The organism is Pseudomonas sp. So3.2b (assembly GCF_019464415.1).
GTDB lineage: Bacteria > Pseudomonadota > Gammaproteobacteria > Pseudomonadales > Pseudomonadaceae > Aquipseudomonas > Aquipseudomonas shahriarae.
In genome coordinates this window covers 55,987-113,657 of sequence record NZ_CP080494.1, presented here as the reverse complement: position 1 = coordinate 113,657, position 57,671 = coordinate 55,987, and the positions used below count along the sequence as shown (strand labels likewise).

Genomic DNA, 57,671 nt, shown 5'->3' with positions numbered 1-57,671 from the left:
ACCCCGGCGAATCTTGAAGTTCACCTCGCGAATGGCGAAGGGCGCGTCCGCTTTACCCTTGGCCGGGAAACATTTACCGACATTGCGAAATTCAATTTCAGTCGGCTCCAGCTCTTCCCTGAGAGCTTGGTTATTCCATTGGGGCGTCACGGCGTACATCTCTTTCACAGCCATCAGGAAGGTACTCTGGTCTGTTTTATAGGTGATACGCCGTTTAGTGCATGAACAATGCCAGGGGTTTATTTCCTACAGGTTTTTAGTAAATGTCCTTTTATATGAATGACTTGGGGTTAAGTAATTGAAAGTTTGACGTTTCATATATGAAACGTTGGTTCTTATATGGCACGAATTTGCACACTGTTCGGGCATGTAATGGGAAGTTGCGAGAGGTCGGTGCTTTTTCAGGTAACGCGGGGAAGTTAATAAACGGCTTATTTGTTTTATATATAAAACGCAGTTGCGCGCTTCTATATAGGTGTTAGTGGGAGCGAGCCAACTCGCTCAGGGGGCAGGCGTTAAAAAAGCAAAAAAAAAGGGCCTGAAGATCGAAATCTTCAAGCCCTCAAAAGGGTGAGAGGTGTCTAGTCCCTCAACCTGGTGAGCGGTGCTACATGCGTTCAGGCCTTCAAAGGCACCAGACGCGGGGCAATCATGTTTTCCGGGCGCAGGATGTCGTCGAGCATGGCGTCGTCGAGCAAGCCTTCTTCGCGCACCAGTTCCAGCACGCCACGGCCGCTTTCAAGGGCGATACGGGCGATGCGGGTGGCGTTTTCATAGCCGATGTACGGGTTCAGCGCGGTGACCAGGCCGATGGAGTGCTCCACCAGTTCGCGGCAGCGTGCTTCGTTGGCGGTGATGCCGACGATGCAGTGTTCGCGCAGCATGTCCATGGCGCGTTGCAGCAGGCGGATCGAGTCGAAGATCTTGAAAGCGATCAGCGGCTCCATCACGTTCAGTTGCAGTTGGCCGCCTTCGGCCGCCATGGTCAGGGCCAGGTCGTTACCGATGACCTGGAAGGCCACCTGGTTCACGGCTTCCGGGATGACCGGGTTGACCTTGCCGGGCATGATCGAGCTGCCTGGCTGACGCGCTGGCAGATTGATCTCGTTGATCCCGGTACGTGGGCCGCTGGACAGCAGGCGCAGGTCGTTGCAGATCTTCGACAGCTTCACCGCGGTACGCTTGAGCATGCCGGAGAACAGCACGAACGCGCCCATGTCGGAGGTGGCTTCGATCAGGTCGGCCGCCGGTACCAGCGGCTGGCCGCTGATGGTGGCCAGGCGTTGCACGGCCAGGGCCTGGTAGCGCGGGTCGGCGTTGATGCCGGTACCGATGGCGGTGCCGCCCAGGTTGACTTCGGTCAGCAGCTCCGGAGCCAGGGTCTTGAGGCGTGCCAGGTCTTCACCCAGGGTCGTGGCGAAGGCGCGGAACTCCTGGCCGAGGGTCATCGGCACGGCGTCTTGCAGTTGGGTGCGGCCCATTTTCAGAACGTGGCCGAACTCGACACCTTTGGCGGCGAACGCCTGGATCAGGCTGTCGAGGCTGGCCAGCAGCGCGTCATGGCCCAACAGCAGACCCAGGCGGATCGCGGTCGGATAGGCGTCGTTGGTCGACTGCGCCATGTTCACGTCGTTGTTGGGGTGCAGGTATTGGTATTCGCCCTTGTTGTGGCCCATGGCCTCCAACGCGATGTTGGCGATGACTTCGTTGGCATTCATGTTGGTTGAAGTGCCAGCGCCGCCTTGAATCATGTCCACCACGAACTCTTCGTGGAAGTCGCCGCGGATCAGGCGGGCACAGGCTTCGCTGATGGCAGCGTGCTTGGCTTCGCTGAGCTGGCCCAACTCGCGGTTGGCATCAGCGGCGGCTTGCTTGACCATTGCCAGACCGACCACCAATTTCGGGTAATGCGAAATCGGAACGCCGGAGAGACGGAAGTTGTTCACCGCTCGCAGGGTCTGGATGCCGTAGTACGCTTGGGCAGGTACTTCGAGTACGCCAAGCAGGTCTTTTTCTGTACGGAATGATGCAGCAGAGGACATGACGGAAATCATCTCGATATGGACCCGGGCTAGGCCGGAACGCTGTGAATGCTAGGCTTGTGGAAATTTTTGGGCCAATGCTATTAAGCGCTGGCCTATGCACAAACGGCATAATGTTGATGTGACCCGGTTATCATGGCGGGCGTGTGTGCCAAAATGGTGCATGCCCTGGAGAATCAGATGAACCTTGAAAGCAAATGGCTGGAAGACTTTAGCGCCCTGGCGGCCACGCGCAGCTTCTCCCAGGCGGCGGAGCGGCGCTTTGTCACCCAGCCGGCCTTCAGTCGACGCATCCGCAGCCTTGAGGCGGCCCTGGGACTGACCCTGGTCAACCGCTCGCGCACGCCCGTCGAGCTGACGGCGGCGGGGCAGTTGTTTTTGGTCACGGCGCGCACGGTGGTCGAGCAACTGGGTGAAGTGCTGCGGCATTTGCATCACCTTGAAGGCGGCCAGGGCGAAGTCATGCAAGTGGCGGCAGCGCACTCCCTGGCGCTGGGTTTTTTCCCACGCTGGATCGCGCAATTGCGCAACGAAGGGCTGAACATCGCCACGCGCCTGGTGGCCACCAACGTCGGCGATGCGGTGCATGCCCTGCGCGAAGGCGGCTGCGACCTGATGTTGGCGTTCTACGACCCGGACGCAGCCATGCAAATGGATCCGGAGATTTTCCCGTCACTGCACTTGGGCAACACTGAAATGCTCCCGGTGTGCGCCGCCGATGCCGATGGCAAGCCGTTGTTCGACCTGGAAGGCGAGGGCAGTGTGCCGCTGCTGGCCTACAGCGCCGGGGCGTTCCTCGGCCGTTCGGTGAACCTGCTGTTGCGCCAGCGCGCGCTGCGCTTTACCACGGTGTATGAAACCGCCATGGCCGACAGCCTGAAAAGCATGGCCCTGGAAGGGTTGGGGATTGCCTGGGTGCCACAGTTGAGCGTGCGCGCCGAACTGGCCCGGGGCGAGCTGGTGGTGTGTGGCGGGCCGCAGTGGCATGTGCCGCTGGAGATTCGCCTGTATCGCTGTGCGTTGGTGCGCAAGGCGAACGTGCGATTGCTGTGGCGCAAGCTGGAAGGTGGGGCGGCGCAGAATAGCTGAGCCCAACACAAACTCAATAAGCACTAGATAGAGAGTTGTGTAGATACCTATGCTGCGATAGCGGTGTATCAGCCGACATTGCAGGCAAGCCAGCTCCCAGAGTATTTCGGGGTGTTTTCGCTGACTCTAAAGTCAATAAAACCGCAGGTTTGAAGCGTAAGACAGATGGTCGGCACAGGGGCTGTTTATCTGCATTATTACGGTATACTGCGCGGCCTTCGGCCGGTCCAACCGGCCTTAATTCGTACAACAAGCCACGCCGGATTTCCCGCGTGGCTTGTTGTTTTTTGACGCGCCTGCGGGCGCCCAGAGAGAAGAGGCACGACGATGAGTGCATTGGTTGGCGTGATCATGGGCTCCAAGTCCGATTGGTCCACCCTTAGCCACACCGCCGATATGCTGGAAAAACTCGGCATTCCGTTTGAAGTGAAGGTGGTTTCCGCCCACCGCACGCCGGACTTGCTGTTCCAGTATGCCGATGAAGCAGAATCCCGTGGCATCGAGGTGATTATCGCCGGTGCCGGTGGCGCAGCCCACCTGCCGGGCATGTGTGCGGCCAAGACCCACTTGCCGGTGCTCGGCGTGCCGGTGCAGTCGTCGATGCTCTCGGGTGTGGATTCGCTGCTGTCCATCGTGCAGATGCCCGCCGGGATTCCGGTGGCCACCCTGGCGATTGGCAAGGCCGGCGCGATCAACGCGGCATTGCTGTCGGCCAGTATCCTGGGCGCCAAGCATCCACAGTTCCACGCGGCCCTGAAGAAATTCCGCGCCGAACAGACTGACAGCGTCCTGGACAATCCAGACCCACGCATCGCCTGAGGTTGTTGATTGATGAAAATCGGTGTAATCGGTGGCGGCCAACTGGGTCGCATGCTGGCCTTGGCGGGTACGCCGCTGGGGATGAACTTCGCGTTTCTTGATCCGGCGCCGGACGCCTGTGCGGCGGCCCTGGGCGAACACCTGCGGGCGGACTACAGCGACCCGGACCACTTGCGCCAATTGGCCGATGAAGTCGATCTGGTGACCTTCGAATTCGAAAGCGTGCCAGCCGAAACCGTGGCGTTTCTGTCGCAATTCGTCCCGGTGTACCCGAGCGCTGAAGCGCTACGCATCGCCCGTGACCGCTGGTTCGAAAAGAGCATGTTCAAGGACTTGGGCATTCCGACTCCGGCCTTCGCCGACATCCAGTCCCAGGCGGACCTGGATGCGGCGGTCGCCAGCATCGGCCTGCCGGCGGTGCTGAAAACCCGCACCCTGGGTTATGACGGCAAGGGCCAGAAAGTCCTGCGTACCGAAGCCGATGTGGTCGGCACGTTCGCCGAACTGGGCAGCGTCGCCTGCCTGCTGGAAGGCTTCGTGCCGTTCACCGGCGAAGTCTCGCTGGTGGCCGTGCGCGCCCGTGATGGCGAAACGCGCTTCTACCCGTTGGTGCACAACACCCACGACAGCGGCATCCTCAAGCTGTCCGTGGCCAGCACCGACCACCCGTTGCAGGCCCTGGCCGAAGACTATTCCAGCCGAGTGCTCAAGCAACTGGATTATGTCGGCGTGATGGCATTCGAGTTCTTTGAAGTCGACGGTGGCCTCAAGGCCAACGAAATTGCCCCGCGCGTGCATAACTCCGGGCACTGGACCACCGAAGGTGCCGAGTGCAGCCAGTTCGAAAACCACCTGCGGGCGGTAGCGGGCTTGCCACTGGGTTCCACGGCCAAGGTGGGCGAGAGCGCGATGCTCAACTTCATTGGCGTGGTGCCGCCGGTAGAGCAGGTCATTGCGATTGATGACTGCCACCTGCATCACTACGGCAAGGCGTTCAAGGCCGGGCGCAAGGTCGGCCACGCCAATCTGCGTTGCAAGGACCGCGCGACACTCGACGCGCAGATCGCCAAGGTCCAGGCGCTGATCGCCGCGCAATAACCCACGGGCTGGCGGGAACCATTGGTGACCGCCATCCTCTGATTGCAGGACGCCAAAGTCTGACTAGGCTTCAGCTAACTTTCATTCAGAGGGAAATGCCATGGGTATCATTGGGACCATCTTTATCGGTTTGATCGTCGGCCTGCTGGCGCGTTTCCTGAAACCAGGCGACGACAGTATGGGCTGGATCATGACCATCCTGCTGGGTATCGCCGGCTCCCTGGCGGCGACCTATGGCGGTCAGGCCCTGGGTATCTACCAGGCAGGTCAGGGTGCAGGTTTCATTGGCGCGCTGGTGGGTGCCATTGTGTTGCTGGTGATCTACGGTCTGCTGAAAAAGAAGTAATTTAGCGACAAGCCCTCTGCGCTGCGCAGGCGCAGAGGGCTAGAATGCCGGCACTGTTCTTATTTGCCGAGCCCCTTCATGCGCCGCCTTCTGTTGACTGTCCTTTTGCTGGGTTCAAGCCTGGCCCACGCCGCTGAGCTTACGGAAACCGACTGGCTGGAACTGATGCCCGAGTCGGACCAGAAGGCTCTCGAACAAATGCCGGATATCGACCACAACTCCCCAGAAGCCCTGGGCACCTTTACCGAAAAGGGTGGCCTGAAACAGAGCAAGGGCTTGCCGGCGGTGATGTATTCGACCAAGACCGTGGCCGCCATGAACGGCAAGCACATCCGTCTTGGCGGTTATCCGGTGCCATTGGAAACCGATGCCAAGGGCCGCAGCACCCTGTTTTTCCTGGTGCCTTACCCGGGCGCCTGCATTCACGTACCGCCGCCGCCGCCCAATCAACTGGTGCTGGTGCGCTATCCCAAAGGCTTGAAGCTGGACGATATCTACACGCCGTTGTGGGTCACTGGCACGTTGAAGGTGGAGACGGTCAACAACGACCTGGCGGATGCAGCGTATGCGCTGGATGCGGGGGGGGTGCGGGTGGTGCAGGAATCGGACCTGTAACCGGCGCCAAAAATCCCCTTGTGGGAGCAAGCCTGCTCCCACATTCGATTGGGTTTACAGGGGCAGGCTGGCGATGCTCACACCCATGGTGTGACTAGCACCCGGTGCCAATGCCACCACATCGTCCAGCACGTTCGCCGTCTCGATGCACAGCATGCCCTGCCAGCCATCGTCGGCCATATCATCGAAAGCCTTGGCCCGTTCGGTCCAAGGGTTCCAGATCACGGTCGATTTGGACCCTTCGCTGGTGAGCTGGATCCGGCGTTGCCAGTCTTGATCGACGATGTTCAATTGAGCTGGAGTATCGAGGTAGATACGATCGGTCTCTGCAGCGAAGTGCAGTGCGCCGGCCTGTTGCTTGGTCACCCAGCCGTCGGCGGTATCGATATAGTCCAATCCGTCCAGGCCTTCGACCTGCACCTTGCGCACGTCGCTGACTGCGAAGTAGCTGTGCAGCGCCTGGCTGATGGTCACGGTGTCGGTGCCACGGTTGTGGCTGGTCAGGCGGATATGCAGTTGCTCGTCGAGCAGGATGCTCATTTTCAGATCGACCTGATGCGGCCAATCCGGGAAGCCGCCAGCAGGTGCCGGCAATACCAGCTCAACCCGATTGTCTTCGACGCCGGCCAAGGTCCAGATGGCCGTGCGCGCGAAACCATGGGCGCCGGCCGGCTGATCACTCTGGCGCATCGCCTTGACGCTTTGCGGGTTGCGGTCAAACACACCAAACCACGGCCAGCACACCGGCACACCCGTACGGATACCTTTGCCAGCCTTGAATACGGCCTGGTCGTTGGGCCAGATCACCGGCTTGGCGCCCGCGGGCTGGTAGCTGAAGATGTGCGCGCCTTGTTGGGCCACCAGCACTTCGGCGCCGTTGTGGCGGATGCGCCAGCAGTCCAGCTCATCCATTTTCACGGTTTCAAGGTGGGGCGTAGGCATACAAGGCTCTCTTAGTGACAGGCAATGGGGCAATGGACCGCCAAACCGCCGCGAGGTTTAACGCGCCCGCGACGGAACCGAGCGAGTGCGACCGCTGCCATCAATGGCGACGAACACAAACACCGCCTCGGTGACTTTGCGCCATTCGCTGGACAGCGGGTCATCGCTCCACACTTCGACCATCATCTGGATCGAGCTGCGGCCGATTTCCAGGGCCTGGGTGTAGAAGGACAGCTGCGCGCCCACTGCCACCGGAACCAGGAAGGCCATGCGGTCAATGGCGACGGTAGCCACGCGACCACCGGCGACCTTGCTGGCCATTGCCGTGCCAGCCAGGTCCATCTGCGCCACCAGCCAGCCGCCGAAAATATCGCCGAAACCGTTGGTTTCACGGGGGAGTGCGGTGATTTGCAGGGCGAGATCGCCTTGCGGGATAGGATCTTCTTGTTCGAGTTCGATCATGCCGGGGGTGCCTCTGACCCGTGACTCTTGGACTATGTAATCGGTGAATAGCCGTCTTGGAAAAACGATTCAGCCCCGAACATACTACGTTCGTCACGTTTTTCGAAAGGCGCCTGAAGGGAAACTCTGCGAAATCGGCTGGCCGGTGCCAACGACGTTTTCGCGCAACTTCCACGGATATGCCGGTGCAAGGTGGGCAGTATATCGGTCGATAGCCTGCGCGACGACCGTCCGGCCCTGATTTTGTACATCTATCTGCACGGCTTTACAGGCGTCAAGGAAATGGCCAAAACAGTCATGCAACTTGAGGGGTTTGACCATTGTGCCTTTTGAACTCTGCGCTCCAGTATTTGCTGGCGTTTTCGGTCCCCGATAATAATTCGAAGAGGGAATAGGCGGGCCTTGCAAGGTGGTGACTTTGCGAGTCGACGCCAGTCGCTGTGCAGGTGTTTAGACTGTGCTTTTGCGGGCAATTTGTTATCTTGCCGGACCTGCCAGGCCAAACCAGCACTGTTGCGGATTCCTGATCTGACCTAATAAGAGAAGCCTTGCCATGACCACAGTGCCTTCAAGCATTGCGCCGCCCGCACGACCGCTGAACCGCAACGACTACAAAACCCTGTCGCTGTCCGCCCTGGGGGGCGCGCTGGAGTTCTACGACTTCATCATCTTCGTGTTCTTCGCCACTGTGGTCGGGAAACTGTTTTTCCCCGCCGACATGCCCGAATGGCTGCGCCTGATGCAGACCTTCGGCATCTTCGCCGCCGGCTACCTGGCGCGGCCGCTGGGCGGGATCATCATGGCGCACTTCGGTGACCTGCTGGGGCGCAAGAAGATGTTCACCCTGAGCATCTTCATGATGGCGGTGCCGACCCTGATCATGGGTCTGTTGCCGACCTACGCGCAGATCGGCCTGTGGGCCCCGATCCTGTTGTTGCTGATGCGCGTGATCCAGGGCGCGGCGATTGGTGGAGAAGTGCCGGGCGCGTGGGTTTTTGTTTCTGAACATGTACCGCCACGCCATATCGGCTATGCCTGCGGCACCCTGACCAGCGGCCTGACCGCCGGGATCCTCCTGGGTTCGCTGGTGGCCACCGCGATCAACACGATCTACACCCCGGAGCAAGTGTCGGACTACGCCTGGCGGATCCCGTTCCTGTTGGGCGGTGTGTTCGGCCTGTTCTCGGTGTACCTGCGCCGCTGGCTGCACGAAACCCCGATCTTCGCCGAAATGCAGCAGCGCAAGACCCTGGCCGCCGAGCTGCCATTGCGTGCGGTCCTGCGTGACCACCGTGGCGCCATCGTGCTGTCGATGCTGCTGACCTGGCTGCTGTCGGCCGGCATTGTCGTTGTGATCCTGATGACCCCGACCGTGCTGCAGACCATCTACCACTTCAGCCCGACAGTCTCGTTGCAGGCCAACAGCCTGGCGATCGTCACCCTGAGCCTGGGCTGCATCCTCTCCGGCGCACTGGCTGACCGCTTCGGCGCCGGGCGCGTGCTGATCGCCGGTTGCGCGTTGCTGCTCGCGACCTCGTGGACGCTGTATCACAGCCTGCTGGACCACCCAAACTGGTTGTTCCCGCTGTACACCCTTACCGGCCTGTTCGTCGGCGTGGTCGGCGTGGTGCCCTACGTGATGGTCAAGGCCTTCCCACCGGTGGTGCGCTTCAGCGGCCTGTCGTTTTCCTACAACGTTGCCTACGCGGTGTTCGGTGGTCTGACGCCGTTGGTGGTGTCGCTGCTGATGAAAGAAAGCCCGATGGGCCCGGCGTACTACGTCGCCGTGATCTGCACGATGGGGATGCTGGTGGGTGCCTACCTGTGGAAACGCGGGCGGTAAACGCCTCGGGCTTACTGATGCACATGGATGTGCTGATCAAAACTCAGGAAGGTTCGGACGCCAGGTAGACAGTCGGGCTTGGCATTCTGATACGGGCAAGCGAGAGCCTCCCGCTAACATGGTGTCTAGCGCCGTCGCTGCGTCGCCAGAGCTGATGACTTGATGCTCGACCATAAGGTCGAGTAGCCACAGTGCACCATGTACTTGCAGCCCGTCCTGGATAGCCTGGCGACGGAGCTTCCCATCTCCTGTGAGCAGTGGTCTTCCGGTTATCTGTGCCAGCAGGTAGCAGGAGACGTCAGCCAAGGCGCTGTTGTTGTGTGCAATTTTGAGCGCCCAGAGTTTTTGTACACCTCGCTCGTCAAATGACTCGACCACCAGCCCTTGGGCGAGCAGTTCATCATGAGCGAAGTCCTCGAGTTCGTGCATGACGAAATCAGTGCAGCAGAGCGTGAAAGGTAGCCTGAACATATGCTCCAGCAATCCCGCGTTTCTGAAATCAATCCAGATATTGGTATCGCTGATATAGATCAGGCTCATGCACTCTCCAGTGAGCCCAGAAAATTGGGGTCTAGAGCCTTCACTGGGCGACGCAGTAACTCAGCTGCCCGTGACTTGGTGATCAAGCCCTCCGCCAGGCCCCAGAACACCAGCGATTCGAAACGCTGAGGCGGCTTGCACGGCAACTGCTCGGGTTCTGCCTTGCGCCAGCCATTGCTGCTGAACTGAATGGTCAGGGATTTGTAGCCACTTTCTCCCAGCAGATTGAGGTCCTTCAACCGACGGAGCGCCGCATGCATCGAGAGTCCATACTGGCGTTTGGCAATCAAGAGTTCGCGAGGGTGGACGCGTGAGCGTTGATGGCTCCCGAAATCTCCGGTGACACTTTTGGCTGGATAAAGAAAAGCCCCCGCGAAGCGGTGACAGCAGTGTTCTTTATCGCGTTCGGACATCTCATCGGGTAGCTGCATCACCCAGTGTCCCAACTCATGAGCGGCGGTAAAGCGAATGCGCTCGCCTGGTCTTTGGGCGTTCAGAGCTATCAGCACATGTTCGCCATCATGGGTGGCGGCACAGGCTCCCTCGAAATCATCCGGGCCGTTGAGCATCACCACTTTGATACCGTGCTCCTCAAGTTGCTCAGTCAGATGGGCGATTGGGTCTGCGCCGATGCCCCAATATTTGCGCAGCTCCTCGGCCGCCCATTCGGCCTCCTCTATAGAGGTAACGGACAACATCTGTGGCGGCGTTCTGGCGGTCTGGATATCCAGCGGATCGAAGCACTCCTCTAGGGCTATGTATCGCTCCAGGTGTTCACGAACCTGTTCCTCGACCTGTACCTGGCGGTATTGAGGCATCTTCGCCAGCTTGCGGAACTCCAGCGGCGCAAGTGGCAGGGCTTCAGGGCGGAAAAAATACTCCGGGCTCACCTCCAGCGCCCTGGCCAATTGCAGAAGACGCTGGGAGTTCGGAGTACTCAAGCCTTTTTCATACTTGCTCAGGCCTTGCTTGGTGATGTCGCCGAGACTGAGTGCCAGTGCTTCCAGCGACATACCACGCAACAACCTTGCGCGGCGAATTCGGTCATTGATCATGTGAGGTCTCCTTAGGTTGACAAGACTATGCTTTGCTTATTTTTTGTCAACCTAAGGGGGCCTCTGGTTACGTCGTGTCATTGGCAGCGACGTGCGGAGGTTAGTCAGTGCGGTTCCTAGAGGAAACCCTAAAGATCTGTCGGAAAATTCCGGGCGACCTTTCGCTCAATACTGGCCTTTCATCTAATTGTCATATTCCAGACATAGAGTGTTCACACGGCCTACCGATACTTGGCCCCGATCCAACTATCCCTATCTGCTAGGAGTAAGGCATGAAACTGAAGCGTTTGATGGCGGCAATGACTTTTGTCGCTGCTGGCGTTGCGACTGCCCACGCGGTGGCCGCTGGTGTTGACCCGGCAATTCCGGCTTATACCAAAACCACTGGTGTATCGGGCAACTTGTCCAGCGTCGGTTCCGACACCCTGGCCAACCTGATGACCCTGTGGGCCGAGAACTACAAAAAAGAATACCCGAACGTCAACATCCAGATTCAAGCCGCCGGTTCTTCCACCGCGCCGCCTGCACTCACCGAAGGCACCGCTAACCTGGGCCCGATGAGCCGCAAGATGAAGGACAACGAACTGCAGGCTTTCGAGCAGAAGTACGGCTACAAGCCGACTGCTATCCCGGTGGCCGTGGACGCCCTGGCTGTGTTCGTACACAAGGACAACCCGATCAAGCACCTGACCATGGCCCAGGTTGACGCCGTGTTCTCGTCGACTCGTCTGTGCGGTGCCAAGGCTGACGTCAAGACCTGGGGCGACCTGGGTGTGACCGGTGACCTGGCCAACAAGCCGGTGCAACTGTTCGGTCGTAACTCGGTATCCGGCACCTACGGCTACTTCAAGGAAGAAGCCCTGTGCAAAGGTGACTACAAGCCCAATGTCAACGAACAGCCAGGTTCGGCTTCGGTCGTGCAGTCCATCAGCTCCTCGCTGAACGGCATCGGTTACTCGGGCATCGGCTACAAGACCGCCAGCGTGAAAACCGTGGCCCTGGCCAAGAAAGAAGGCGGCGAGTTCGTCGAAGACACCGAAGAGAACACCCTGAACGGCAAGTACCCGCTGTCGCGCTTCCTCTACGTGTACATCAACAAAGCCCCGAACAAGCCTCTGGCCCCGCTGGAAGCCGAGTTCGTGAAACTGGTTCTGTCCAAACAGGGCCAGGAAGTTGTAGTCAAAGACGGCTACATCCCACTGCCAGCCAAAGTTGCCGCCAAGGCATTGGCTGAGCTGGGTCTGCAAGAAGGCAAATAAGCCTGTACTACCTGGTGTAGATGCATGCTCTTGTGTGGGAGCGGGCTTGCCCGCTCCCACAACAAGCCGGCCTACACCCCTAATTTTTCGGTCCGCTGCCAGCCCTGCTACGCGGCGGATTTCTTGCGTCACTGCATTGTCATCTTTCTGTCATACAGGATCGCTAGGGTGTGCGCATGAATGATCTGGCCAATTCCACCATGACGACGACTTCTCCTCCCAAGCGCATTGACTTCAATACGCCTGAGCTGCAACGCAAGCGCCGCATCCGCGCGCTCAAGGACCGCCTGACCCGTTGGTACGTGCTGGTCGGCGGTCTCGCCGTCCTCGGCGCTATCACCCTGATTTTCTTCTTCCTGGCCTACGTGGTCGGGCCGCTGTTCCAGGGTGCCAGCCTGACCAAGGACGAGGCCCTGACGCCTGCCTGGATGCAGGATGCCGGCAAGCCGTTGCTGATCTCGCTGGAAGAACAGAACCAGGTCGCCATGCGGGTTTCCGACAAGGGCCAGGCATTGTTCTTCACTGTCGACACCGGCGCTGAGCTCAAACGGGTCGACCTGGCCCTGCCGGCCGGCGCCAGTGTGGTGTCCATCGGTGAAGACCAGCCGGGCAGCCCGCTGGTGATCCTCGGTCTGTCCAACGGCCAGTCCCTGGTGTTCCGCCACACTTATAAAGTGTCCTACCCGGACGGTAAGAAGACCATTTCGCCGGAAATCGAATACCCCTACGGCGAAGCGCCGATGGTGCTCGATGAGGCCGGTCGTCCGCTGGAGCATGTGGCCCTCAACGCCACCGAGACCTCGCTGGTCATTGCCGGCTCCTCTGGCTCGCACCTGAACGTGCTGTCGGTGAGCCGCGAAGAAAACATGATGACCGGCGAAGTGGTCAGCGAGCAGAAGCGCATCGACTTGCCGCAAATGACTGAGCCTGTGAAAGCGATCTTCGTCGATCCGCGCCAGCAATGGCTGTATGTGATCAACGGTCGCGCCCTGGCCGATGTGTTCAGCCTGCGCGACAACAGCCTCAACGGTCGATACAAGTTGTTGGAAGATGGCAGCGCCGAAATCACCGCCAGCACCCAGCTGGTGGGCGGTATCTCGCTGATCGTCGGCGACTCCAAGGGCGGCCTGGCCCAGTGGTTCATGGCCCGCGACCCGGATGGCGAGCAACACCTCAAGCAGATCCGCACGTTCCAGATGGGCAGCACACCGGTGGTGGAAATCACCGCTGAAGAGCGTCGCAAAGGCTTTACCGCCCTGGATGCCTCCGGCAACTTCGGTGTGTTCCACAGCACCGCGCATCGCACCCTGCTGGTGGACCCGGTGGTAGAAGGCCAAGGCATCTTCGGCATGTCGCCACGGGCCAACCGCGTGCTCGTCGAAGCCGGCGGCAAGCTGCAGCCGTTGTCCCTCGACAACCCGCACCCGGAAGTGTCCTGGAGCGCGTTGTGGAGCAAGGTCTGGTACGAAAACTACGACGAACCTAAATACGTCTGGCAATCGACCGCCGCCAACAGCGACTTCGAACCCAAGATGAGCCTCGCGCCGCTGACCTTCGGTACGCTAAAGGCCGCGTTCTACGCCATGTTGCTGGCTGCACCACTGGCCATTGCCGCGGCGATCTACACCGCCTACTTCATGGCCCCGAGCCTGCGCCGCAAGGTCAAGCCGGTGATCGAGCTGATGGAAGCGATGCCGACGGTGATCCTCGGCTTCTTCGCCGGCCTGTTCCTGGCGCCGTATGTCGAAGGGCACCTGCCGGGGATTTTCAGCCTGCTGATGTTGTTGCCGATTGGCATCCTGGTGGCGGGTTTTGCTTTCAGTCGCCTGCCTGAGTCGATCCGCCTGCGTGTTCCCGATGGCTGGGAAAGTGCGATGTTGATCCCGGTGATCCTGTTTGTGGGCTGGCTCTCGTTGTACATGAGCCCGTACCTGGAAACCTGGTTCTTCGGTGGCGACATGCGCATGTGGATCTCCCACGACCTTGGCATCACCTACGACCAGCGCAACGCCCTGGTTGTCGGCCTGGCCATGGGTTTTGCGGTGATCCCGAACATCTACTCCATCGCCGAAGACGCCGTGTTCAGCGTACCGCGCGGCCTGACCCTGGGTTCCCTGGCCCTGGGCGCCACGCCTTGGCAGACCATGACCCGCGTCGTATTGCTGACCGCCAGCCCGGGGATTTTCTCGGCGCTGATGATCGGCATGGGCCGTGCGGTGGGTGAAACCATGATCGTGCTGATGGCCACGGGTAACACCCCGGTCATGGAGATGAACCTGTTCGAAGGCCTGCGAACGCTCGCAGCCAACGTCGCGGTGGAAATGCCCGAGTCGGAAGTGGGCGGCAGTCACTACCGGGTGCTGTTCCTCTCGGCGCTGGTACTGCTGTTGTTTACCTTCGTCATGAACACCCTCGCCGAGCTGATCCGTCAGCGTCTGCGCAAGAAATACTCGTCGCTTTAAGAAAGGTAGAAGTCTGTGAAACAGAACTCCCTGAATGGATGGTTCAAGAGCGGCGCCCCCGGCGTCTGGATCAGCGGTGGCGCGGTGGCCATCGCGGTCATCATGACCATTGGTTTGCTGGCTGTGATTGCCGTGCGCGGCTTGGGTCACTTCTGGCCGGCTGACCTGATCCAGGCCAACTACGGCGTGCCGGGCCAGGCCAACCACATCGTCATCGGCGAAGTGGTACAGAAAGAACAAGTGCCGCGCGAGCGCCTGAAAAGCGCTGGCCTGCCGGTGCCGGACGAAGGTCCGGAGTTCATGACCCGCGAGCTGATCAAGGTCGGCAACCGTGACTTGAACGGCAATGACTTCACCTGGATCGTCGGCGAGTGGCTGACCAACCAGACCACGCCTGCCGAGTTGATGGCCATCGAGCGTCGTGAGTGGGGTAACTTCTACGGCACCCTGGTCAACGTCAAGCAGGATGGCAAAGTCATCGCCGAAGGCGAGGCTGCGTGGCCAGAGCTGCAGGCGCGGGTTGAGCGGGTGAACAAGCTGGCTGCCGATCTCAAGACCCTTGAGAAGAGTGACATCGGCGCGATCAACGCCGGCCTCGAGCGCATCCGCCTGCAAGGTCGCAAGCTGGAACTGAACGGCAAGCTCGACGCCACCGCCCAGGCCGATATGGATGCCGATCGCGCCGAGCTGAATGCCCGTTACCAGGCTGTTGAAGCGCGCCTGGCCGACCTGCACGCCCAGTTCAACCGCGACAGCCTCACGGCCCGCGATGCCAACGGCAAAGAGCTGGAAATCAATATTGGCCACGTGGTGCACGCCTACCAGCCGAACGCCATGGGCACCCTGACCAAGATGGGTTTCTATGTCAGTAAGGTCTGGGAGTTCCTCAGCGATGACCCACGGGAAGCCAACACCGAAGGCGGGATTTTCCCGGCGATCTTCGGCACCGTGATGATGACCCTGATCATGGCGATGATCGTGACCCCATTCGGCGTGCTGGCGGCGGTCTACCTGCGTGAATACGCCAAGCAGAACGCCTTGACCCGCATTATCCGTATCGCGGTGAACAACCTGGCGGGCGTCCCGGCGATTGTCTACGGCGTGTTCGGCCTGGGCTTCTTCGTCTACGTGCTGGGTGGCTCGGTGGACCGCCTGTTCTTCCCCGAAGCCCTGCCGGCACCGACCTTCGGTACGCCGGGCCTGTTGTGGGCTTCGCTGACCCTGGCGCTGCTGGCGGTACCGGTGGTGATCGTGGCCACTGAGGAAGGCCTGGCGCGAATCCCACGCACCGTGCGTGAGGGTTCCCTGGCACTGGGTGCAACCAAGGCGGAGACCCTGTGGAAAATCGTCCTGCCCATGGCCAGCCCGGCGATGATGACCGGCATGATCCTCGCTGTGGCCCGCGCCGCGGGTGAAGTCGCACCGCTGATGTTGGTGGGTGTGGTCAAGCTGGCGCCGTCGCTGCCGCTGGACGGCAATTACCCGTACCTGCACCTGGACCAGAAGATCATGCACCTGGGCTTCCATATCTACGACGTCGGCTTCCAGAGCCCCAACGTCGAAGCGGCCCGCCCGCTGGTGTACGCCACCGCGTTCCTGCTGGTGCTGGTGATCGCCACGCTGAACCTGTCGGCGGTATGGATTCGTAACCACCTGCGCGAAAAATACAAGGCGCTGGATAGCTGATTGAATTGAACGCGGACCTAATGTGGGAGCGGGCTTGCTCGCGAATGCGGTGTCTCAGTAATAGATTGGTTGACTGACCTGACGCTTTCGCGAGTAAGCCCGCTCCCACAGGGAACCGAGTTGGAAACAGATTTGAGGTAAACCGCAAGGCCCACTATGAAGCCGCGGTTCAACGAAACGAATTGGTAGCACAGGGAGCATCCCATGCAACATGAAACCCATTCCCACGGCATCAACATGTCAGCCCTGGGTCGCGACAAGCAGAGCCTGAGCCTGGCCGAAGAAACCGTGGCCATCGAAGTTCCGGGCCTGAGCCTGTACTACGGTGAGAAGCAAGCGCTGTTCGACGTCAGCATGAACATCCCCAAGCAGCGCGTGACCGCCTTTATCGGCCCGTCGGGCTGCGGCAAGTCCACGCTGTTGCGCACCTTCAACCGCATGAACGACCTGGTGGACGGTTGCCGTGTGGAGGGCGCGATCAACCTCTACGGCAGCAACATCTACCGCAAGGGCGAAGATGTGGCCGAGCTGCGTCGCCGGGTGGGCATGGTGTTCCAGAAGCCCAACCCGTTCCCCAAGACCATCTACGAAAACGTGGTCTATGGCCTGCGCATCCAGGGCATCAACAAAAAGCGCATCCTCGACGAAGCAGTGGAGTGGGCCCTCAAGGGCGCGGCGCTGTGGGATGAGGTCAAGGACCGCCTGCACGAATCGGCCCTCGGCCTGTCCGGCGGCCAGCAGCAGCGTCTGGTGATTGCCCGGACCATCGCCGTGGAGCCGGAAGTACTGCTGCTCGACGAACCGTGCTCGGCACTCGATCCGATCTCGACGCTGAAAGTCGAAGAGCTGATCTACGAGCTCAAGTCCAAGTTCACCATCGTCATCGTGACCCACAACATGCAACAGGCGGCACGGGTTTCCGATTACACCGCGTTCATGTACATGGGCAAACTGGTGGAATTCGGCGATACCGATACCCTGTTCACCAATCCGGCGAAGAAGCAGACCGAAGACTACATCACCGGTCGTTACGGCTAGGAAGCTGTGGTTCTGATTGCACTGACGCTGCGGTTCTCCGCACCTTACCGGACGCTCCAAGGACGCCAACATGATTAGCAAAGAAGGCCTTACCCACCACATCTCCGCGCAGTTCAACGCCGAGCTTGAGGAAGTGCGCAGCCACCTCCTGGCCATGGGCGGGCTGGTGGAGAAGCAAGTCAACGACGCGGTCACCGCGCTGATCGAGGCCGACTCGGGCCTGGCCCAGCAAGTGCGCGAGATCGACGACCAGATCAACCAGATGGAGCGCAACATTGACGAGGAATGCCTGCGCATCCTCGCCCGTCGCCAGCCGGCGGCGTCCGACCTGCGTTTGATCATCAGCATTTCCAAGTCGGTGATCGACCTCGAGCGTATCGGCGACGAAGCCACCAAAATCGCCCGTCGCGCTATCCAGTTGTGCGAAGAAGGTGAAGCGCCACGCGGTTACGTCGAAGTGCGCCACATCGGTGACCAGGTGCGCAACATGGTGCGCGACGCGCTGGATGCCTTTGCGCGCTTTGACGCCGACCTGGCATTGTCCGTGGCCCAGTACGACAAGATTATCGACCGCGAGTACAAGACCGCCCTGCGTGAGCTGGCGACCTACATGATGGAAGACCCGCGCTCTATCTCGCGGGTGTTGAGCATCATCTGGGTGCTGCGTTCCCTGGAGCGGATCGGCGACCACGCGCGCAATATCTCGGAATTGGTGATTTATCTGGTGCGCGGCACCGACGTACGGCACATGGGCCTCAAGCGCATGAAAGCCGAAGTTGAAGGCACAGCCGATCAAATCCCTAATGTTCCGGCCGAATCTGACGATAAGTAAGATTGCCCGAGAAATAAACGCCCGACCTCTGGTCGGGCGTTTGCGTTTGTGGCGTATGAGTTTTGCGCTGCGGGCGGCTGTAAAGTCCCGGCGTGACTGACGAGTTTTTGGCAAAATGCCATCAGTTAAGCGTTTTGCTTGCCGGGGTTTTGAGAGGATGAAGGGTCGATGAGTAAAGTCAGTGTATTGGTGGTGGATGACGCCTCGTTTATTCGCGACCTGGTGAAGAAGTGCCTGCGTAACTACTTCCCCGGTATCAAGATTGAAGATGCGGTGAACGGCAAAAAGGCCCAGGCCATCCTGATGCGCGAAACCTTCGACATGGTGCTGTGCGACTGGGAAATGCCGGAAATGTCTGGCCTGGAACTGTTGACCTGGTGCCGTGAGCAGCCTCAGCTCAAGTCCATGCCGTTTGTCATGGTCACCAGCCGCGGCGACAAGGAAAACGTGGTCCAGGCCATCCAGGCCGGCGTCTCCGGTTATGTCAGCAAGCCGTTCACCAACGAGCAATTGCTGAACAAGGTCAAGCAGGCCCTGAACAAGATCGGCCGCCTCGACGCCTTGCTGGCCAGCGCGCCGACCAAGATGAACTCGGCCTTTGGCAACGACTCCCTCAGCGCCCTGACCGGCGGCAAGCCCGAAGCGGTCAAGCCGGCCCCGGTGGCTGCGCCGAGCAAAGGTTTGCTCAACAGCCCGGCAGTGCAGCCCACCGCCGCCCCCTCGGCCGCCAGCGGTCGCGGCCAGGGCCAACTGCGCCTGTCCAGTGGCACCCAGCAATGTGTGATCAAGGGCCTGAGCATCAAGGAGGCGCTGCTGGTGGTACGCCGGGGCGACGTCCTGCCACAAGTGCTGGAAAGCGCGGTGCTCGACCTTGAACAAGGCGAGAACGCCGAAACCGCACGCCTCAACGGCTACCTGCACGCCATCGTCGCCTACGAGCCGCGCCCTGACAGCGACTGGCTGCAACTGACCTTCCGCTTTATCGACCAGGACGCGCAGAAGCTCGACTACATCTCCCGGCTGATTGCCCGGGGCACCGCGCAGAAGCATTTTGTGCCGGGTGCCTGAAGCAAAACCTCGATCACCTGTGGGCGCTGGCTTGCCAGCGATCTCGGTCTGTCTGTCGCTGCATCAGTGACAGGCAAGCCGACTCCTACAGGGGTCGTTAGTCCACACAACATTGTCATGAATCCTTGCTAGCCTGCCGTTCAGTCATACCCGGCAGGTTTATCCGATGCTTGTGCGTTTAATGTTGTTTTGTGGCCTGTGCGCGGTCGCTTCATCGACCCTGGCCATGACCCTCTATCGTTCCACCGATGCCCGTGGCGTGGTGTTTTTCAGCGACCAGAAGACTCCTGGCGCCCAGGCGTTTGTCTTCCAGGAGCGCCGTGTGGCGTCGGTAAAGCGCCAGGCGCTTGATCCCCAGCCGCCACGTCACCTGCGGCCCGCCCAGTTCCAGCGTTACGCCTTGCCCTGGCGTGGCGGTCCGTTCCGCCTGACCCAGGGCCCTGGGGGCACGTTCAGTCACTCTGACGTCAAGAGTCGCTACGCCATGGATATCGCCATGCCTGAGGGCACGCCGATCATCGCTGCGCGGGGCGGCTTGGTGGTGAAGACCGAGAACAACCAAGCCGGGCGCGGCAGTGACCCTTCGGGCAACTTCGTGCGGGTGTTGCACGATGACGGCACCCAGGGCGTGTATCTGCACCTCAAGCAAGGGTCGGTCAGCGTCAGGGACGGGCAGCGCGTGGGGGTGGGCAGCCTGCTGGGGCTATCGGGCAATACCGGCAACAGCAGCGGGCCACACCTGCATTTTGTGGTGCAGCGCGATACGGGGGCGGGGTGGGTGTCGATTCCGTATGAGTTCACGCAGCCGGTACAGGCCTTGCCCAACTTTGCGTCGGGGTTGTAGGAGCCGGCAAGCCGACTCCTACAGGGGTTCAGTCGAGCATCAGGACCTTGGCCAGCACGATTTTCGGGCCTTTCATCTTCTTGATGATGATCCGCAGGCCTTCCACTTCCAGCACTTCTTCCTCTTCCGGCACCCGGTTGAGGGTGTCGTAGATCAGGCCGGCGAGGGTTTCGGCTTCGATGTGGTCCAGGTCGATACCCAGTAGGCGCTCGATCTTGAACAGCGGCGTGTCACCACGCACCAGCAGCTTGCCCGGCTGGTAGGCGAGAATGCCGCGCTCGGCCTTGCGGTGTTCGTCCTGGATATCGCCCACCAGCACTTCCAGCACGTCTTCCATGGTCAGGTAGCCGATGATGTTGCCGTCGGCTTCTTCTACCAGGGCAAAGTGCGCGCCGCCCTTGCGGAACTGCTCGAGCAGTTGCGACAGCGGCATGTGCCGGGATACGCGCTCCAGTGGGCGGGTCAGTTCGGCCAGGTTGAACGACTCGGGAATATGGTCCAGGGCCGCCAGTTCCAGCAGCAGGTCCTTGATGTGCAGCAGGCCGACAAACTCACCCCGCACCGGGTCGTACACCGGGTAGCGGCTGAATTTGTGGCGGCGGAACAGTGCAAGGATTTCCTTGAGCGGCGCGTTGAAGTCCAGGGTCACCAGGTCTTCCCGCGAGTTGGCCCAGTCCACCACTTCCAGCTCGCCCATTTCCACGGCCGAGGCCAGCACGCGCATGCCTTGGTCGCTCGGGTCCTGGCCACGGCTGGAGTGCAGGATCAGCTTGAGCTCTTCACGGCTGTAGTGGTGCTCGTGGTGCGGGCCGGGCTCGCCCTGGCCGGCGATGCGCAGGATCGCGTTGGCGCTGGCGTTGAGCAGGTAGATCGCCGGGTACATGGCCCAGTAGAACAGGTACAGCGGCACCGCCGTCCACAACGACAGCAACTCGGGTTTGCGAATGGCCCAGGACTTGGGCGCCAGCTCACCGACCACGATGTGCAAGTAGGAAATCACGAAGAAGGCAGCGAAGAACGACACACCCTTGATCACTTCGGCCGATTCGACGCCCATGGCGCCCAGCATCGGCTCCAGAATGTGCGCGAAGGCCGGCTCACCGACCCAGCCCAGGCCCAGGGAGGCAAGGGTGATACCCAGCTGGCAGGCCGACAGGTAGGCGTCGAGCTGGCTGTGTACGGTGCGCAGGATCTGCCCGCGCCAGCCATTGGTGTGGGCGATCGCCTCGACACGGGTGGCGCGCAGTTTGACCATGGCAAATTCCGCCGCAACGAAGAAACCGTTGAGCAGTACCAGGATCAGTGCAAAAAGAATCATGCCGAAATCGGCGAAGAGTGTCGCGAGGGTGATACCAGGGGAAGGGTCCATGATGGGGTTTTGCGGGTTCCGTGTATTCAAAAAGGGGTGAGGGCTGTGCCTCAAGGGCGGGCACAAGTCAGGCAATGTAGCGGCTGAAGGGGCGCTTGCCTAGTGGCGGCTGCCGGGTGGATCCGTGAATGCCTGCTGCAGCGGGCTTATGCGGGAGCTGGCTTGCCTGCGATGCAGGCGCCTGGGGCTTACAGAAGCACCCAGGAGATGCTATGGCAGGCAAGCCCGGTCCCACCGGCGGTGGGGGGTATTTTCAGATTAATCCTTCACCGCGATTGTTTGCGCATGGGTGACCTGGGTCGGCGCGAAGTGGCAGGTAAAGGTACTGCCGTGGCCCAGCACACTGCTGATTTCCAGGCGGGCCCGATGACGCAGCAACACATGCTTGACGATCGCCAGGCCCAGCCCGGTGCCGCCGGTGTTGGAGTTACGGCTGGAGTCGACGCGGTAGAAACGCTCGGTCAGGCGTGGCAAGTGCTTGCTGTCGATACCAATCCCCGAATCCTGCACGCTCAGGTGCGCCCCTTGGTGATCGGCCCACCAGCGGATGCGGATCGTGCCTTTGTCCTGGGTGTACTTCACGGCGTTGAACACCAGGTTGGAAAAGGCGCTGCGCAACTCGCCCTCGCTGCCCTTGAGCAGCACCGACGGGTCGGCTTCCAGGGTAATGATCTGGCCGCGCTCGCCGGACAAGGCCTGGGCATCGTTCTTGATGGTCTGCAGCAGGCCCTGTACGGCCACGGGGTGGTTGTCCGAGGGGTAGTCGGTGGCTTCCAGCTTGGCCAGCAGCAGCAGGTCGTTGAGCAGGGTCTGCATGCGTGAGCCTTGTTGCTGCATTTGCTGCAAGGCACGGCTCCAGCGCGGGTTGACCTCTTCGACGTTGTCCAGCAGCGTCTCCAGGTAGCCACAGATCACGGTCAGGGGCGTACGCAATTCGTGGGAGACGTTGGCGACGAAATCCTTGCGCATCTGTTCCAACTGATGGATGCGGGTGACGTCGCGCACCAGCATCAAATGCTCGTTGTTGCCGTAGCGCGTGAGGTACAGCTGGATGCGCACCCGGTCGTTGGTGGGCGAGGGGATTTCCAGGGCTTCCTCATAGTTTTCCTGCTCGAAGTATTCCTTGAAGCGCGGATGGCGTACCAGGTTGGTCACCGGCTGGCCGCTGTCCTGAGGCGTCTTCAGGCCCAGCAGGGTCTCGGCGGCGCGGTTCCACCATTCCAGGTTGCCGTCGCTGTCGAGCATGATCACCGCGTCCTTGAGCGCGGCAGTCGACTCCTGGACCCGGTCGATCACCGCCTGCAGGCGGCCACGTACCCGCTGATCGCGGCGTTGCAGGTGGTAGATGCTGTCAAACACCTCGCCCCACAGGCCGTAGCCGTCGGGTGGTGCCTCGTCGGGTTTGTGCTGGCGCAGCCATTCGTGCAGGCGCAGCAATTGCTTGAGGGTCCAGCCCAGGTAAAGGCCCAGGCCAATGGCCAGGCTCCAGCCGTAGTAGCCGCTGATCAGGCCCACCAACAGGCAGCCGGTGACCAGCAAGAGCATGTGGCGGATCAGGGTGCCATGCCAGTTTTGATTCACTTGAACATGCGTCCTTGTCGGCTGTTAAGTCTGAGTGGGGCTGGCTCAGCCCTTGGTGGAAAACCGATAACCGGTACCGCGCACGGTTTGTACCAGGTTCTCGTAGGCATCGCCCAAGGCTTTGCGCAGGCGGCGGATATGCACGTCCACGGTGCGTTCCTCGACATACACATTGCCGCCCCACACCTGATCGAGCAATTGCCCGCGGGTGTAGGCGCGCTCCTGGTGGGTCATGAAGAACTGCAACAGGCGGTATTCGGTGGGGCCCATCTCGGCAGGTTTGCCGTCGATGGTCACGCGGTGGCTGATCGGGTCCAGCAGCAGGCCACCGACTTCAATCGGTGCCTCGCCATCGGTCGGGCCGGCGCGGCGCAGCACGGCCTTCAGGCGGGCAACCAGTTCCCGTGGGGAAAATGGCTTGGTGATGTAGTCGTCGGCGCCGACTTCCAGGCCCTGGATCTTGTTGTCCTCTTCGCCCTTGGCGGTGAGCATGATGATCGGGATATCCCCGGTCAGCTCATCGCGCTTGAGGCGCCGAGCCAATTCGATGCCGGAGGTGCCGGGCAGCATCCAGTCCAGCAGGATCAGGTCCGGCTTGCGGTCGACGATAATGGCGTGGGCCTGCTGGGAGTTCTCTGCCTCCAGGCAGTCATAGCCGGCCATTTCCAACGCAACGGCGATCATTTCGCGAATGGGCGCTTCGTCGTCAACGATCAGAATGCTCCTGCCAACCATGCTAAGTCCTCTTGTCATTTAACTGTCTTGCGCCGCATTAGATAACGGAATTATTGCAGTCGTGTGACAGTATTTTACTGGCCTGCGCAATAGGCGTGGTCCTGAACTACGCTTTGAGTCCGAATCCTGACAACCGCAAAAGGAAGGTTCCGATGAATCAACGTACTTTTTCCTGGAAAGCCCTGCTGGTCACGGCGGCGTTGACCCTGCCGACACTGGCTTTCGCGGCAGAGCCCGCCATGACTAAAGACGGGATGTTGGTGGATCACAAGGAGATGACCCTCTACACCTTCGCCAAGGATGCCGACGGCAAGTCCATGTGCAATGACAAGTGCGCGACCAACTGGCCGCCGTTGAAGGCCGAGTCCACCGATAAACCGATGGGCAAGTGGACCGTGATCACCCGTGACGACAACACCAGCCAGTGGGCCTATGGCGGCAAGCCGCTGTACACCTTCATCATGGACAAAAAAGCTGGCGACGCGACCGGCGACGGCAAAATGGACGGGGCCTGGAAGATCGCCAAACCCTAAGCCATTACTGTGGCATGCGGGCTCCTCGTGATGAGGGTGTGGCCCGCTCGCCACGGTTATCGCAGGGCGTAGTCAGCGACAATCCCGAGGAAGATCGCCAACCCCGCCCAATGGTTGTGCAAAAATGCCTTGAAGCACTTCATCCGGTCCCGATCCCGGGTGTACCAGAACTCCCAGGCAAAACACCCTGCTGCCGCCAGCAACCCCAGGTGGAACCAACCGCCCAGCTCGAAGCGTGAGCCCGCCAGCAGCAGACAGAGCAGCGCCAAACCCTGCAGGGTGAGGATGATCATCCGGTCGGCATCGCCAAACAGGATCGCGGTGGATTTGACGCCGATTTTCAAATCATCATCGCGGTCAGTCATCGCGTAATAGGTGTCGTAGGCCACCGTCCACAGCAGGTTGGCGATATACAGCAACCACGCAATGGCCGGCAGGCTGCCGGTCTCGGCGGTAAACGCCATGGGCATGCCCCAGGAAAACGCCGCGCCCAGCACCACTTGCGGGTAATAGGTGTAGCGCTTCATGAACGGGTAGCTGACCGCCAGCGCCAGGCCGCCCAGGGACAGCCAGATGGTCGCGGCGTTGGTCAGCAGCACCAGCACAAAGCTGATGCTCATCAATACGGCAAAAAACACCAGGGCTTCTTTCGAGCTGATCTTGCCGCTCGCCAACGGGCGTTGCGCGGTGCGCTTCACGTGGCCGTCGACCTTGCGGTCAGCCCAGTCATTGATGACGCAACCCCCGGCTCGGGTCAGCGCGACGCCGAGCACGAAGATCACGATATTGCTCAACGAAGGCGAGCCCTCGCCGGCAATCCACAACGCCCAGAGGGTGGGCCAAAGCAGCAGATAGATGCCGATGGGCTTGTCCATCCGCGTCAGTTGCACGAAGTCCCAGGCCCGTGGGTTCAGGCGGTTCAGGGATTGGAGCAGGCGCTGGTACATCAGCCATTCTCCGCAGATTGCTGCACCGCTTGCCACAGGCTCGGCAGGAACACTTCCGCCACCAACACGCTCAACGCCCCGCGATCAAAACGCGAGCGCCGCGCCCATAAGCCACTGGCCTGATCTGCCTTCGGCAGCCAGGCGCGTGGGTAATGGCAGACTTCGATGGCCTGGCGGCTGAAGGCCCGGTCACAGAACAGCAGCTCACCCAGGGAGCGGCTGCCCAACTCATCCATATGCAAGCCATCGCCCTGCAAGGCACTGCGCGCTGCAACGCTGCGGGCGAAGACCCAGGCCTGGCCGTGACCGCGCAAATACACCTCGCGCACCCAGCCAATACTGGCGGCGGCTAGGTCGAGGGCGGCGCATTCGTCGTCTCGCAGGGGCTGCCAGCCTTCGTACAATGGCGTGACACTGAAGCCGTCGTTGGACAGGTGCGTCAGGCGGCGGGTCAGCGAGCCCTCATCGAACAGCCAGTCGAGGGCAGGAGGCGTGGGCAGGGGGTGCAGAAGGCTCTGGTTCAGCCATTGGCAAGCATCGGGAACGGCAATCGAATGCGGCACGGGGAGTCATTATTGGCAGTTAATGAGGCGCCGAGCTTACCATGCTCACCCGGATTTTTGCCGGGTTGCGCCAGGACATTGGGTCGAACGTGCTTGCATCTGGGCGCCCCGATCAGTACAAAACGCCCTGAGCCGCACAGCAATGCTGGATCTATCGACTGTCGGCCAGTACGCCTGGACCCTGAGGAAGTAAGTAATGAAGAAGTGGCAATGTGTAGTCTGTGGCCTGATCTACAACGAAGCGGACGGATGGCCGGATGACGGGATCGCCCCCGGCACCCTGTGGCAGGACGTCCCGGAAGACTGGCTGTGCCCGGACTGCGGCGTCGGCAAAATGGATTTCGAAATGATCGAAATCGGTTGATTCGCTGAATTTAAGAAACGTACTACAAGGAGAATGGAATGAGCGCACCTGTCGTGATCATCGGTACGGGCTTGGCCGGTTACAACCTGGCTCGGGAGTTTCGTAAACTCGACAGCGAAACTCCGTTGTTGCTGATCACCGCGGATGACGGGCGTTCCTACTCCAAACCCATGCTCTCCACCGGCTTTGGCAAAAACAAGGACGCCGATGGCCTGAGCATGGCGACCCCTGGCGCGATGGCCGAGCAACTCAAGGCCGAAGTGCGCACCCATACCCGCATCAGCGGCATCGACCCTGGCCACAAGCGCCTGTGGATCGGCGAGGAGGCGGTGGTCTACCGCGACCTGATCCTGGCCTGGGGCGCCCAGACGGTACAGGTACCGGTCGAGGGCGATGCCGCTGATCTGATTTTCCCGATCAACGACCTGGAAGACTACGCGCGCTTTCGCCACGCCGCTGCCGGCAAGCGCCGTGTGCTGCTGTTGGGCGCGGGCCTGATCGGCTGTGAGTTTGCCAACGACTTGATCCTGGGCGGCTACACCATCGACCTGGTGGCACCGTGCGAGCAAGTCATGCCGACCCTGCTGCACCCGGCCGCGGCCGCAGCAGTACAGGCCGGGCTGGAAGGCCTGGGCGCACGCTTCCACCTGGGGCCGGTGCTCAACCGCCTGCAACGCACGGTGGACGGCCTGGAAGCCCATCTGTCCGATGGCACGGTGATCGAATGCGACCTGGTGGTCTCCGCCATTGGCTTGCGCCCACGGGTGGACCTGGCGGCTGCGGCCGGCCTGCAAATCAACCGTGGAATCATGGTCGACCGCCACCTCAAGACCTCCCACGCCAATATCTACGCCCTGGGCGACTGCGCCGAGGTCGATGGCCTGAACCTGCTGTACGTCATGCCCCTGATGAGCTGCGCCCGCGCCCTGGCCCAGACCCTGGCGGGCAACGCCACGGCGGTCAACTACGGGCCGATGCCCGTCACGGTGAAAACCCCGGCGTGCCCACTGGTAGTCTCGCCGCCACCACGGGGCCTTGAAGGCGTGTGGAGCGTCGAAGGGCAGGGCGGTGACATCAAGGCCTTGTGCCGCGATGCCAGCGGGCGCCTGCTGGGTTACGCGCTGACGGGCACTGCGGTCATGGAAAAACTGGCCCTAAATAAGGAACTTCCGCCTCTGCTGGCGTAAATGCTGGTCGTTCTGTCGGAATAAGCACCTTTTTCCCCCTAGAAAGGTCGCCGCGAGACTGGCGCAGGCACCAATGGCATGCCATTCTCACTCCCGTCTGCCGCAGAGTAGAGCCTGCGGCGCCTTGGCGCTGCTCCAGCAGAGAGCAGCACGGACATAACAACAAAAAACCGTCAAAGAGGCTTCACCTATGCGTAAACCAGAACTCGCAGCCGCCATTGCAGAAAAAGCAGACCTGACCAAAGAACAGGCCAACCGCGTCCTCAACGCCGTTCTTGAAGAAATCACTGGCGCCTTGCACCGCAAGGACAGCGTCACCCTGGTTGGTTTCGGCACCTTCCTGCAGCGCCACCGCGGCGCCCGCACCGGCAAAAACCCGCAAACCGGCGAGCCGGTGAAAATCAAGGCGAGCAACACCGTAGCGTTCAAACCGGGCAAGTCGCTTAAAGACAGCGTCAACCCGTAAGCACGGCACCGTCTCGAAGGGAGGCGGGGAGGTATGAAAAATGGGCACGCCGACTGGGTTGGGTGCCCATTTTTATTTGCTCTTGAACAGCAACTGCATGCTGTACGCTGCCTTGTTTACACGTTCAAGTGCAATGTTTCTATCAGCTCGCAAGTCTTCCGGTAAATCAAAGTGCCCCATGCATTCGTTTTCCCCGATGGCTTCTCGTAGATGAGTAATTACGCGAAAAACAACATGGTCCCTTCGCCAACAGAGGGACTGCTCTATCCCCGAAAGTTGTTCTGCGGTCGCTGGATGGCTGGTACCACCCATCCAGATTCGCCTTTATAAAGGCAAATTGGATTTTGTCGTAATGGGAGCTGGGTTTTTTATACCCCGGATCACTGAAAAGTATCTTCCAGCGTGGAATACCCGAAGAGCGCAGGCTGCAGAATATCGGCCTGAATAATCGGCGCGACGTGTCTACTATCCTCGATAGAGGCAGGGATCTTTGTACAAAAATGGGCGAACACCTCGATCAAATGGCCGAGCACTGGTGGTATGAGCTCAATGTAGCGTGCGATCACGAAGCCCGGTTCATCGTTTGCATTGAGGGCCGGAAAGTAAAATAAATCGCCGGGCTTAGGTGCTGTCAGATCCGTCATGAATTGGGTTAGTCGCAATAAATAAAAACATTCAGTTTTTTGCTATAAGCACTTTGAAGGAACTTGACTAGATCTTTCAATTCGCTGGAGTTTAAGTTTTTTAACTTTGTCGCTTTTTCGATTTCAGTCACTAAAGGTAGAATTTCGCCGAATAGAATACTTGTGTCGGCGTAATAATCAGAAAATTTGTGCGTCTTTGGGAAATCTTTTCTTGGTGCTGATGCGCCCATAAGAGCGCCATGGGTAGATTCACTCAAGCAAAAAACTGGAGTGTTCTCATTAATGTCTTTCTGATTTTCTGCTGCCATAAAGTCAAGGGGCATAAAAATTTCCGTGTTGGACGGGACGAATATCACAGCACTTTATCAAATGAGGATCGTGATCTGTCAGGTTATCTCTAAATATCTTAAATAAATATTTAAGCTTTTTCCTGTGCCCGGCGGAATAATTGAGAATTTTAAGGGGCAGCGCTCAAGGAGTAAAAAGGTTAATGCGGGAGTTTCTTTGAATTGGCATTTGTAATTTACGAATTAAATGATAAGAATAAGTGATTCTGTCGTTTGTTTTTGAGCGTTCGTGATGTTTTTTGTATGAGTTGTTATTTTTCTGTTAGGTCTGAATTTATTATGGTCATACCTATCCTCGGGATAGCGTAAACCAAATAAGCAGTCAATTACTGTATCGACATTTTTTCCATAGTCCTCAGGGAACCCGATTTTTTCAGCAAGAGCTACGTACAGTTGATCCACGCCTTCTATTTTAGAAAAGTCCAGTTCAATAATCTCTTTTATATTCACAAATTTCACCTGCCAAGGTTGATTTCTATGAATGAAATCATGGGGATTGGAGTGTAATGGACTTTAAATAAAATAGTCCCGTTTTCCCCTTTGGTAAGTTTGCTCGCTTACTATCAGCTGGCCACTTTGCTCTTAAAAAGGCAAGGTGTTTTTGATGGCTGAAAGTTTCTCCACTATGGCACCTCTGCTGATTAAGTGACTCAATGCTTCATCGAGACTCGGAAATGTCAGTATTTCTTCGTTTTCATCATCTTCAATGACTTCCATTTGGGACTCGTCTATTGAGAAAAAATAGGTGTAATACAGATTGTTCTGTTTTTTTATGGCGTATTGAAATAGAAATGAGGCCCCATCTATTTCACGTCTTTCCTCGTAGCCTCGGCGTTTCCCAGCGTTGAGTGCCTCTATGAGATTGTTCATACTCTAACCTGTAATATCAATGCGGACCATTGTGCCATCGGCGCGCTTAATGTTGACGTGCGGTAGTTCACCGTGGCCTGTACCTTTCGGATCGTCGTGGCCATAAACACGACCTGTTTCTTTATTAATGGGGTAATCTTTTCTGTATCGTACTTTTCCATCTCTCTTTTTGAATTGGTCCATCTTGTTTTTCTTTCTTATACCTTGGGCGTCTTGCGATCCTATGCCTCTGACTTTTTGGCTGTTTGGAAATGCTTCTTTCAATAACTCGTTCGCTTCTTTTTTAGTTTTCACTTTTACGACGGTTTTTTGAGGGCCGTTACGCAGGGCGTCCACTTTCTTGGCGCAGGCTGCCAGGCCCAAGGGGTCTGACCACATGAATGGGTTGGGTGAGTAGGCATAGGTGTTTAGACCTCCCGCCAACCCAATCGGATCCGGCGTAGTAAACCGCCCCACATCCGGATCATAAAACCTGAACGTATTGAAATGCAGCCCCGTCTCCCGATCCAGGTACTGCCCCTGGAACCTCAGGTTCTGCTCTTCAATAAAGTAAGGCTCCCGCACCTCCTCCACGGTATTGCCCCACACCCGATAAGTCGCCTGCCACAGGGTGTGCCCATCAGCCTCGGTCAGTTGCTCCGGCAAGCCATTGAGGTCGTTGTGGTAATAGCGATTTTTTTGCAGCGCCCCGATGCCATCGACGCGGGCCAGGGGTTGGTAGCCTTCGTCTTCATAGAGGTAAAGGCTGGTCTGGCTGTGCTTTTGCTCCTGTAACAGGCGTAAACCGTCCCACATGAACTGGGTTTCGCCCAGTGGATAGCCATTGCTGTCATGTTCGGTTTTTCCGATGCGTCGGCCCAGCGGGTCGTAGGCCATGCGCACCACGCTGCCGCCTTCATTGCGCACTTCAATCAGCCGGCTTTCGGCGTCGTAGGCAAAGTATTGTACGCCACGGGCGCCGCTGCGTTTTTCGATCATCCGGCCAAACGCATCGTAGCGATAACGCTTGTCTTGATAAGTCAGCAGCTTGTTATGCACCACCAGCCCGGCGCCTGCCTGTGGGCCGTCCAGCAGATTGGCGGCGGCGTCGTAGGCGAAGGTTTCGCGCTGGCCGTGCAGGCTGTCTTGGCTTGCGATAATCCGGCCGGTGGCGTCGTAGTGCAGCAACTGGCGATGTTGAGCCGCGGGTTGATGGTCGAGTTTGCCGATCAGGTTGTCGGCGGGGTCGTACTCGAACTGCTTTTGCGCAGCTGCGGGCATCAACGATGGCTGGCTGTTAAGGCGGCGTTGGCGTGAGCGCAATCGACCGCTACGGTCGTATTCGCTGCGGGTGCTGATCTGGCCTTGGGTGCGCAGGACTTCGCGGTGCAGGCGGTCGCGCTCAAAGTCACTGATGAGTTGGCCGTCGAGGTTGATCTGGTGCAGATGGCCGCTGCCGTAGTACAGGCGGTTGAGCCAGCGGCCGTCCGGCAGTTGGCTCTGGATCAGGTTGCCGAGTTCATCGTAGTGGTGCTGCAGTTCGCCGGCCGAGCTGCGTTCGGTGAGCAATTGGCCAACCGCATCATAGGCAAAGCTCAAGGCTTGGGCATTGCCCTGCAGGTCGGTGAAGGACACGTCCGTAAGCTGGTCCAATGGATCGTAGGTGTAGTCGGTACGGCCATCTTCGGTGGTTTTGGCAATCAATCGGCCAACCGCATCGCGTTCCAGTCGATGCACGATGGGGGCGGGCGGCGTCTCGGGGACCACGGCCATGCCTGTGCCGTAAGGTGCCGCCAGGGCGGTCATGGTGGTGACGTTGTCCAGGCGGTCGTAGCTGTAGCGCTTGGCGCTGCCGTCGAGATCTTGCTGCTCCGTCAACCGATCCCCATCATCCCAGGCAAACCGATAACGTTCGCCGTTCTCGTTGATCAGCGCCTGCAGCCGACCAAAGCTGTCATACCCGAACTGCACCTGCCGGCCATGGGCGTCGGTGCGTTGGCGCACCTGGCCGCGACGGTTGTGTTGATAGTGTGTGGTGTGGCCGGCCGGGTCGGTGTAAGCCGTCAGTTGGCCGCTGATATCTCGCTGGTACTTCTCGCGACGACCGTCGGGTAATTGGCTGCTGAGCAGGCGGCCTTGGGCGTCATAGTGGAATTGGGTACGTTCGCCGAGGGCGTCGGTGATGACTTGCAAAAAGCCCTGTTCGTTGTAGCTGAACCGTGTCGGGTAACCCGAGCAGTCGATGTGCTCGAGCAGTTGCCCGAGCGGGTTCCAGCGCAGTTTTTTGCTTTTGCCCGTGGCGTCGATGATCTCGACGACTTGGCCATGGGCGTCATAGCGATAACGGGTGACATGGCCCAGCGGGTCAATGGCGACGGTGCAGTTGCCGCGCTGATCATAGCGGTAGCGCCAGCTGTTGCCGGCGGCGTCGGTTTGCACCAACGGCAGGGCCCAGTGCTCGAGCCATAACGTCGAGTCGCTGCGCCCCAGTGGGTCGGTTTCGCCGATGAGGTTGCCGGCCTCGTCGTAGCTGTATTCATAGCGGCCGCCCTGAGGGTCGGTGGCGTTGAGCAATTGACGCTCGTCGTTCCATTCGAACAGCCAGGTCTGGCCGAGGTTGTCACTGTAGCGGGTGATCTGGTGCTGGCTGTTCCAGTGCCGGGTGCTGACACGCTGCAAGCTGTCGGTAATGCGTGTGGTGCCGGCCAGCAGGTCATAGTCGAACCGGTAAGCATCGCCTTCATTGGTCCAGTGCTTGACCACCCGCCATTCCTGGCCATCCATCAGGGCCCACTCGTAAAAGCAGTGCAAGCCGGTGGGCAACTGGTGTTCCACCATGCGCTGCCCGGTGTTGTAGGCGAAGCGCCGTTGCACCTGGCCGCTGGCATCGCGTACCTCGGCCAGGTTGCCGATGGCGTCGTAACCATAGCTGACGAGCACTTCTCGGCGTTGATCGGGGTACACGCGCTCGATGCGGGTTACGTGGAGCGGGTCGCGGATCAGTTCGACCTGCACCAGGTCGAAGGTGTCGCGCAGCCGCACCAGGCTTCCGGCCTCGTCATAATCAAGGTAGATGCGGTTGTCGTTGCGGTCACCCAGTTGGCTCAGGCGCAATCGCGACGGGTTTGCCGGGGTGGCTTCGAACAGGCGATACACACCATCGTCGCTTTCAATCAGTAACGGCCCATCGCGGTGGCGCCGTACAGCAAGCCCTTCACCGGCACTGAACACCGCGCCGCCCAGTGGGATGGTGCCCATGTCGATGGGCCGGCCCTGTTCGTCGGTGTAGAGCAGGGTGTCGCCGCCTTCGGGGTGGGGCAGCACGTCGACGCACACTTCGTAGGGCACGCTCCAACCGGCGCCAAACAAGCTGCCTTGGCGTTCGTCGCGGCTGTTGTAGACGCGCTGCCAGTCAATCGGCAACAGGCCGGGCAGGACGAAATCCAGATCATCATCGCCGCCGAGCACCTTGGCCCCGGTGGCCGCATGTACCGGGTTCGACGAGCCCATGGCCGCGTTGGCCGCAGCACCCATGGCACTGCTGACGGCCATCGACACCGCCCCGCCAACCAGCATGCACGGCAATTTGCTGAAGAACTTGCCCTTGCCCCCCTTGAGCATCAGCAGCACTGTCACGGCCAGCCCGACCCCCGGGGTCTTGCCGCTGCGAATCTCGCGCACCACCACCGAACCGCCGCCGATGGTGACGTCGGAGGAGATCAGCCCGGAGGACACCACTTTCGCATCGCAGGTGCTGCGGTCACCACTGCGTACCGCGGGCTGACCGTTGATGGTCACCTTGGCCGAGCCTTCGGCCATGAACTGTGGCGGCATCGGTGGGTGCTTCATGCAAAGCACTAGGTCTTCGGGCTTGGTCTCTGTGCCTGGCGCAGGTGAAGCCACGGTGGGGCGCCACATCTGTGAGAAGAACTCGCCTGCCATGTCCAGGTAACTGGCTTCGGCTTCAGGCGCTTCTTCCGGCGCCTGCATTTCCAGCTCGGTGCCGGCCGGTGCCACATGGGAAACAACCGCCCCAGCGGCACGGGCCGAGGGGATGTTATTGGTAAACGTGTCGAAGGAACCGGTGAGGATATTGGCCTGCACCGTCGGTGGGAACAGCGCGTTGCCGATGCCCTCGCATAAATTGCTCAGGCCCTTGTCGGCCCCGCTCTTGCTCATCGCAAGCCCCACGACCACGCCCACGACCGCGCCGAGGAGGAAGCACCCCAGCCCGCCCGTGACAACCGTGATCCCGGTGGCGGCGACTACTGCAGCGGTGGCCAGCGCCGTAATCGCGATGTTCGCCGCCACCTCCAGCACGCCGCCGAGAATGTCGGCCATCATCGACGTGTGGTCCATGGCATCGCCCATTCGGGCGGCCCATAACGCGTCAGACATAGACTGCTCTGCTGAGCCAGTCGGTGTTTAGCAGGTTACCTTCCATAGTCACAGGATCCTTGTGTTTTAAGGCATACAGGTCAATGCGGTCCTCAGGCGCTTGATCAGGATAGGATCGCCCAGACAATCCAATGGCTTTGACGGCGTAGCGGCTATAGCGAATATAAAATGTTGTAGAACTCGGTTGGGCTATCGTTTATCGAGGAAAGATCGTGATCTGTCAGGATATTCCTGAAGCATTCTTTTTTGACAGACATTCGGCGAGAGACGATTGCTTGCACCAGTTTTTCGAACACGGCTTTATCACGGGTATGCTTTTTAAGTCTCAGTATTTCTTGAGGTTTGTTTTTAATAATATAAAAGGCGTAATTCATCAGGATGATGTTGGAAACAAAAAGATTATGTGTGGATTGAAGTGGGGTTACCGTATCAACGATAGCGTCAAATAACGTTTTCCTGTCGTTAGCGTAAGCATGCAGAAATACATCTGGATACATGAACTCGCTGTAGCAATCATTAAAGCGGAAACGATAATTCGTATCGTTGGGCTTTGTCAGTAGTGTAACGATACTTTTTTGGTAGTCTTTTAAGACGCTAAAAAGTACATTTTCTTTTCGGTCGTCGGCCTTGATTGCCTGATAAATAAGGTCAATAACATCCAGTAGGGGGGTTGGCCCTAAAATATCTGCATTTATTATCAGTTTATTGTTTTCGATGCTGAAACGCTTATAAATTTCGTCTTCAATGCTCAGCTCGAAAAGCAGGAATTTGAGTATGTGGTTTCTGAATTTTTCATTCGCATCGATCTGATTGTTTTTCAAAGTGATCAATTGAATTGTATAGAAGAAGATAAAGTAGTCTTTATTGGTCCGTTGACGGTTGTCTATTTCAAGTAAATAACCGAAGCGTGACAGGACTGACAGGAGGGCATAACAGTCCGGTTCTGTGAAACCGAGCTTCGACATGGCTTTTTCGAAGGTACTGATGGAAAACAGGTCATGCCAGCGGCTCACATAAAGCGTAGTCCCGTTGAGCTTTCTGGCGGCGACAGAGAGTAGAGAAGGCTCATCTTCTTGGTAAAAAACATCACCGAACGCTGTCGGGCATGGCCGGATGTTCAGGAAATTTTCAAGCTTGTATGAAAGGAGATTGAACAGGTCCATTTTCCGCTATCCGCATGTCTTCCACTTTCCGTTCGGGCCTTTTTTCTCGACTCGAAAGGAGGTAATGGTTTTATTGAATTTGTCGAGCAACCGGTTACCGATTCCTTTTGCCTTGGGTTCATTCGTTTTTGACAGCACGCCATCATTCAGCCCTGTCTCTTTATAGTCAACGTCAGAAATATCCTTATGATTGTTGAGCATGCTGACCCCTTCATTGTTGACTGTGGCCACTACCCGATACTGTAATTTTTCGGGGTTGGCTCTAAATAAATCTGCCCCCTTATTTTTGTCCCCTTATTTTTCACCTAGTATAAGCTGCGCACAAAAAATCTCAGTGAAGACTTCCAAGTGGGAGTGTTGATTTTTTCAAAATAAAGTTTTAGATCGGTTGTGCTTTCCTTTACATAAAAAATATCTGATAGTTGTTGCGTTTGTCGACCTAGATGATCAAATAAATAGAATGTTAAAATACTGGATTTTTGTGTTTTTGGGTTGTTTATTTTCCAGGTTATCTGGTCGTCACTTGTCTGAAATATATCAGTGGCGCTAACCGGGTTTGATATTTCCCAGCCGGCCTGTTCCAAGGCCTCTTTCAATTCAACCATACGTGCCCGAGTCACTATAAACTCTCCCAGAATCCCTTTTGAGGCGTCACACCGCTACGGCTAAGGCCATGAGTGATATCCGCTTTATTCATACTGGCCCCCCCCTTCTGCCAAGTATCTATAGAGAGTATTTGACCCTTTTTATCAGTAATGGTCACGCTATAAGCGTCCTCTCCTGTTTTCCGGACGTGGTATCGCGCATCCGGTGCTTTGCCTCCTCCTTTAAGGGCTTTCCCGTGGGTGATATTTTTTATACCGCGTTTGAGATACTGCGTAGGTGACAGATTGGAGTGGCGACGAGCATGGTCTTTCAGGCCCGAATCATTCTTTTTGAAGGAACGCCTACTCTTCCACGACGCCCCGCAGGATTTTAATCCCAGGGGATCGATCCAACCTAAGGTGTTGGGCGCATATTGATAGCTGTTGATTCCTCCCGCTAGATCAATCGGATCTGGCGTAATAAACCGCCCCACATCCGGATCATAAAACCTGAACGTATTAAAATGCAGCCCCGTCTCCCGGTCCAGATACTGCCCCTGAAACCGCAGGTTCTGCTCTTCAATGTAGTAGGGCTCGCGCACCTCCTCGACTGTGTTGCCCCACACCCGATAAGTCGCTCGCCATACATCATGCCCGTCGGCCTCGGTCAACTGCTCCGGCAAGCCGTTCAGGTCGTTGTGGTAATAACGAATTTTTTGCAGCGGTCCGGCACCGTCGACGCGGGCCAGGGGTTGGTAGCCTTCATCTTCATAGACGTACAGGCTGGACTGGCTGTGTTTATGCTCCTGCAATAAACGCAGCCCGTCCCACATGAACCGGGTTTCGCCCAGTGGATACCCATCACTGCCATGTTCGGTTTTCTCAACCCGCCGTCCCAGCGGGTCATACGCCATCCTGACCACACTGTCGTTTTCATTGCGCACTTCAACCAGTCGACTTTCCGCGTCATACGCAAACCGCTGCACACCACGCTTGGCGCTGCGCTTTTCGATCATCCGCCCAAACGCATCGTAGCGATAACGCTTGTCTTGATAAGTCAGCAGCTTGTTATGCACCACGAGCCCGGCGCCTGCCTGTGGGCCGTCCAGCAGATTGGCGGCGGCGTCGTAGGCGAAGGTTTCGCGCTGGCCGTGCAGGCTGTCTTGGCTTGCGATAATCCGGCCGGTGGCGTCGTAGTGCAGCAACTGGCGATGTTGAGCCGCGGGTTGCTGGTCGAGTTTGCCGACCAGGTTGTCGGCGGGGTCGTACTCGAACTGCTTTTGCGCAGATGCGGGCATCAACGATGGCTGGCTGTTAAGGCGGCGTTGGCGTGAGCGCAATCGACCGCTACGGTCGTATTCGCTTCGGGTGCTGAGCTGGCCTTGGGTGCGCAGTACTTCGCGGTGCAGGCGGTCGCGCTCGAAGTCGCTGATGACCTGGCCGTCGAGGTTGATTTGATGCAGGTGGCCGCTGCCGTAGTACAGGCGGTTGAGCCAGCGGCCGTCCGGCAGTTGGGTCTGGATCAGGTTGCCGAGTTCGTCGTAATGGTGTTGCAGGTTGCCACTGGTACTCTGTTCGCCAAGCAACTGGCCGACAGCGTCGTAGGCGAAAGCCAAGGCTTGGGTTTTGCCCTGCAAGTCGGTGAAGGTGACGGCTGTGAGCTGATCGACTGCATCGTAGCTGTAGTCGGTGCGGCCATCGTCGGTGGTTTTGGCGACCAGTCGGCCGACCGCATCGCGCTCCAGTCGGTGAACGATGGGCGCCGGCAGCGTCTCCGGGACCACCGCCAGGCCATTGCCGTAAGGCGCTGGAATCGCAGTCACCGCCGTGATGTTGTCGAGTAAGTCGTAGTCGTAGCGCTTGGCGCTGCCATCGAGGTCTTGCTGTTCAGTCAGCCGATCCCCTGCGTCCCACGCAAACCGATAGCTTTCACCGTTCTCATTGACCAGCGCTTGCAGCCGCCCGTAGCTGTCATAGCCGAACTGCACCTGCCGGCCATGGGCGTCTGTGCGCTGGCGCACCTGGCCACGCCGGTTGTTTTGATAGAGCGTGGTGTGCCCGGCGGGGTCGGTATAGCCCACCAACTGCCCACTGGCATCGCGCTGGTATTGCTCGGTGCGGCCATCCGGCAATTGGCTGCTGAGCAAGCGCCCCTGTGCGTCATAACTGAACTGCGTGCGTTCACCGAGGGCATCGGTGATGACCTGCAAATAGCCCCGCTCGTCGTAGCTGAAACGCGTCGGGTAGCCCGAGCAGTCGATATGCTCGACTAACTGCCCAAACGGGTTCCAGCGCAGCTTTTTGCTTTTTCCGGTGGCGTCGATGATCTCGACGACTTGGCCGTGTGCGTCATAGCGGTAACGGGTGATATAGCCCAGCGGATCGGTCTCGGCGATGCAGTTGCCGCGCTGATCATAGCGATACTGCCAGCTGTTGTCGGCAGCGTCGGTTTCCACCAGCGGCAGCGCCCAGTGTTCCAGCCACAAGGTGGAATCGCTGCGGCCCAACGGGTCGGTCTCGCCGATCAGGTTGCCGCTCTCGTCGTAGCTGTAGGCATAACGCCCACCCTGTGGATCGGTGGCGTTGAGTAATTGGCGCTCATCGTTCCATTCGAACAGCCAGGTCTGGCCGAGGTTGTCGCTGTACTGAATGATCTGGTGCTGAGTGTTCCAGTGACGGATGCTGACGCGCTGCAAGCCATCGGTGATGCGTGTGGTGCCGGCTTGCAGGTCATAGTCGAATTGGTAGGTGTCGCCCTCATCGGTCCAGTGCCGCACCACTCGCCACTCCAGGCCTTCAATCAACGCCCAGTCATAGAAGCAGCGCAATCCTGTCGGCAACTGGTGCTCGACCATACGGCGCCCGGAATCATAGGCAAAACGCCGTTGTACCTGGCCGGTTGCGTCGCGCACCTGCGTCAGGTTATCCGCAGCGTCATAGTCATAGCTGACCAGCACTTCACGGCGTTGATCCGGGTACAAGCGTTCGATGTGGGTCAGATGGCCTTGATCACGGATCAGCTCAACCTGCACGAGATCAAACGTATCGCGCAGACGAACCAGGCATCCGGCATCGTCGTAGTCGAGATGGATGCGGTTGTCATTGCGATCACCGAGCTGGCTCAGGCGCAATCGCGACGGATTTGCTGGTGCAGGTTCGAACAGGCGGTAAACGCCGTCATCGCTTTCTATCAGCAAATGCCCATTGAGGTGTCGCCGCACCGCCAGCCCTTCACCGGCGCTGAACACCGCGGCGCCCAAGGCAATCGAGCCCATGTCGATAGGCCGGCCCTGTTCATCGGTGTAGACAAGCGTATCGCCGCCTTCGGGGTGGGGCAGCACGTCGACGCACACTTCGTAGGGCACGCTCCAACCGGCGCCAAACAAGCTGCCTTGGCGTTCGTCGCGGCTGTTGTAGACGCGTTGCCAGTCAATCGGCAACAGGCCGGGCAGGACGAAATCCAGATCGTCATCGCCGCCGAGCACCTTGGCCCCGGTGGCCGCATGTACCGGGTTCGACGAGCCCATGGCCGCGTTGGCCGCAGCACCCATGGCACTGCTGACGGCCATCGACACCGCCCCGCCAACCAGCATGCACGGCAATTTGCTGAAGAACTTGCCCTTGCCCCCCTTGAGCATCAGCAGCACTGTCACGGCCAGCCCGACCCCCGGGGTCTTGCCGCTGCGAATCTCGCGCACCACCACCGAACCGCCGCCGATGGTGACGTCGGAGGAGATCAGCCCGGAGGACACCACTTTCGCATCGCAGGTGCTGCGGTCACCACTGCGTACCGCGGGCTGACCGTTGATGGTCACCTTGGCCGAGCCTTCGGCCATGAACTGTGGCGGCATCGGTGGGTGCTTCATGCAAAGCACTAGGTCTTCGGGCTTGGTCTCTGTGCCTGGCGCAGGTGAAGCCACGGTGGGGCGCCACATCTGTGAGAAGAACTCGCCTGCCATGTCCAGGTAACTGGCTTCGGCTTCAGGCGCTTCTTCCGGCGCCTGCATTTCCAGCTCGGTGCCGGCCGGTGCCACATGGGAAACAACCGCCCCAGCGGCACGGGCCGAGGGGATGTTATTGGTAAACGTGTCGAAGGAACCGGTGAGGATATTGGCCTGCACCGTCGGTGGGAACAGCGCGTTGCCGATGCCCTCGCATAAATTGCTCAGGCCCTTGTCGGCCCCGCTCTTGCTCATCGCAAGCCCCACGACCACGCCCACGACCGCGCCGAGGAGGAAGCACCCCAGCCCGCCCGTGACAACCGTGATCCCGGTGGCGGCGACTACTGCAGCGGTGGCCAGCGCCGTAATCGCGATGTTCGCCGCCACCTCCAGCACGCCGCCGAGAATGTCGGCCATCATCGACGTGTGGTCCATGGCATCGCCCATTCGGGCGGCCCATAACGCGTCAGACATGCAGGATGCCCATCACGCAGGCACGTCGAACGACAACGAGTTTTTGATGATCGCCCAATGCGCCGCCTCGGCATCACCAAGCTTGTCGGCCTTCACATAACTCAAGGCAAGCATCTTGCGCGTCCCCGGCAACACCAGGGCCAACTGGTACTGGAACACCTTGTCGTTGCCCTTGTTGAACTGGCTGCACAGCTCGATCCCTTCGACCTCCTGGGCGGCGCCCAGGCGTACCGGCACGCTGGGCAGGCAGCGCAGGTCCTGCACCTGTTTTTCCAGGCGCTTGAGCTGGTCGTCGAAGTTGCTGTGCAAGGTTTCGCCTTCCGCCAGCAAGCTGCGGCTGACGATCAGCGAAGTCCCCAGTTCCGGGAACTTGAGGATATTGATCGTCGCGTCCTGCAGCTCGCCGGCGGGCAGTTGAAACTGGAATTCGTTGATGCGGTACGTCATGGCAAACAGGTCTCGTCAGGAGCTTTTAGGCGCGGGGAACGCGGCTTTGATATTGGCGTCGATGCTGGTTTTTATGCCTTGGCCATCCGGTGTGGCGCCAGGCCCGCCGCCGTTGTTGAGGTGCAGCACGCCGCCGGTGTTGAATTCGGCGTCGCCGCTGGCGTAGAAGCTGATTTGCACGCCAGTGAGGTTGATCTGCCCGCTGGCGTTCAACTCGAGGATGCTTTCCCCGCACACCAGGCGCAGGTTTTCGCCGACCTCGATGACATAGCTCTGGCTGATGCTGTCGGTCTTCTTCTGGCCAACGGAGAGCACGTCTTCCTGCTTGACGATGCGCAGGCGGTTATTGCCAATGGTCACCGTCTCGTTATGCCCAATGCTCTTGTTGCGGTCATGCCCCACCGAGTGGCTTTCATCCACCTCCACCACGATGTCCTGATTGCGCTCGGCATGGATGTACAGCTGCTCCAGGCCCTTCTTGTCCTCCATGCGGATTTCATTGAAGTTCGCCGGGCTGCCGCCCTTGCTGGAGCGGCTTTTCATCCCGCTCTGGGTGGCGTTTTCCGGCAGGTCGTAGGGCACCGTCTGTTCGGCGTTGTACACCCGCCCGGTAATGATCGGCCGGTCCGGGTCGCCCTCAAGGAAGCTCACAATCACTTCCTGGCCGATGCGCGGGATCTGCATCGAACCCCAGTTTTTGCCGGCCCAGGATTGCGACACGCGAATCCAGCAGGAGCTGTTTTCGTTGGACTGATCGTGGCGGTCCCAATAGAAATGCACCTTTACCCGGCCATACTGGTCGGTCCAGATTTCCTCGCCCTTGGGCCCGACCACCAGTGCGGTCTGCGGGCCTTTGACGATGGGCCGGTGGGTGTTGGCCAGCGGGCGGAAGCTCTGTTGAGCGTCGATGCAGGTCAGGCTGCTGTCGAACTGCGCCGACGCCGCGCCGCCTCCGGATTCCAGGCGCTCCTGGGTGATGTAGTAGCGCGCGCCGAGGATCAGGTACTCGCGGTTCTGGTCGCGGCGGCTGAAGCCGGTGAGGCTGAACAGATGGCCGGAGCCCAGGCCCCGGGCGTTGCCGCTGAACTCCACTTGTTCGTGCAGGGTTTGCAGGGCTTCGATACGGGTGCGTGCGTAGTGTTCGCCGTCTTCGCTTTTGACGTAGGTGCCGGGGTAGTCGTACAGCGGATAGTCGCCAGCGGTGTGCGGGCGCGGCATGGCCGAGCGCACGTCGATGCTGGCGCTGGGGCGCTGAAAGTCGTAGTCGTTGAGCTCAAGGGAACCGGGCTGGACTTGCTGCACCAGGTGCCAGTTGTGCATATGGTCGCGTTCGCGCTGCTGCTCGTCCTTGGGGTAGTAGGGCACCGAGGTGTAGCCGGGCACCGTGGCGTGGGCGCCATAGGCGTCGGCCAGCACCAGCACGTGGCGGTCCTGCTCGTGACGGAAGAAGTAGTAGATGCCTTCCTGTTCCATCAGGCGGCTGACGAAATCGAAGCTGGTCTCGCGGTACTGCACGCAGTATTCCCACTCGCGATACGGCCGGCTCAGGGCATCTTCGAAGTCGGAAAAGCCCAGGTCGCGGAACACCTGCTTGATGATCTGCGGGATGCTCAGGTTCTGGAAAATCCGGCAGTCGGAGGTGCGGCTCAGCAGCCATAACCACGGGCGCAGGGTCACCTGGTAACTGGCGAACTGGCCCTGGTCGATGTTCTGGCTGCAGCGTGCGACGAGCCCATGGAAATACCGCTCGCCGCCATCCGCCAGTTGCAGGCTGACGCTCATCGGCTTGCCCAGCAACTGGTTGAGATCGATATTGGCGTCCAGCGAGTTCAGTTGCAGCTCGTAGCTGAACAGCCGCCCCAACTCTTCGTCACCGCCCATTTCATTGAGCAGCAGCACATCCGGCCCCAGGGGGCTGGTGATCTTGGCCAGGCGTGAGGCTTGGTTGAAAAGCATCGGTTGTCCCGTAAGTGTCTTAATAACTGAAGAAACCGAATCCGATGTGGGAGCGGGCTTGCTCGCGAATGCGGTGTATCAGTTGATACATCCGGCGACTGACTCACCGTATTCGCGAGCAAGCCCGCTCCCACATTTGGATTGCACTTCGTCAGGTTATTCGGTGTCGCTGAAGGTGTAGTGCAATTCGTTATCCCGCGTGCCGATCCGCACCCCCGCCAGTGCCTTACCTTCGAGCATGCGCGTGAGGAACTCGCGGCTCATGTCCGGCAGCAGGCTGTTGGTGAGGATGGTGTCGATCATCCGCCCGCCGCTTTCGGTTTCGGTGCAGCGCGAGACGATCAGGTCGATCACCGCGTCGTCGTAGTCGAACGCGACTTTGTGGGTGTTCTCTACACGCTTCTTGATGCGGTCCAGTTGCAGGCGGGTGATCGCCTTGAGCATCACGTCGCTGAGTGGGTAATACGGAATCGTCACCAGGCGCCCGAGCAGGGCCGGCGGGAAGATTTCCAGTAGTGGCTGGCGCAGGGCCTTGGCGATGTCCTCCGGGTCGGGCACGTTTGCCGGGTCTTTGCAGACGTGGGAAATCAGCTCGGTGCCGGCGTTGGTGGTCAGCAGGATCAAGGTGTTCTTGAAGTCGATCACCCGGCCTTCGCCGTCCTCCATCACGCCCTTGTCGAAGACCTGGAAGAAAATCTCATGCACGTCCGGGTGAGCCTTTTCCACTTCGTCCAGCAGCACCACGCTGTAGGGTTTGCGCCGCACGGCTTCGGTCAGCACGCCGCCTTCGCCATAACCGATATAGCCCGGTGGCGCACCTTTGAGGGTCGACACGGTATGGGCTTCCTGGAACTCGCTCATGTTGATGGTGATCACGTTCTGCTCGCCGCCGTACATGGCTTCGGCCAGGGCCAGGGCGGTTTCGGTCTTGCCCACGCCGGAGGTGCCGGCCAGCATGAACACGCCAATCGGCTTGCTCGGGTTGTCGAGGCCGGCGCGGGAGGTCTGGATGCGCTTGGCGATCATCTGCAACGCGTGGTCCTGGCCGATGATGCGTTTCTTCAGGTGCTGGTCGAGGTTGAGCACCGTCTCCAGTTCATTGCGCGCCATACGGCCCACCGGGATGCCGGTCCAGTCGGCAACCACCGAGGCCACGGCCTGGTAATCCACGGTCGGCAGGATCAGCGGGGTTTCGCCTTGCAGGGCGCTGAGGCGCTGTTGCAGGTCCACCAGTTGTGCGCGCAACTCGTCGTTGCCGCTGTCGACAGCGCCAGCCTTCTCGCGCAGGGTCGCCCGGGTGGCGAGCAGCTCGTCCACCAGGGTTTTCTCGTCGGCCCAGCGGCTTTCCAGCGTTGCCAGGCGCTCGCGCTCGGCGCTCAGCAAGGCTTCGCTATTGCTCTGGCGTGCACCAATGGCGATGCCGATCGCATGCTCACGGGCGATGATTTGCAGCTCGGTTTCCAGGGCTTCGATACGGCGGCGACTGTCGTCCACCTCGGCCGGCACTGCGTGGAGGCTGATGGCGACGCGGGCGCAGGCGGTGTCCAGCAGGCTCACCGATTTATCCGGCAACTGGCGTGCCGGGATATAGCGGTGGGACAGCTTCACCGAGGCTTCCAGGGCTTCATCGAGGATCTGCACCTGGTGGTGTTTTTCCATGGTCGAGGCCACGCCGCGCATCATCAGCAGCGCCTTGTCTTCCGACGGCTCGGCCACTTGCACTACCTGGAAGCGGCGGGTCAGGGCCGGGTCTTTCTCGATGTGCTTCTTGTACTCGGCCCAGGTGGTGGCCGCCACCGTGCGCAAGGTGCCACGGGCCAGGGCCGGCTTGAGCAGGTTGGCTGCATCACCGGTGCCGGCGGCGCCACCGGCACCGACCAGGGTGTGGGCTTCGTCGATAAACAGGATGATCGGTTTTGGCGAGGCCTGGACGTCTTCGATGACCTGGCGCAGGCGCTGTTCGAATTCGCCTTTCATGCTGGCGCCAGCTTGCAGCAGGCCCACATCCAGGCTGCGCAGTTCTACGTCCTTCAACGCCGGCGGCACGTCGCCGGCGACGATGCGCAGGGCAAAACCTTCGACCACCGCCGTCTTGCCCACCCCGGCCTCACCGGTGAGGATCGGGTTGTTCTGGCGTCGACGCATCAGGATATCCACCAGTTGCCGAATTTCTTCGTCACGCCCCACGATCGGGTCGAGCTTGCCGCTGCGCGCCTGCTCGGTGAGGTCAACGGTGAAACGCTTGAGAGCTTCCTGCTTGCCCATGGCACTCGGCGCCATGGCGCCGCTGGCTTCGCCCGGCACGGCACCGGCGTTGAAACCGTCACTGGCGCTCAGGGCGTTTTCCGGCGAATCACCGACATATTCATCAAAGCGCTCGCTCAGGGCCTCGGCCTTGATCTTGTCGAACTCCCCCGACAAACCCAGCAGCGCATGCCGCAGGCTCGGCGTCTTCAGAATGCCCAGCACCAGGTAGCCGGTACGCACCTGGCTTTCGCCAAACATCAGGCTGCCGTACACCCAGCCGCGCTCTACTGCTTCTTCCACGTGGGACGACAGGTCGGTGATCGAGGTCGAGCCACGGGGCAGGCGGTCCAGGGCTTCGGTGAGGTCGCGGGCCAGGCGCGCCGGCTCGACGTTGAACTGGCGGATGATGCGATGCAGGTCCGAGTCCTGCAGTTGCAGCAACTGGTGAAACCAGTGGGCCAGCTCCACGTAGGGGTTACCGCGCAATTTGCAGAACACCGTGGCGGCTTCGATGGCCTTGTAGGCCACGCTGTTGAGTTTGCCGAACAGTGCGGCGCGACTGATTTCACCCATGCTCTGAATTCCTTGAGGTGGTGGCCTGATCGGCGTAATGCCGGGCCAGGATTAGGTCGTTGGCGTCGTGCCCGGGTTGGCCGAGCCACGTGTTGAAGCCCAGGCGGAACTGGCCGTTGAGTTGCAGCGCCGGGACTTCGGGTTGTTGCAGAACCAGGTTCAAGTCCCAGTCCAGTTCATGGCCCAGGTATTCGGCAACCCAGGCCACAAGCTCGTTGAACGGCTGGCTGCCGGGCAACATGCCCATGTAGTCGTCCAGCATGAGCGGGCCCAGGCGGATGCGAAATTTATGCTGGCGGTCCCACACATGGCTGCCCAGGCAGAAGTCCACGCCCAACTGATTGGCGCTGACGCTGACCCGGCTGCGCTCTGGCAGCTCCAGCCATTGGCCGACGTACTCTTCAATCTCCACCGGCAGGCCGAAATACTCGCCGAGAATCGCCTTCAGGCCGTCCGGGTAGCGGGTTTGTGCCGAGAGGTGGCCGCTGTAATGCAGCTTTGCGGTGTCGGGGATCAGGCCCTGGTCGAGCAGGCTGGGCATGCCCCGGCCACTCAAGGCGGCGAGGCGTGCGGACCAGTAATCATCGTCGGGCCGATCATGGCTGACGGTCGGCCGCGCTTCGGCCCAGGCCCGGTAGAACAGGGTCAGCAGGCGGTGGTGGAACACATCAAGGAAGCGCTTGCTGGTGCTGTCGGCGTTGTTGCGCTGGCGTTCGCGCACGTATTCGGTGATGTGCAGCGGCAGCGGACCATTGGGGCCGCCGAGGCCAAAAAGAACTGCTCCAGGCGCGCAGGCGTGCCGTCGGCGCCGGGCGCTACCGACGCCAGGGTGGCCGGGGCGAAGGTGCAATCGGCCTGTTGTCCGAGGCGCAACGGGTCATCGGCCAGGCGCAGGGAATGGCCCAGGCGCGGCAAGTCTGGCGATTCGCACTCGATACGGCGCAGCGCCTGGAAGAAGTCATATTCCCAGGGCTCCTGGTGCATCGCCTCCAGGGTACTCACAGGGTCGGACGACGTCCGGGCTTGGCTTTCCATCGCATGATCTCGCCGCGTTCGGTGGTACGGATCACCGTCTCGGTAAAACTGTTGATCGACACATAACGCGCCAGGAACCGTTCCAGTACCGCACCGAGCAGGAACACGCCGGTGCCGCGAAACGCGTTTTCATCAAATTCCAGGGTGATCTCCAGGCCACGACCAAACACGATCGGGCCGGGCATCGGCAGGCGGCGGGTCACCGCTTTGCTGCTGACCTCGCGCAGGCCTTCGATCTGCAGTTGCAGGGCGGCGTCGTTGCTGTCGCCATACAGGCGCAGCAGTTCACGCAACGCGGCGGCGCCCTGGCCCTCGCTGAGGGACAGGTAGTTGAGCGACAACTGGCTGATCAGCCGCCAGGCCTTGGCATCATGGGCGTGGCTGGCGCGCGGACGGCTGGGTCCGGCGACGCAGCGCACGGCCAGCACCGGGGCGCTGTCGGACAGGGTGAAGTCAGTCTTGCCGTTGCCCACACTCATGAACAGCGGCAGGTCGCGGTTGGTGCACAGCGCGGTCACGCCCAGTTGGCGCAGGTCGTGGCGGTAGGGCGCCTGCTGACTGTCGACCAGGCTGACAAAGGTCTCGCTGCCCACATACGTGGAGCGCGGGCCATTGCGCCGCTGGTCGCTGGATAGCACGCGCGGCTCGCGGCGCACGCTGTAATAACTCTGGTCGCGGCCGTAGCGCGACGGATCGCGCACGGCGTAGAACGGCAAAAAGGCTTGTTCCGGCCCGGTGCCATGGCCGGTGATGCCGCTCAGGGAGTGAATCTCGAAGTCCATGGGCCGGGTGCGGTCGGCAATCACATGGTGCTCGTTGACCCGTTCGGACAGGTGAATCCGGTCCACGCGCTTGGGGAACAGGTTGATCGCCGGGGTGCAGAACGGCACGAATTGCGCGGCCCCCACACTGCCTTCCAGGCTCGGGTCGTGGCGGTCGAACAGCACGATCAACTCCAACTCCTGGCCATCGCAGCGTCGTACCGCGCGGCTCAGTTCAGCGAACTCGACGAACAGGTAGCGATGGGGCAGGGCGAAGTATTCCTGCAACAGGCGATAACCCTGGAACGCCCGCGATACCACTGGCATCGCCGCCTCGGCGTCGTCGAACCCGCGCGGACGCAGTGCGTCCTGTGGCAGACGCTCCACCCAGTCACCGCCGGGCTGGCGCGCAAACACCGCGCAAACATTGCCGAGCAACTGCTCGTAGAGGCGGAACGGTTGCTCATCGGCGCCGCTCAGGTACAGCGGCAGGCTGTCCAGGGCCAGGCTGTTGAAGGGCAGCTCGGCGCCGGTACGCAAGGTCAGGCGCAAACCGGCCTTGGCCTTGGGTTCGCTGGCGGCCAGGCGCCCGAGCACGGCGGACGGGTTGCCGAAGTAATCGGCCTGGCTGACCTGCAACGGCCACAGCATCACTGGGTGCGCGGTGCGGTACTCGCAGCAGGTCTGGGTTTCGCGGCCCAGGGCGGCACGCAATACGGTGTCGCGAGGCAGTGGAAAGCCGCTGGCCAGGGAGCCCTCATCGGGATCGGCCTGCAGCTGCACCACGGTCATCGACGGGGTCGGCGCCAGGTAGTGCGGGTAGGCGATTTCCAGCAGATTGTGGGTGAAGGTCGGGTACTCGGCATCGAGCTTGAGCTGCACCCGGGCGGTGAGATAAGCGAAGCCTTCGAGCAAACGCTCGACGTACGGGTCGGCGCAGTCCATGCCGGACAGGGTCAGCCGGCTGGCGATCTTCGGGTATTCCTTGGCGAACTCCGCAGCGCTCTCGCGCACATGGTGCAGTTCCTGGTTGTACAGCTCCAGCAGGCGCGGGTTCATGGGCGTCTCCGCTGGTCGGCATTGACCACGCGTACATGGCCGGACTCCAGGTCCAGGTCGGTCTGCAGCAGCAGGCGCAAGGGCACCGGCTGCGCCCACAGGTCGCCTTCGATCTCGAAACTCAGGGCGTTGTGATTCATCTCGCCATGGGCCACGCGCGCCTTGACCCGCAGGGTGTGGCGCAGGATGCGCGGCTCGAAGGTGGCAATCGCCTGGTAGATCAGGGCTTCCAGAGCATTGATATCGACACTCGATGCACTGTTGCCCGCCAGCGCCGGCAGGCCGTAATTAATCACCGACGTCCCCGCCGGGGTGTGCAACGTGGCATCGGCGCTGAGCAGCGACGTGGTATTGAGCAGCCACGCCAGGTCCCGCAGCACCGAGGCTTTGAGCTGGGTCAGGGACAGCACGCGCTTGTCCGCGCTTTCCTTGGGATTGCTCGGCTCGTCGTCGGTCAACCGGTCCAACAGGGACGGTTGCAGGCGGTCGCGGGTGGCGATTTCGGTTACCACGTAAAAAATGCCACGAAGTTTTTCTGGTCCATAGCACCAAGCAAACAATGACCGCTTTCGGCAACCATAGACGCCTCCAAGCGACCCTCAATATGTCTGATGGCCTGATACTGAGAGCGACACTCCTGGCTCGGTGCAGGTTCTGGTGCAAAGTGCTGCACAATGATGATCTGTGCATTGTTAAAACTCTCGACCCTTGGTTGGCCATTGCGGTCGATGCTCAGATGGCAAGGCCAAGGCATATCCAGAGTCAACAGGCTCTGGTCGGGCTTACGCAATGCACAGCGTTGTGCATGACTTTCCAAGGTCAGTCGTTGACCTCCAACCACCACCTCGGGGTTGGATTGGGTGGCGTCGATTTGTTCAGCTTGCTCCGCACAGGCATTCAGGCTCAACAGCACGCTCATTGACAGTATGCATTGCAGGGTGCGTGTGATCATTTCAACTCCCAGAACCAGACCTGTCGGGATCGGTGCGCCTGGTCGGCAAAGTCACCCGTTACTGAGCCTCGGTTCCATAGGTCAATATGGTCGCCGGTACGTGCTTCCAGAGATTGTCCCATCCGGGCAAAACAATCTTTGAAGAAAATAATCCCGGTTTTTTGGTAAAGCGTACGACGGTCCTCGGCGCTGCCCGTAAGAATGGTTGGGCGACCGAGATGATGACGCCACAGCCAGTTAGCCAATGACTCCGCGCCTCGGGCGTGGTCATGCGCGCACTTGGGTTCGCTATAGGTCGATTTGTTTACCTTGATGGTTTTTTCGGCGTTAAGCGTGATGCTCATACGGATGGCGCATTGATTGTCCCAAGGGCCGTCGCAGGGTGTTGGCGTTGTGGGGTAGTTTGCCCACAAATTAATAAACGAAGGTTTGGCCATGACTCAGACACCGAAAAGAGGAAGGTCGAAATTCGAGCAAGCACCAAAATCCCCCGGCGTGTGGCGCCGGGGGGCTTCGTATCAACGCTTGGTGTTGGAACGGATATTCCAGCCGAACTTGATCGGGCCGCCGTCCTTGGTGCCGTCGGCTTTCTGCGGCTGGTAGTCGACCATCACCTGGGCAAAGTTCAGGGTGACGTTTTCGGTCAGGCGATCATCGCTGCCCGAACCGCCGGTGCTCAGGGAGGTGATCAGTACTTCTTCGAGGTTGATGATCATGTACTCGACCTGGCTTTCGCCGCCGGCCTTGCGCACGGTCAGCTTGACCTTGTCGATGTGCTTGCCGCTGGCGCAATGCATCATCAGGTTAGGCGAAGCCTTGTCCACGTACTTGGTCAGCGACAGGTCCTGGATATTCACCTTACCCGCACCGCCGCCACTGCCAACGTGCATGTTGCCGGACTGGGCCATGCCCCAGCTCCAGTTCAGCACGTCGATTTCGTCCTTGTGGGCCTTGTCCATGGACTCGCCCTTGATGTCGCCGATCTTGATGAAAATATCAACAGCCATGTTTTCTCCCTGTGTGGCACGGGCCACTTGATTTGGTGATCGTTCCCACGCTCTGCGTGGTAACGCATCCTGTGACGCTCTGCGTCACCGGGACGCCGAGCATCCCGGGCGGCATTCCCACGCGGAGCGTGGGAACGAGCGAATGACTTACGCGCTTTTTGCCGAAGGCAGTTTCGATACCAGGCGCAGCGACACGGTCAGCCCTTCGAGCTGGTAGTGCGGACGCAGGTAGAACTTGGAGTTGTAGTACCCCGGGTTGCCTTCGACGTCTTCCACGATCACTTCCGCCGCAGCCAATGGGTGCTGGGCCTTGGTGGTTTCGGTGGAGTGCGCCGGATCGCCGTCGACGTAGTTGAGGATCCAGTCCTGCAACCAGCGCTGCATCTCGTCCTTCTCTTTGAAGGAACCGATCTTGTCGCGCACGATGCACTTCAGGTAGTGGGCGAAACGGCAGGTGGCGAACAGGTACGGCAGGCGCGCGGCCAGGTTGGCGTTGGCGGTGGCGTCCGGGTCGTCGTATTCGGCCGGTTTCTGCAACGACTGGGCGCCGATGAACGCGGCGAAGTCGGTGTTTTTCTTGTGCAGCAGTGGCATGAAACCGTTCTTCGCCAGCTCTGCTTCACGGCGGTCGCTGATGGCGATTTCGGTCGGGCACTTCATGTCCACACCACCGTCATCGGTGGGGAAGGTGTGGGCCGGCAGGTTTTCCACTTCGCCGCCAGATTCCACGCCACGGATGCGCGAGCACCAGCCGTAGTGCTTGAACGAACGGTTGATGTTCACCGCCATCGCGTACGCGGCGTTGGCCCAGGTGTACTTCGAGCTGTCGGCGCCGTCGGTGTTTTCTTCGAAGGCGAAGGCTTCCACCGGGTCAGTCTTGGCGCCATACGGCAGGCGTGCCAGGAAACGCGGCATGGTCAGGCCGATGTAGCGCGAGTCTTCCGATTCGCGCAGCGAGCGCCAGCCGGCGTATTCCGGGGTGGTGAAGATCTTGGTCAGGTCACGCGGGTTCGACAGTTCCTGCCACGAGCCCATGCCCATCACGGTCGGCGATGCAGCTGCGATGAACGGTGAGTGCATCGCGGCGCAGACTTTCGACAGCTCGCCCAACAGTTCCACGTCAGGTGGCGACTGGTCGAAGTAGTAATCGCCCACCAGGCAACCGTAAGGTTCGCCGCCGAACTGGCCGTATTCTTCTTCGTACATCTTCTTGAAGATCGGGCTCTGGTCCCACGCGGTGCCCTTGAATTTCTTCAGGGTCTTGTGCAGGTCAGTCTTGGAGATATTGAGCACGCGAATCTTCAGCTGCTCGTCGCTCTCGGTGTTGTTGACCAGGTAGTGCAGGCCACGCCAGGCGCTTTCCAGCTGCTGGAAATCCGGGTGATGAATCACCTGGTTGACCTGGGCGGTGAGCTTGGCGTCGATGGCGGCGATGATCGACTCGATCGACTTGATCGCGTCGTTGGAGACCAGGTCGGTTTGCGCCAGGGCCTGCTCGGCCAGGGTGCGCACGGCCGTCTCGACGGCTTCGCGGGCACGCTCGGTCTTGGGCTTGAATTCTTGCAGCAACAGCGAGGCGAACTCACTGGTCTCTTCGGTGGCGCCCAGGTTCTGTGCGCCTTCGCGGGCGGTATTCTCGCTCATGATTACTGGTCCCCAGCAGGTTTTGGCGCGCTCGCAAGGGCCTGCAGCAGTGCCGGGTCCTTGATCGCCTTCATGATGATTTCTTCAGCGCCAGTCTTGCCGTCCATGTAGGTCAGCAGGTTGGCCAGCTGGGTACGCGCTTCGAGCAGTTTGTTCAGCGAGTCGACCTTGCGCGCCACGGCAGCCGGGCTGAAGTCGTCCATGCTTTCAAAGGTGATGTCCAGGCTCAGGTTGCCTTCGCCGGTCAGCTCGTTGGGTACGTGGAAGGCTACGCGCGGCTGCATGGCCTTGAGGCGTGAGTCGAAGTTGTCGACGTCCACTTCAAGGAACTTGCGATCAGCGACCGGCGCCAGAGGCTCGGCGGGCTTGCCGGCGAGGTCGGCCATCACACCCATCACGAAGGGCAGTTGGACCTTTTTCTCGGCGCCGTAAAGCTCGACGTCGTACTCGATCTGCACTCGAGGCGCGCGGTTGCGCGCGATGAATTTCTGAGAACTTTGCTTCGCCACGTTGCTGCTCCTGGTCGCTTGAGCGACGGTGTTGTTACTGCTCAGTCGGGCGGCTTACTCGCCGTCCGGGCCGCGCAGGTTTTCAAATTGGGACATGCCGTCGGGAATCAGATTGCGCACGATGGTCGCGAAATCGGCGTGCACCAGATTTTTCGCCCGGTTCAACAGCACCGGCAACGGGCTGGAAGGCTCGTGCCGGGTGTAGTACGCAAGGATTCGGTCCAGGTCGCGCAGCACCTCATCGCGGCTGGCGATGTCGCCAGTATTGCGGGGTGCGGCAGGGGCGGCGGCGTGTTCGACCGAGGCGTGGCTGTCGTCACTGACAACTTCGGGTTCACGGCTGTCGCCGCTCTGCGCAGCGAACTGGCTGAAAATCTGCAGGGCCTGCTTGAGCAGGTGTTTCAGCGCGCCGAGGTCTACGCCCTGGGCGGAACCGACTTGCTCGCTGACGTGTTTTTCAATGGTTTCACAGGCCGCACGGGCCTCGACGAGGGCTGCGTGGGTGGCTTGCAGCTGCTCTGGATCACTGTCGAGGAAGGCTCCGGCCAGTTGCTCGGTACCAAGGGTTTCGCCGGGGAAACTTTGCAGGCCGCTGGCGTTCAGGGCGCCACGCAGGCTCACGGGGCCAAACGCCCGCGAGCGCGTGAGGACACTTTCGCGCAGCAGGCGGATGTTCGTGTCGCAGGTCATTCCCGCGAGGGCGTTGATGCGTACGGTGGGGTCGTTGTGGTCATCGGCATCCAGGCGTGGATGCAGATCGGCCCAGTACTGCTGGAGCAGTTCACTGATCAGGGTCAGGACGCTGGCCAGCCCGCCAACACCTTGCAGGGCGAGGGAGCTTTGCAGCAAAAAATGAGTGATGCGCAGGTCTTTGCTGCGCTGCAGCAAGTCCAGGCACTGTTGCTGGATGCTGCGCCAGTCTGGCGGCTCGGCGGGCAAAATGGCGTCGCCCATGCTGCGCTCAGGTTGACCCTGGGCAGCACGTTCCAAGTGCAGGAAATCCGCGTCATATTCCAAGTCTTCGCCACACGGCGAAGTCGCGGAAACAGCGGTGAGCAGCAGCGGCACATCCACCAAATTCGATCTCCATATCGGCCCTTTAGTCTTGGGCAATTCATGCGTTAGTTGCGCGGCTAGTTGCGCAATTTATCGGCATGTTTTCCTGGTCAGGTCAGCGCACTGATTTCAGTGTGCCACTACTCATCTTCAAGAAGTTGTGCATTTTTGGTGTAGTAGTTATGCGTTGTCAAGGTAAGCTATTCGTCCTGTGTGACAGATGTGCGGTGTTTAACAACCTGTGCGACCTATGAGTCAAAATAGGAATTCCCTGACGCTTTTTGTCACATTGACTGGTTAAAATCGGCGATCATGCTGATAAGCCAGCCTTTTTGGCGTGGTTTAAAGGATTTGCCAGGGCGCGCTTGGGAAGGTATTTCCCTTAGGCCGCCCGCGCGTGAGGTACAGCAAGGAGGCAAGATGTCACTGTGTTTGACTATTACTAGTTATCACAAGATCACCCCAGGTCAATGTCCGGAAAAGTCCATGGATAATGGAGTGATGGCAATTGGCCGCTCCAGTGAAAACGACTGGATATTGCCTGATCCAGAACGTTTGGTCTCCGCGCAACATTGCGTTATTCAATACAAAGATGGTCGTTACTATCTAACCGATAACAGTACTAATGGTGTGGAATTGGTTAACGCCGGCATTCGTTTGCGCCGGGGAAACAGTGAGCCATTACAAGACGGTGAATTGATCCGCATCGGCGACTACGAGATCCAGGCACGGATTGATTCCGGGGTGAAGGTGACCGACAGCCAGCCTTTCGGCACTGACGGCTCCAACAGTTTCGAAGCCCTCATGGGGCGCCAGGGTGCCGGTGTGGTCACGCCGCTGCCGACCCCGGTGATCGCCCCACAGTTCCAGGGTGCGTCGTCAATGGACACGCTACCGGACCTGTTTGATTTCCTCACGCCGACGGCCGTACCGCCGCCCACCCAGCCTGACCATGTACCGGCTGAGCAGCATGATTTCCGCCCGCCCGTGGCGGTTACCGTGCCCGCCCCCGAGCAGCCGTTGCACTCAGGGTCGGTGATTCCAGAAGACTGGGATCTGTTTGGCGAAACACCTACGCCGTCGATCAGCCCGCCACCACCTGTCATCGCGCCGCCTGAGCCGCCCCTCGCGCCCCCTGTGCTCGAGCCTGCGCGCCCTGTGGCAGACGCCAACCAGCCCGATTTGCTGCAAGCCTTCCTGCGTGGTGCCGGTCTCGATCAACTGCGCCTGGACAAGGCCCAGGCCGAGGCGCAGATGGAAAGCATCGGCCGCAGCTACCGGCTGATGGTCGAAGGCTTGATCGACGTACTGCGCGCACGCAGCAGCCTCAAGGGCGAGTTCCGCATGCAGCAGACGACGATCCAGCCGGTGGAAAACAATCCGTTGAAATTCGCCCCGAATGCCGACGAAGCGTTACTGCTGCTGCTACGCCACGGCAACCAAGCGTTTATGGCGCCGGACCTGGCCGTGCGCGACAGTTTCGACGACCTGCGCGCGCACCAACTGGCGGTGATGGCCGGTGTCGAAGCGGCCATCAAGCATCTGTTGACGCGCTTCGAGCCGGCCCAATTGGAAGAGCGCATGGGCAAGCCCGGCGGGCTGTCGAGCCTGTTCAACGGTTCGCGCCAGGCCCAGTACTGGCAACAGTTCACTGAGCTCTACAACAGTATTTCCCGTGAGGCCCAGGAGGATTTCCAGGACCTGTTCGGCCGTGAATTCAGCCGGGCCTATGAAGCACACAGCGCACGACAGCGGCGCTGAAACCGGAACAACGGACAGCCACATACGTCATTGAGGACGCAGGATGATTTTCAGGTTTTTACTCGCAGCCGCCAGCGTGTTGCTGCTGACGGCCTGTGCCAAGGATGCCGCGCCGCCCCAGGCGCCAGAGGCACAAATCGACACCACCCGTGTCGAGTTGCACTTCCATGCCATCGCTGGGCTCAACCCCGGCACCACGGGCCAGCCAGCCCCGGTACGGGTGCGGATTTTCGAGCTGAAAAACGCCGCTGCCTTCAGCCGTGCCGACTATTTCGCCCTGGCAGATCGCGCCCAGCCGACCCTCGGTTTGGACCTGCTGGACCAGGATGAAGTGGTGGTCCAGCCCGGCCAGCAATTGAGCATCCAGCGCGACCTCGATCCGGCCACCCGGCAGATCGGCCTGCTGGTGGGCTATCGCGAGCTGGACCGCGCGCAATGGCGCACGGTGCTCAGCGTGCCACCCCGCCAGGCCAGCGAATACCAGATCAGCCTTGATGTGCGCGCCGTACGTGCGCACCTCAGCGTTTCCCCATCCAGCCCTGCCCAATAAGAAGCAATCGGAGCCCCCATGTCCTGGAACAATCGCGTGGTCTGGTCGGAAGGCATGTTCATCGGAACGCAGCACTTCCAGCAGCATGACCGTTACCTGGAAAACCTGATTGATGCCCGCAGCCGCCCGCTGTCGGCCGGCGCCTGGGGGTTTTCCGAACTGCTGATCGACCAGGGCCTGCTGGCCCAGGGCAAGCTGGCCATTGTCTCGGCCCGTGGCCTGTTGCCCGATGGCACGCCGTTCAATATCCCCCAGGATGACCTGGCGCCGAGCCCGCTGAACATCGACGACAACCTGCGTGACGGCCTGGTGTACCTGGCCTTGCCCCTCAAGCGTGCCGGTGCCCGCGATACGGTCGACGAAGGCGAGCCCCTGGGCGCTGCGCGTTACCTGAGCCAGGTGCGCGAGGTGCGGGATGACAACGCACCCTTCGAGAACCGCGCACCGGTGGCCGTCGGCTCCCGTGCCTTGCGCTTGCTGACCGCCGCCGATGGCATCAGCGACTACGCCGCCATCGGCCTGGTGCGCATCAAGGAAAAACGCGCCGACCGCGCCCTGGTGCTGGATGACAGCTACATCCCGCCGGTGCTCGATGTGGCCGCGAGCAAGCCGCTGACGGCGTTTCGCAGCGAACTGCTGGGCCTGTTGCACCAGCGCGGCGAAGCCCTGGCCGGGCGGGTGGTGGCCTCGGGTGCCGGTGGCGCCTCGGAGATTGCCGACTTCATGCTGCTGCAACTGGTCAATCGCGCCCAGCCGCTGATCCAGCACCTGAGCCAGTCGAGCCCGCTGCACCCAGAGCGTTTGTTCAGTGAACTGGTAAGCCTGGCCGGCGAGTTCTCGACCTTCTCCACCTCGGGGCGGCGCCCCGAGGAATACCCGCGCTACCAGCATGACGACCTGGCCCTCAGCTTCGCCCCGGTGATGCAGGCCCTGCGCGAGGCGCTGTCGATGCTGATCGACAGCAAGGCCACGCCTATCCCGATTGTCGAAAAAGCCTATGGCGTGCATGTGGCGATGCTGGCGGACAAAACCCTGATCGACAGCGCCAGCTTCATCCTTGTGGTGCGTGCCGATGTCCCGGGCGAAACCCTGCGTGCGCGCTTCGGCCAGCAGAGCAAGGTCGGCTCGGTGGAGCACATCCGCGACCTGGTCAACCTGCAACTGCCGGGCATCGGCCTGCTGCCGTTGCCGGTGGCGCCACGGCAAATCCCTTACCACGCGGGCTCCACCTACTACGAGCTGGATCGCGGCAGTGAGCATTGGCAGCAACTGATTCACTCCGGCGGCTTCGCCTTCCATATCGCCGGGCAGTTCCCGGGCTTGAACCTGGCCTTCTGGGCGATCCGAGGATAATCCGCGATGCATCCCAATGATGACGACCGCACCCAGTTCATGCCGCGTCCGGGTGGCCGAGCGCCGGAGCCTGCCCGCGCAGAACCAGCGCCTTTGTCGATGCCGGCGGCGCCGATCCTCACCGGCAAAAGCCAGGGCCTCAACCCGCTGGAAAGCGCCGCCGGCCCCTTGCTGGCACTGCTGACGCGCCTGCGCAATACCATCGCCCATCCCGCACCCTCAAGCCTGCGCGCGCAGTTGCTGGCCTACCTGCGCCAGTTCGAAGAACGCGCCGAGGCGGCCGGCGTGGCCCGCAACGAAGTGCTGTTGGCCCGCTACGCGCTGTGCACCGCCCTCGATGAAGCGGTGCTGAGCACGCCTTGGGGCAGCGCCAGTGACTGGGGCAAGCAGAGCCTGCTGATCACCGTGCACAACGAAGCCTGGGGCGGCGAAAAGGTCTTCCAACTGCTGGACCACTGCCTGCAAAGCCCGCGCGAACGCCTGTATCTGCTGGAGCTGTTGTACCTGTGCATGTGCCTGGGTTTCGAAGGCCGCTACCGGGTAATGAACGACGGCCGCAGCCAGCTCGAAGCCCTG

51 protein-coding genes and 1 pseudogene (2 of these 52 only partly in view) are annotated in these 57,671 nt (G+C 60.1%); 21 read left to right on the top strand and 31 right to left on the bottom strand.

Annotated features, from left to right (window positions below; genetic code table 11):
- A protein-coding gene (locus K1X80_RS00515; protein WP_057440627.1) for an ABC transporter ATP-binding protein crosses the window boundary here: on the bottom strand, nt 1-159 show its 5' portion. It extends 678 nt beyond the left edge of the window; only the first 159 of its 837 coding nucleotides appear in the window; the start codon lies at nt 157-159; the stop codon falls past the left edge of the window.
- Nucleotides 160-617: 458 nt separating this feature from the next.
- Entirely contained in the window at nt 618-2,042 is a 1,425-nt protein-coding gene (gene aspA, locus K1X80_RS00510; protein WP_038444539.1) for an aspartate ammonia-lyase, read from the bottom strand.
- Nucleotides 2,043-2,222: 180 nt separating this feature from the next.
- Between aspA and K1X80_RS00505 the strand changes: the two genes are divergently transcribed.
- The 5 genes from K1X80_RS00505 (at nt 2,223) to K1X80_RS00485 (ending at nt 6,009) form a co-directional block, all read left to right on the top strand.
- Nucleotides 2,223-3,131 carry a LysR substrate-binding domain-containing protein gene (locus K1X80_RS00505; RefSeq protein WP_057440625.1) on the top strand — a complete coding sequence of 303 codons (909 nt, stop codon included), beginning with the start codon at nt 2,223-2,225 and terminating at the stop codon, nt 3,129-3,131.
- Between the two features lie 327 nt (nt 3,132-3,458).
- Entirely contained in the window at nt 3,459-3,950 is a 492-nt protein-coding gene (gene purE, locus K1X80_RS00500; protein ID WP_057440545.1) for a 5-(carboxyamino)imidazole ribonucleotide mutase, read from the top strand.
- 12 nt (nt 3,951-3,962) lie between these two features.
- Entirely contained in the window at nt 3,963-5,048 is a 1,086-nt protein-coding gene (locus tag K1X80_RS00495; protein WP_057444228.1) for a 5-(carboxyamino)imidazole ribonucleotide synthase, read from the top strand.
- A 100-nt stretch (nt 5,049-5,148) separates the two neighbouring features.
- Entirely contained in the window at nt 5,149-5,394 is a 246-nt protein-coding gene (locus K1X80_RS00490; RefSeq protein WP_029289950.1) for a GlsB/YeaQ/YmgE family stress response membrane protein, read from the top strand.
- Between the two features lie 78 nt (nt 5,395-5,472).
- Nucleotides 5,473-6,009, top strand: coding sequence for a DUF3299 domain-containing protein (locus K1X80_RS00485; RefSeq protein ID WP_120734356.1), 537 nt, complete (start codon nt 5,473-5,475; stop codon nt 6,007-6,009).
- A gap of 54 nt (nt 6,010-6,063) precedes the next feature.
- Here the strand turns inward: K1X80_RS00485 and K1X80_RS00480 are convergent, their stop codons facing one another.
- Together K1X80_RS00480 and K1X80_RS00475 are read right to left on the bottom strand one after the other, a co-directional pair.
- Complete coding sequence (locus tag K1X80_RS00480; RefSeq protein ID WP_128593290.1) at nt 6,064-6,951, bottom strand: D-hexose-6-phosphate mutarotase; 888 nt, start codon at nt 6,949-6,951, stop codon at nt 6,064-6,066.
- 57 nt (nt 6,952-7,008) lie between these two features.
- The gene (locus tag K1X80_RS00475) at nt 7,009-7,413 is read right to left on the bottom strand and encodes an acyl-CoA thioesterase (protein ID WP_003176975.1); all 405 of its coding nucleotides are present in this window, start codon (nt 7,411-7,413) and stop codon (nt 7,009-7,011) included.
- A gap of 562 nt (nt 7,414-7,975) precedes the next feature.
- On the opposite strand from K1X80_RS00475, the gene K1X80_RS00470 reads away from it, so the two are divergent.
- Nucleotides 7,976-9,256 carry an MFS transporter gene (locus tag K1X80_RS00470; RefSeq protein ID WP_169955454.1) on the top strand — a complete coding sequence of 427 codons (1,281 nt, stop codon included), beginning with the start codon at nt 7,976-7,978 and terminating at the stop codon, nt 9,254-9,256.
- Nucleotides 9,257-9,292: 36 nt separating this feature from the next.
- Here K1X80_RS00470 and K1X80_RS00465 read toward each other — a convergent pair whose 3' ends face one another.
- On the bottom strand, nt 9,293-9,796 hold the full coding sequence (locus tag K1X80_RS00465) for a DUF3368 domain-containing protein (protein ID WP_057961186.1): 504 nt from the start codon (nt 9,794-9,796) through the stop codon (nt 9,293-9,295).
- Nucleotides 9,793-10,851: a helix-turn-helix domain-containing protein gene (locus K1X80_RS00460; protein WP_128593291.1), complete on the bottom strand. Its 1,059-nt coding sequence runs from the start codon at nt 10,849-10,851 to the stop codon at nt 9,793-9,795. Before K1X80_RS00460 ends, K1X80_RS00465 begins: the two co-directional genes overlap by 4 nt.
- Before the next feature lie 272 nt (nt 10,852-11,123).
- Between K1X80_RS00460 and K1X80_RS00455 the strand changes: the two genes are divergently transcribed.
- The 7 genes from K1X80_RS00455 to K1X80_RS00425 all read left to right on the top strand — a co-directional run bounded on the left by K1X80_RS00455 (nt 11,124) and on the right by K1X80_RS00425 (nt 20,040).
- Nucleotides 11,124-12,110 (top strand): phosphate ABC transporter substrate-binding protein PstS, encoded by a 987-nt coding sequence (locus K1X80_RS00455; protein ID WP_198830391.1) that lies wholly within the window; start codon nt 11,124-11,126, stop codon nt 12,108-12,110.
- 428 nt (nt 12,111-12,538) lie between these two features.
- Nucleotides 12,539-14,572, top strand: a complete 2,034-nt coding sequence (locus K1X80_RS00450) for an ABC transporter permease subunit (RefSeq protein WP_169989492.1) — start codon at nt 12,539-12,541, stop codon at nt 14,570-14,572.
- 15 nt (nt 14,573-14,587) lie between these two features.
- On the top strand, nt 14,588-16,258 hold the full coding sequence (gene pstA / locus K1X80_RS00445; protein WP_220172609.1) for a phosphate ABC transporter permease PstA: 1,671 nt from the start codon (nt 14,588-14,590) through the stop codon (nt 16,256-16,258).
- Between the two features lie 204 nt (nt 16,259-16,462).
- Nucleotides 16,463-17,296 carry a phosphate ABC transporter ATP-binding protein PstB gene (gene pstB, locus K1X80_RS00440; RefSeq protein ID WP_029289934.1) on the top strand — a complete coding sequence of 278 codons (834 nt, stop codon included), beginning with the start codon at nt 16,463-16,465 and terminating at the stop codon, nt 17,294-17,296.
- A gap of 70 nt (nt 17,297-17,366) precedes the next feature.
- Complete coding sequence (gene phoU / locus K1X80_RS00435; protein ID WP_057961181.1) at nt 17,367-18,128, top strand: phosphate signaling complex protein PhoU; 762 nt, start codon at nt 17,367-17,369, stop codon at nt 18,126-18,128.
- 168 nt (nt 18,129-18,296) lie between these two features.
- On the top strand, nt 18,297-19,196 hold the full coding sequence (locus K1X80_RS00430; protein ID WP_057961180.1) for a response regulator: 900 nt from the start codon (nt 18,297-18,299) through the stop codon (nt 19,194-19,196).
- Between the two features lie 166 nt (nt 19,197-19,362).
- Complete coding sequence (locus tag K1X80_RS00425; protein WP_220172608.1) at nt 19,363-20,040, top strand: M23 family metallopeptidase; 678 nt, start codon at nt 19,363-19,365, stop codon at nt 20,038-20,040.
- A gap of 28 nt (nt 20,041-20,068) precedes the next feature.
- Here K1X80_RS00425 and K1X80_RS00420 read toward each other — a convergent pair whose 3' ends face one another.
- From K1X80_RS00420 to phoB, 3 genes are all read right to left on the bottom strand, one after another.
- Nucleotides 20,069-21,409 (bottom strand): hemolysin family protein, encoded by a 1,341-nt coding sequence (locus tag K1X80_RS00420; RefSeq protein WP_057440537.1) that lies wholly within the window; start codon nt 21,407-21,409, stop codon nt 20,069-20,071.
- Between the two features lie 258 nt (nt 21,410-21,667).
- A complete protein-coding gene (gene phoR, locus K1X80_RS00415) occupies nt 21,668-22,954 on the bottom strand; it encodes a phosphate regulon sensor histidine kinase PhoR (RefSeq protein ID WP_178112044.1) in 1,287 nt (428 codons plus the stop codon).
- Between the two features lie 81 nt (nt 22,955-23,035).
- Nucleotides 23,036-23,725 carry a phosphate regulon transcriptional regulator PhoB gene (phoB, locus tag K1X80_RS00410; RefSeq protein WP_003176964.1) on the bottom strand — a complete coding sequence of 230 codons (690 nt, stop codon included), beginning with the start codon at nt 23,723-23,725 and terminating at the stop codon, nt 23,036-23,038.
- A gap of 152 nt (nt 23,726-23,877) precedes the next feature.
- Here phoB and K1X80_RS00405 point away from each other — a divergent pair, with 152 nt between their 5' ends.
- The gene (locus K1X80_RS00405; RefSeq protein ID WP_057444223.1) at nt 23,878-24,258 is read left to right on the top strand and encodes a hypothetical protein; all 381 of its coding nucleotides are present in this window, start codon (nt 23,878-23,880) and stop codon (nt 24,256-24,258) included.
- Between the two features lie 56 nt (nt 24,259-24,314).
- Here K1X80_RS00405 and ubiA read toward each other — a convergent pair whose 3' ends face one another.
- Together ubiA and K1X80_RS00395 are read right to left on the bottom strand one after the other, a co-directional pair.
- Nucleotides 24,315-25,205, bottom strand: a complete 891-nt coding sequence (gene ubiA, locus K1X80_RS00400; RefSeq protein WP_057440536.1) for a 4-hydroxybenzoate octaprenyltransferase — start codon at nt 25,203-25,205, stop codon at nt 24,315-24,317.
- Nucleotides 25,205-25,768, bottom strand: coding sequence for a chorismate lyase (locus K1X80_RS00395; RefSeq protein ID WP_057961177.1), 564 nt, complete (start codon nt 25,766-25,768; stop codon nt 25,205-25,207). The genes ubiA and K1X80_RS00395 overlap by 1 nt, the downstream gene beginning before the upstream one ends.
- A 196-nt stretch (nt 25,769-25,964) precedes the next feature.
- On the opposite strand from K1X80_RS00395, the gene K1X80_RS00390 reads away from it, so the two are divergent.
- From K1X80_RS00390 to K1X80_RS00380, 3 genes are all read left to right on the top strand, one after another.
- On the top strand, nt 25,965-26,132 hold the full coding sequence (locus K1X80_RS00390; protein ID WP_032856748.1) for a rubredoxin: 168 nt from the start codon (nt 25,965-25,967) through the stop codon (nt 26,130-26,132).
- Nucleotides 26,133-26,170: 38 nt separating this feature from the next.
- The gene (locus K1X80_RS00385; protein ID WP_057961176.1) at nt 26,171-27,319 is read left to right on the top strand and encodes an NAD(P)/FAD-dependent oxidoreductase; all 1,149 of its coding nucleotides are present in this window, start codon (nt 26,171-26,173) and stop codon (nt 27,317-27,319) included.
- A 190-nt stretch (nt 27,320-27,509) separates the two neighbouring features.
- Nucleotides 27,510-27,785 (top strand): HU family DNA-binding protein, encoded by a 276-nt coding sequence (locus tag K1X80_RS00380; RefSeq protein WP_003213368.1) that lies wholly within the window; start codon nt 27,510-27,512, stop codon nt 27,783-27,785.
- A gap of 380 nt (nt 27,786-28,165) precedes the next feature.
- Here K1X80_RS00380 and K1X80_RS28000 read toward each other — a convergent pair whose 3' ends face one another.
- The 20 genes and pseudogenes from K1X80_RS28000 to tssA form a co-directional block, all read right to left on the bottom strand.
- Entirely contained in the window at nt 28,166-28,429 is a 264-nt protein-coding gene (locus K1X80_RS28000) for a hypothetical protein (protein ID WP_258571536.1), read from the bottom strand.
- A gap of 8 nt (nt 28,430-28,437) precedes the next feature.
- A complete protein-coding gene (locus tag K1X80_RS00370) occupies nt 28,438-28,752 on the bottom strand; it encodes a hypothetical protein (protein ID WP_120734352.1) in 315 nt (104 codons plus the stop codon).
- A 207-nt stretch (nt 28,753-28,959) separates the two neighbouring features.
- Nucleotides 28,960-29,226, bottom strand: coding sequence for a barstar family protein (locus K1X80_RS00365; protein WP_162947778.1), 267 nt, complete (start codon nt 29,224-29,226; stop codon nt 28,960-28,962).
- A gap of 132 nt (nt 29,227-29,358) precedes the next feature.
- Nucleotides 29,359-29,646, bottom strand: a complete 288-nt coding sequence (locus K1X80_RS00360; protein ID WP_128593294.1) for a hypothetical protein — start codon at nt 29,644-29,646, stop codon at nt 29,359-29,361.
- A 3-nt stretch (nt 29,647-29,649) separates the two neighbouring features.
- Complete coding sequence (locus K1X80_RS00355) at nt 29,650-34,023, bottom strand: RHS repeat-associated core domain-containing protein (protein WP_220172607.1); 4,374 nt, start codon at nt 34,021-34,023, stop codon at nt 29,650-29,652.
- Nucleotides 34,024-34,175: 152 nt separating this feature from the next.
- Nucleotides 34,176-35,186 carry a hypothetical protein gene (locus tag K1X80_RS00350; protein WP_220172606.1) on the bottom strand — a complete coding sequence of 337 codons (1,011 nt, stop codon included), beginning with the start codon at nt 35,184-35,186 and terminating at the stop codon, nt 34,176-34,178.
- Between the two features lie 6 nt (nt 35,187-35,192).
- Entirely contained in the window at nt 35,193-35,387 is a 195-nt protein-coding gene (locus tag K1X80_RS00345) for a hypothetical protein (protein ID WP_186626333.1), read from the bottom strand.
- Between the two features lie 418 nt (nt 35,388-35,805).
- Nucleotides 35,806-40,185 (bottom strand): RHS repeat-associated core domain-containing protein, encoded by a 4,380-nt coding sequence (locus tag K1X80_RS00340; RefSeq protein ID WP_258571535.1) that lies wholly within the window; start codon nt 40,183-40,185, stop codon nt 35,806-35,808.
- A 12-nt stretch (nt 40,186-40,197) separates the two neighbouring features.
- Nucleotides 40,198-40,632, bottom strand: coding sequence for a DcrB-related protein (locus K1X80_RS00335; protein ID WP_057961029.1), 435 nt, complete (start codon nt 40,630-40,632; stop codon nt 40,198-40,200).
- A gap of 15 nt (nt 40,633-40,647) precedes the next feature.
- Nucleotides 40,648-42,588 (bottom strand): type VI secretion system Vgr family protein, encoded by a 1,941-nt coding sequence (locus K1X80_RS00330; RefSeq protein WP_057961028.1) that lies wholly within the window; start codon nt 42,586-42,588, stop codon nt 40,648-40,650.
- A 156-nt stretch (nt 42,589-42,744) separates the two neighbouring features.
- The gene (gene tssH / locus K1X80_RS00325) at nt 42,745-45,408 is read right to left on the bottom strand and encodes a type VI secretion system ATPase TssH (RefSeq protein ID WP_057961027.1); all 2,664 of its coding nucleotides are present in this window, start codon (nt 45,406-45,408) and stop codon (nt 42,745-42,747) included.
- Nucleotides 45,401-46,443 (bottom strand): annotated as a pseudogene (gene tssG, locus K1X80_RS00320) (type VI secretion system baseplate subunit TssG). The gene tssH and the pseudogene tssG overlap by 8 nt, the downstream one beginning before the upstream one ends.
- Nucleotides 46,407-48,263, bottom strand: coding sequence for a type VI secretion system baseplate subunit TssF (tssF, locus tag K1X80_RS00315; protein ID WP_057961025.1), 1,857 nt, complete (start codon nt 48,261-48,263; stop codon nt 46,407-46,409). Before tssF ends, tssG begins: the two are co-directional and overlap by 37 nt.
- The gene (gene tssE, locus K1X80_RS00310; protein WP_057440531.1) at nt 48,260-48,775 is read right to left on the bottom strand and encodes a type VI secretion system baseplate subunit TssE; all 516 of its coding nucleotides are present in this window, start codon (nt 48,773-48,775) and stop codon (nt 48,260-48,262) included. The genes tssF and tssE overlap by 4 nt, the downstream gene beginning before the upstream one ends.
- Nucleotides 48,769-49,215 (bottom strand): hypothetical protein, encoded by a 447-nt coding sequence (locus tag K1X80_RS00305; RefSeq protein ID WP_057440530.1) that lies wholly within the window; start codon nt 49,213-49,215, stop codon nt 48,769-48,771. The genes tssE and K1X80_RS00305 overlap by 7 nt, the downstream gene beginning before the upstream one ends.
- Nucleotides 49,212-49,652: a type VI secretion system amidase effector protein Tae4 gene (locus K1X80_RS00300; RefSeq protein ID WP_120734345.1), complete on the bottom strand. Its 441-nt coding sequence runs from the start codon at nt 49,650-49,652 to the stop codon at nt 49,212-49,214. Before K1X80_RS00300 ends, K1X80_RS00305 begins: the two co-directional genes overlap by 4 nt.
- Before the next feature lie 81 nt (nt 49,653-49,733).
- Complete coding sequence (locus tag K1X80_RS00295) at nt 49,734-50,222, bottom strand: type VI secretion system tube protein Hcp (protein ID WP_029289879.1); 489 nt, start codon at nt 50,220-50,222, stop codon at nt 49,734-49,736.
- Nucleotides 50,223-50,369: 147 nt separating this feature from the next.
- Complete coding sequence (gene tssC / locus K1X80_RS00290) at nt 50,370-51,866, bottom strand: type VI secretion system contractile sheath large subunit (RefSeq protein ID WP_057440528.1); 1,497 nt, start codon at nt 51,864-51,866, stop codon at nt 50,370-50,372.
- Nucleotides 51,867-51,868: 2 nt separating this feature from the next.
- Complete coding sequence (gene tssB, locus K1X80_RS00285) at nt 51,869-52,375, bottom strand: type VI secretion system contractile sheath small subunit (protein ID WP_010168268.1); 507 nt, start codon at nt 52,373-52,375, stop codon at nt 51,869-51,871.
- Between the two features lie 54 nt (nt 52,376-52,429).
- Nucleotides 52,430-53,449 carry a type VI secretion system protein TssA gene (gene tssA, locus K1X80_RS00280; RefSeq protein WP_057961042.1) on the bottom strand — a complete coding sequence of 340 codons (1,020 nt, stop codon included), beginning with the start codon at nt 53,447-53,449 and terminating at the stop codon, nt 52,430-52,432.
- Nucleotides 53,450-53,851: 402 nt separating this feature from the next.
- Between tssA and tagH the strand changes: the two genes are divergently transcribed.
- The 4 genes in view from tagH to K1X80_RS00260 are tightly spaced (at most 43 nt apart) and all read left to right on the top strand, a layout consistent with a single transcriptional unit that may run on beyond the window.
- The gene (gene tagH / locus K1X80_RS00275) at nt 53,852-55,192 is read left to right on the top strand and encodes a type VI secretion system-associated FHA domain protein TagH (RefSeq protein WP_128593296.1); all 1,341 of its coding nucleotides are present in this window, start codon (nt 53,852-53,854) and stop codon (nt 55,190-55,192) included.
- A 43-nt stretch (nt 55,193-55,235) separates the two neighbouring features.
- A complete protein-coding gene (gene tssJ / locus K1X80_RS00270) occupies nt 55,236-55,742 on the top strand; it encodes a type VI secretion system lipoprotein TssJ (protein WP_057961020.1) in 507 nt (168 codons plus the stop codon).
- 18 nt (nt 55,743-55,760) lie between these two features.
- Nucleotides 55,761-57,095, top strand: a complete 1,335-nt coding sequence (tssK, locus tag K1X80_RS00265) for a type VI secretion system baseplate subunit TssK (RefSeq protein ID WP_057961019.1) — start codon at nt 55,761-55,763, stop codon at nt 57,093-57,095.
- A 6-nt stretch (nt 57,096-57,101) separates the two neighbouring features.
- A protein-coding gene (locus tag K1X80_RS00260; protein ID WP_032856783.1) for a DotU family type VI secretion system protein crosses the window boundary here: on the top strand, nt 57,102-57,671 show its 5' portion. The gene runs 720 nt beyond the window's last position; the window shows 570 of its 1,290 coding nt (coding positions 1-570); its start codon is at nt 57,102-57,104; its stop codon lies off the right edge, out of view.

Bases quoted from the DNA above. Each gene is read 5' to 3' on its own strand.
- K1X80_RS00355 (WP_220172607.1), bottom strand. From the start codon at position 34,023: ATGTCTGACGCGTTATGGGCCGCCCGAATGGGCGATGCCATGGACCAC.
- K1X80_RS00475 (WP_003176975.1), bottom strand. From the start codon at position 7,413: ATGATCGAACTCGAACAAGAAGATCCTATCCCGCAAGGCGATCTCGCC.
- K1X80_RS00425 (WP_220172608.1), top strand. From the start codon at position 19,363: ATGCTTGTGCGTTTAATGTTGTTTTGTGGCCTGTGCGCGGTCGCTTCA.
- phoR (WP_178112044.1), bottom strand. From the start codon at position 22,954: ATGCTCTTGCTGGTCACCGGCTGCCTGTTGGTGGGCCTGATCAGCGGC.
- K1X80_RS00490 (WP_029289950.1), top strand. From the start codon at position 5,149: ATGGGTATCATTGGGACCATCTTTATCGGTTTGATCGTCGGCCTGCTG.
- K1X80_RS00345 (WP_186626333.1), bottom strand. From the start codon at position 35,387: ATGCTCAACAATCATAAGGATATTTCTGACGTTGACTATAAAGAGACA.
- K1X80_RS00385 (WP_057961176.1), top strand. From the start codon at position 26,171: ATGAGCGCACCTGTCGTGATCATCGGTACGGGCTTGGCCGGTTACAAC.
- tssH (WP_057961027.1), bottom strand. From the start codon at position 45,408: ATGGGTGAAATCAGTCGCGCCGCACTGTTCGGCAAACTCAACAGCGTG.
- K1X80_RS00295 (WP_029289879.1), bottom strand. From the start codon at position 50,222: ATGGCTGTTGATATTTTCATCAAGATCGGCGACATCAAGGGCGAGTCC.
- K1X80_RS00360 (WP_128593294.1), bottom strand. From the start codon at position 29,646: ATGAACAATCTCATAGAGGCACTCAACGCTGGGAAACGCCGAGGCTAC.
- K1X80_RS00460 (WP_128593291.1), bottom strand. From the start codon at position 10,851: ATGATCAATGACCGAATTCGCCGCGCAAGGTTGTTGCGTGGTATGTCG.
- ubiA (WP_057440536.1), bottom strand. From the start codon at position 25,205: ATGTACCAGCGCCTGCTCCAATCCCTGAACCGCCTGAACCCACGGGCC.
- K1X80_RS00485 (WP_120734356.1), top strand. From the start codon at position 5,473: ATGCGCCGCCTTCTGTTGACTGTCCTTTTGCTGGGTTCAAGCCTGGCC.
- K1X80_RS00335 (WP_057961029.1), bottom strand. From the start codon at position 40,632: ATGACGTACCGCATCAACGAATTCCAGTTTCAACTGCCCGCCGGCGAG.
- K1X80_RS00420 (WP_057440537.1), bottom strand. From the start codon at position 21,409: ATGGACCCTTCCCCTGGTATCACCCTCGCGACACTCTTCGCCGATTTC.
- K1X80_RS00330 (WP_057961028.1), bottom strand. From the start codon at position 42,588: ATGCTTTTCAACCAAGCCTCACGCCTGGCCAAGATCACCAGCCCCCTG.
- K1X80_RS00465 (WP_057961186.1), bottom strand. From the start codon at position 9,796: ATGAGCCTGATCTATATCAGCGATACCAATATCTGGATTGATTTCAGA.
- K1X80_RS00350 (WP_220172606.1), bottom strand. From the start codon at position 35,186: ATGGACCTGTTCAATCTCCTTTCATACAAGCTTGAAAATTTCCTGAAC.
- purE (WP_057440545.1), top strand. From the start codon at position 3,459: ATGAGTGCATTGGTTGGCGTGATCATGGGCTCCAAGTCCGATTGGTCC.
- tssK (WP_057961019.1), top strand. From the start codon at position 55,761: ATGTCCTGGAACAATCGCGTGGTCTGGTCGGAAGGCATGTTCATCGGA.
- phoB (WP_003176964.1), bottom strand. From the start codon at position 23,725: ATGGTTGGCAGGAGCATTCTGATCGTTGACGACGAAGCGCCCATTCGC.
- aspA (WP_038444539.1), bottom strand. From the start codon at position 2,042: ATGTCCTCTGCTGCATCATTCCGTACAGAAAAAGACCTGCTTGGCGTA.
- K1X80_RS00305 (WP_057440530.1), bottom strand. From the start codon at position 49,215: ATGATCACACGCACCCTGCAATGCATACTGTCAATGAGCGTGCTGTTG.
- pstB (WP_029289934.1), top strand. From the start codon at position 16,463: ATGCAACATGAAACCCATTCCCACGGCATCAACATGTCAGCCCTGGGT.
- K1X80_RS00340 (WP_258571535.1), bottom strand. From the start codon at position 40,185: ATGTCTGACGCGTTATGGGCCGCCCGAATGGGCGATGCCATGGACCAC.
- tssF (WP_057961025.1), bottom strand. From the start codon at position 48,263: ATGAACCCGCGCCTGCTGGAGCTGTACAACCAGGAACTGCACCATGTG.
- K1X80_RS00300 (WP_120734345.1), bottom strand. From the start codon at position 49,652: ATGGCCAAACCTTCGTTTATTAATTTGTGGGCAAACTACCCCACAACG.
- K1X80_RS00450 (WP_169989492.1), top strand. From the start codon at position 12,539: ATGCAGGATGCCGGCAAGCCGTTGCTGATCTCGCTGGAAGAACAGAAC.
- phoU (WP_057961181.1), top strand. From the start codon at position 17,367: ATGATTAGCAAAGAAGGCCTTACCCACCACATCTCCGCGCAGTTCAAC.
- K1X80_RS00430 (WP_057961180.1), top strand. From the start codon at position 18,297: ATGAGTAAAGTCAGTGTATTGGTGGTGGATGACGCCTCGTTTATTCGC.
- K1X80_RS00390 (WP_032856748.1), top strand. From the start codon at position 25,965: ATGAAGAAGTGGCAATGTGTAGTCTGTGGCCTGATCTACAACGAAGCG.
- K1X80_RS00380 (WP_003213368.1), top strand. From the start codon at position 27,510: ATGCGTAAACCAGAACTCGCAGCCGCCATTGCAGAAAAAGCAGACCTG.
- K1X80_RS00480 (WP_128593290.1), bottom strand. From the start codon at position 6,951: ATGCCTACGCCCCACCTTGAAACCGTGAAAATGGATGAGCTGGACTGC.
- K1X80_RS00455 (WP_198830391.1), top strand. From the start codon at position 11,124: ATGAAACTGAAGCGTTTGATGGCGGCAATGACTTTTGTCGCTGCTGGC.
- K1X80_RS00370 (WP_120734352.1), bottom strand. From the start codon at position 28,752: ATGCCCCTTGACTTTATGGCAGCAGAAAATCAGAAAGACATTAATGAG.
- K1X80_RS28000 (WP_258571536.1), bottom strand. From the start codon at position 28,429: ATGACGGATCTGACAGCACCTAAGCCCGGCGATTTATTTTACTTTCCG.
- tssC (WP_057440528.1), bottom strand. From the start codon at position 51,866: ATGAGCGAGAATACCGCCCGCGAAGGCGCACAGAACCTGGGCGCCACC.
- K1X80_RS00495 (WP_057444228.1), top strand. From the start codon at position 3,963: ATGAAAATCGGTGTAATCGGTGGCGGCCAACTGGGTCGCATGCTGGCC.
- tssJ (WP_057961020.1), top strand. From the start codon at position 55,236: ATGATTTTCAGGTTTTTACTCGCAGCCGCCAGCGTGTTGCTGCTGACG.
- K1X80_RS00405 (WP_057444223.1), top strand. From the start codon at position 23,878: ATGAATCAACGTACTTTTTCCTGGAAAGCCCTGCTGGTCACGGCGGCG.
- K1X80_RS00505 (WP_057440625.1), top strand. From the start codon at position 2,223: ATGAACCTTGAAAGCAAATGGCTGGAAGACTTTAGCGCCCTGGCGGCC.
- tagH (WP_128593296.1), top strand. From the start codon at position 53,852: ATGTCACTGTGTTTGACTATTACTAGTTATCACAAGATCACCCCAGGT.